Annotated in this window: 56 protein-coding genes and 1 other RNA gene (2 of these 57 running past the window's edge); 24 read left to right on the forward strand and 33 right to left on the reverse strand. The window is 55.7% G+C overall.

The window, feature by feature from the left end:
- Together C1N64_RS00320 and C1N64_RS00325 are read right to left on the reverse strand one after the other, a co-directional pair.
- On the reverse strand, positions 1 to 344 hold the 5' portion of the coding sequence (locus C1N64_RS00320) for a carbonic anhydrase (protein ID WP_033739968.1). It extends 289 nt beyond the left edge of the window; 344 of the gene's 633 nt are visible here — the first part of the coding sequence; the start codon lies at positions 342 to 344; its stop codon lies beyond the left edge, outside the window.
- 571 nt (positions 345 to 915) lie between these two features.
- Positions 916 to 1,725, reverse strand: coding sequence for a 5'-nucleotidase, lipoprotein e(P4) family (locus C1N64_RS00325; protein WP_205953708.1), 810 nt, complete (start codon positions 1,723 to 1,725; stop codon positions 916 to 918).
- Positions 1,726 to 1,834: 109 nt separating this feature from the next.
- Between C1N64_RS00325 and C1N64_RS00330 the strand changes: the two genes are divergently transcribed.
- Both C1N64_RS00330 and C1N64_RS00335 read left to right on the forward strand, forming a co-directional pair.
- Positions 1,835 to 2,542 (forward strand): polyphenol oxidase family protein, encoded by a 708-nt coding sequence (locus C1N64_RS00330; protein ID WP_039341911.1) that lies wholly within the window; start codon positions 1,835 to 1,837, stop codon positions 2,540 to 2,542.
- 170 nt (positions 2,543 to 2,712) lie between these two features.
- Positions 2,713 to 4,734 (forward strand): FAD-dependent oxidoreductase, encoded by a 2,022-nt coding sequence (locus C1N64_RS00335; RefSeq protein WP_367143617.1) that lies wholly within the window; start codon positions 2,713 to 2,715, stop codon positions 4,732 to 4,734.
- On the opposite strand, the gene rlmG is transcribed toward C1N64_RS00335, so the two are convergent.
- Positions 4,735 to 5,853: a 23S rRNA (guanine(1835)-N(2))-methyltransferase RlmG gene (rlmG, locus tag C1N64_RS00340; RefSeq protein ID WP_394515187.1), complete on the reverse strand. Its 1,119-nt coding sequence runs from the start codon at positions 5,851 to 5,853 to the stop codon at positions 4,735 to 4,737. It lies immediately after the preceding gene.
- Between the two features lie 82 nt (positions 5,854 to 5,935).
- Between rlmG and C1N64_RS00345 the strand changes: the two genes are divergently transcribed.
- Positions 5,936 to 6,439 (forward strand): M48 metallopeptidase family protein, encoded by a 504-nt coding sequence (locus tag C1N64_RS00345; RefSeq protein ID WP_006118297.1) that lies wholly within the window; start codon positions 5,936 to 5,938, stop codon positions 6,437 to 6,439.
- Here the strand turns inward: C1N64_RS00345 and C1N64_RS00350 are convergent.
- Positions 6,436 to 8,124, reverse strand: a complete 1,689-nt coding sequence (locus tag C1N64_RS00350) for a chloride channel protein (RefSeq protein ID WP_394515188.1) — start codon at positions 8,122 to 8,124, stop codon at positions 6,436 to 6,438. The genes C1N64_RS00345 and C1N64_RS00350 overlap by 4 nt on opposite strands.
- A 134-nt stretch (positions 8,125 to 8,258) precedes the next feature.
- On the opposite strand from C1N64_RS00350, the gene C1N64_RS00355 reads away from it, so the two are divergent.
- Complete coding sequence (locus C1N64_RS00355; protein ID WP_375124561.1) at positions 8,259 to 9,239, forward strand: Gfo/Idh/MocA family protein; 981 nt, start codon at positions 8,259 to 8,261, stop codon at positions 9,237 to 9,239.
- Between the two features lie 259 nt (positions 9,240 to 9,498).
- On the forward strand, positions 9,499 to 10,470 hold the full coding sequence (locus tag C1N64_RS00360) for a TerC family protein (RefSeq protein ID WP_033739986.1): 972 nt from the start codon (positions 9,499 to 9,501) through the stop codon (positions 10,468 to 10,470).
- 55 nt (positions 10,471 to 10,525) lie between these two features.
- Here C1N64_RS00360 and C1N64_RS00365 read toward each other — a convergent pair whose 3' ends face one another.
- Genes C1N64_RS00365 through uxaC form a run of 3 tightly spaced genes read right to left on the reverse strand, consistent with a single transcriptional unit; the run spans position 10,526 to position 14,885 of the window.
- Positions 10,526 to 12,016, reverse strand: coding sequence for a UxaA family hydrolase (locus C1N64_RS00365; RefSeq protein WP_006118300.1), 1,491 nt, complete (start codon positions 12,014 to 12,016; stop codon positions 10,526 to 10,528).
- On the reverse strand, positions 12,016 to 13,467 hold the full coding sequence (locus tag C1N64_RS00370) for a tagaturonate reductase (RefSeq protein ID WP_375124571.1): 1,452 nt from the start codon (positions 13,465 to 13,467) through the stop codon (positions 12,016 to 12,018). The genes C1N64_RS00365 and C1N64_RS00370 overlap by 1 nt, the downstream gene beginning before the upstream one ends.
- Before the next feature lie 2 nt (positions 13,468 to 13,469).
- Complete coding sequence (gene uxaC / locus C1N64_RS00375) at positions 13,470 to 14,885, reverse strand: glucuronate isomerase (RefSeq protein ID WP_039341898.1); 1,416 nt, start codon at positions 14,883 to 14,885, stop codon at positions 13,470 to 13,472.
- A gap of 399 nt (positions 14,886 to 15,284) precedes the next feature.
- Between uxaC and C1N64_RS00380 the strand changes: the two genes are divergently transcribed.
- From C1N64_RS00380 to C1N64_RS00430, 11 genes are all read left to right on the forward strand, one after another.
- A complete protein-coding gene (locus C1N64_RS00380; protein WP_039341892.1) occupies positions 15,285 to 16,589 on the forward strand; it encodes an MFS transporter in 1,305 nt (434 codons plus the stop codon).
- 87 nt (positions 16,590 to 16,676) lie between these two features.
- Positions 16,677 to 17,453, forward strand: coding sequence for a transcriptional regulator ExuR (gene exuR, locus C1N64_RS00385; RefSeq protein WP_006118304.1), 777 nt, complete (start codon positions 16,677 to 16,679; stop codon positions 17,451 to 17,453).
- 313 nt (positions 17,454 to 17,766) lie between these two features.
- The gene (locus tag C1N64_RS00390) at positions 17,767 to 18,441 is read left to right on the forward strand and encodes a DedA family protein (RefSeq protein ID WP_006118305.1); all 675 of its coding nucleotides are present in this window, start codon (positions 17,767 to 17,769) and stop codon (positions 18,439 to 18,441) included.
- Positions 18,438 to 18,785 (forward strand): EnvZ/OmpR regulon moderator MzrA, encoded by a 348-nt coding sequence (gene mzrA, locus C1N64_RS00395; protein ID WP_282498233.1) that lies wholly within the window; start codon positions 18,438 to 18,440, stop codon positions 18,783 to 18,785. The genes C1N64_RS00390 and mzrA overlap by 4 nt, the downstream gene beginning before the upstream one ends.
- 184 nt (positions 18,786 to 18,969) lie before the next feature.
- Positions 18,970 to 19,344, forward strand: coding sequence for a DUF1090 domain-containing protein (locus tag C1N64_RS00400; RefSeq protein ID WP_033739991.1), 375 nt, complete (start codon positions 18,970 to 18,972; stop codon positions 19,342 to 19,344).
- Positions 19,345 to 19,379: 35 nt separating this feature from the next.
- Positions 19,380 to 19,685 (forward strand): DUF883 family protein, encoded by a 306-nt coding sequence (locus C1N64_RS00405; RefSeq protein ID WP_006118308.1) that lies wholly within the window; start codon positions 19,380 to 19,382, stop codon positions 19,683 to 19,685.
- A gap of 2 nt (positions 19,686 to 19,687) precedes the next feature.
- Entirely contained in the window at positions 19,688 to 20,083 is a 396-nt protein-coding gene (locus C1N64_RS00410) for a phage holin family protein (RefSeq protein ID WP_006118309.1), read from the forward strand.
- The gene (locus tag C1N64_RS00415; RefSeq protein WP_006118310.1) at positions 20,083 to 20,367 is read left to right on the forward strand and encodes a YqjK-like family protein; all 285 of its coding nucleotides are present in this window, start codon (positions 20,083 to 20,085) and stop codon (positions 20,365 to 20,367) included. The genes C1N64_RS00410 and C1N64_RS00415 overlap by 1 nt, the downstream gene beginning before the upstream one ends.
- A gap of 200 nt (positions 20,368 to 20,567) precedes the next feature.
- Positions 20,568 to 20,978, forward strand: coding sequence for a DoxX family protein (locus tag C1N64_RS00420; RefSeq protein ID WP_033739992.1), 411 nt, complete (start codon positions 20,568 to 20,570; stop codon positions 20,976 to 20,978).
- 174 nt (positions 20,979 to 21,152) lie between these two features.
- Positions 21,153 to 21,776 carry a cytochrome b/b6 domain-containing protein gene (locus C1N64_RS00425; RefSeq protein ID WP_375124562.1) on the forward strand — a complete coding sequence of 208 codons (624 nt, stop codon included), beginning with the start codon at positions 21,153 to 21,155 and terminating at the stop codon, positions 21,774 to 21,776.
- Positions 21,749 to 22,441 (forward strand): VIT1/CCC1 transporter family protein, encoded by a 693-nt coding sequence (locus C1N64_RS00430; protein WP_006118313.1) that lies wholly within the window; start codon positions 21,749 to 21,751, stop codon positions 22,439 to 22,441. Before C1N64_RS00425 ends, C1N64_RS00430 begins: the two co-directional genes overlap by 28 nt.
- Positions 22,442 to 22,467: 26 nt before the next feature.
- On the opposite strand, the gene C1N64_RS00435 is transcribed toward C1N64_RS00430, so the two are convergent.
- Positions 22,468 to 23,388, reverse strand: coding sequence for a formyltransferase family protein (locus tag C1N64_RS00435; protein WP_054633049.1), 921 nt, complete (start codon positions 23,386 to 23,388; stop codon positions 22,468 to 22,470).
- Between the two features lie 255 nt (positions 23,389 to 23,643).
- On the opposite strand from C1N64_RS00435, the gene C1N64_RS00440 reads away from it, so the two are divergent.
- Positions 23,644 to 24,618, forward strand: a complete 975-nt coding sequence (locus C1N64_RS00440; protein WP_006118315.1) for a glutathione S-transferase family protein — start codon at positions 23,644 to 23,646, stop codon at positions 24,616 to 24,618.
- Between the two features lie 58 nt (positions 24,619 to 24,676).
- Here C1N64_RS00440 and tdcC read toward each other — a convergent pair whose 3' ends face one another.
- The 5 genes from tdcC to rsmI form a co-directional block, all read right to left on the reverse strand.
- A complete protein-coding gene (tdcC, locus tag C1N64_RS00445) occupies positions 24,677 to 26,005 on the reverse strand; it encodes a threonine/serine transporter TdcC (RefSeq protein WP_039341878.1) in 1,329 nt (442 codons plus the stop codon).
- A gap of 10 nt (positions 26,006 to 26,015) precedes the next feature.
- On the reverse strand, positions 26,016 to 26,162 hold the full coding sequence (locus tag C1N64_RS00450) for a hypothetical protein (RefSeq protein WP_155550063.1): 147 nt from the start codon (positions 26,160 to 26,162) through the stop codon (positions 26,016 to 26,018).
- A gap of 431 nt (positions 26,163 to 26,593) precedes the next feature.
- Entirely contained in the window at positions 26,594 to 28,204 is a 1,611-nt protein-coding gene (locus C1N64_RS00455) for a glucan biosynthesis protein (protein ID WP_394515189.1), read from the reverse strand.
- Between the two features lie 460 nt (positions 28,205 to 28,664).
- An RNA gene (gene rnpB / locus C1N64_RS00460) (RNase P RNA component class A) lies at positions 28,665 to 29,040 on the reverse strand.
- A 54-nt stretch (positions 29,041 to 29,094) separates the two neighbouring features.
- The gene (gene rsmI / locus C1N64_RS00465; RefSeq protein WP_006118319.1) at positions 29,095 to 29,955 is read right to left on the reverse strand and encodes a 16S rRNA (cytidine(1402)-2'-O)-methyltransferase; all 861 of its coding nucleotides are present in this window, start codon (positions 29,953 to 29,955) and stop codon (positions 29,095 to 29,097) included.
- Between the two features lie 62 nt (positions 29,956 to 30,017).
- On the opposite strand from rsmI, the gene C1N64_RS00470 reads away from it, so the two are divergent.
- Genes C1N64_RS00470 through dolP form a run of 4 tightly spaced genes read left to right on the forward strand, consistent with a single transcriptional unit; the run spans position 30,018 to position 33,599 of the window.
- Positions 30,018 to 32,057 carry a penicillin-binding protein activator gene (locus tag C1N64_RS00470; RefSeq protein WP_375124563.1) on the forward strand — a complete coding sequence of 680 codons (2,040 nt, stop codon included), beginning with the start codon at positions 30,018 to 30,020 and terminating at the stop codon, positions 32,055 to 32,057.
- Complete coding sequence (locus C1N64_RS00475; protein WP_006118321.1) at positions 32,015 to 32,410, forward strand: YraN family protein; 396 nt, start codon at positions 32,015 to 32,017, stop codon at positions 32,408 to 32,410. The genes C1N64_RS00470 and C1N64_RS00475 overlap by 43 nt, the downstream gene beginning before the upstream one ends.
- 14 nt (positions 32,411 to 32,424) lie before the next feature.
- On the forward strand, positions 32,425 to 33,012 hold the full coding sequence (diaA, locus tag C1N64_RS00480; protein WP_006118322.1) for a DnaA initiator-associating protein DiaA: 588 nt from the start codon (positions 32,425 to 32,427) through the stop codon (positions 33,010 to 33,012).
- 14 nt (positions 33,013 to 33,026) lie between these two features.
- Entirely contained in the window at positions 33,027 to 33,599 is a 573-nt protein-coding gene (gene dolP, locus C1N64_RS00485; RefSeq protein WP_006118323.1) for a division/outer membrane stress-associated lipid-binding lipoprotein, read from the forward strand.
- A gap of 203 nt (positions 33,600 to 33,802) precedes the next feature.
- On the opposite strand, the gene C1N64_RS00490 is transcribed toward dolP, so the two are convergent.
- Entirely contained in the window at positions 33,803 to 34,507 is a 705-nt protein-coding gene (locus C1N64_RS00490; RefSeq protein ID WP_039341859.1) for a pirin family protein, read from the reverse strand.
- Between the two features lie 129 nt (positions 34,508 to 34,636).
- Here C1N64_RS00490 and C1N64_RS00495 point away from each other — a divergent pair, with 129 nt between their 5' ends.
- Positions 34,637 to 35,536, forward strand: a complete 900-nt coding sequence (locus C1N64_RS00495) for a LysR family transcriptional regulator (RefSeq protein ID WP_033739998.1) — start codon at positions 34,637 to 34,639, stop codon at positions 35,534 to 35,536.
- A 38-nt stretch (positions 35,537 to 35,574) separates the two neighbouring features.
- On the opposite strand, the gene C1N64_RS00500 is transcribed toward C1N64_RS00495, so the two are convergent.
- The 17 genes from C1N64_RS00500 to yihU form a co-directional block, all read right to left on the reverse strand.
- Entirely contained in the window at positions 35,575 to 37,488 is a 1,914-nt protein-coding gene (locus C1N64_RS00500) for a BglG family transcription antiterminator (protein WP_110268771.1), read from the reverse strand.
- Positions 37,489 to 37,606: 118 nt separating this feature from the next.
- Entirely contained in the window at positions 37,607 to 38,347 is a 741-nt protein-coding gene (locus C1N64_RS00505; RefSeq protein WP_033740000.1) for a 2-dehydro-3-deoxy-phosphogluconate aldolase, read from the reverse strand.
- Positions 38,347 to 39,462, reverse strand: coding sequence for a DgaE family pyridoxal phosphate-dependent ammonia lyase (locus tag C1N64_RS00510; RefSeq protein ID WP_033740001.1), 1,116 nt, complete (start codon positions 39,460 to 39,462; stop codon positions 38,347 to 38,349). Before C1N64_RS00510 ends, C1N64_RS00505 begins: the two co-directional genes overlap by 1 nt.
- On the reverse strand, positions 39,446 to 40,579 hold the full coding sequence (locus C1N64_RS00515) for an amidohydrolase/deacetylase family metallohydrolase (RefSeq protein ID WP_058702674.1): 1,134 nt from the start codon (positions 40,577 to 40,579) through the stop codon (positions 39,446 to 39,448). Before C1N64_RS00515 ends, C1N64_RS00510 begins: the two co-directional genes overlap by 17 nt.
- A gap of 53 nt (positions 40,580 to 40,632) precedes the next feature.
- Entirely contained in the window at positions 40,633 to 41,277 is a 645-nt protein-coding gene (locus C1N64_RS00520; protein ID WP_054633034.1) for a DUF4310 family protein, read from the reverse strand.
- 13 nt (positions 41,278 to 41,290) lie between these two features.
- Positions 41,291 to 42,067 (reverse strand): DUF4311 domain-containing protein, encoded by a 777-nt coding sequence (locus tag C1N64_RS00525; RefSeq protein WP_006118328.1) that lies wholly within the window; start codon positions 42,065 to 42,067, stop codon positions 41,291 to 41,293.
- Between the two features lie 33 nt (positions 42,068 to 42,100).
- Positions 42,101 to 42,397 carry a DUF4312 family protein gene (locus C1N64_RS00530; RefSeq protein ID WP_033740005.1) on the reverse strand — a complete coding sequence of 99 codons (297 nt, stop codon included), beginning with the start codon at positions 42,395 to 42,397 and terminating at the stop codon, positions 42,101 to 42,103.
- A gap of 3 nt (positions 42,398 to 42,400) precedes the next feature.
- Positions 42,401 to 42,757 (reverse strand): SFCGS family glycine-rich protein, encoded by a 357-nt coding sequence (locus C1N64_RS00535; protein WP_006118330.1) that lies wholly within the window; start codon positions 42,755 to 42,757, stop codon positions 42,401 to 42,403.
- Between the two features lie 28 nt (positions 42,758 to 42,785).
- A complete protein-coding gene (locus tag C1N64_RS00540; protein ID WP_044241509.1) occupies positions 42,786 to 43,130 on the reverse strand; it encodes a glycine dehydrogenase in 345 nt (114 codons plus the stop codon).
- A 297-nt stretch (positions 43,131 to 43,427) separates the two neighbouring features.
- Positions 43,428 to 44,867 carry an MFS transporter gene (locus tag C1N64_RS00545; protein ID WP_058702675.1) on the reverse strand — a complete coding sequence of 480 codons (1,440 nt, stop codon included), beginning with the start codon at positions 44,865 to 44,867 and terminating at the stop codon, positions 43,428 to 43,430.
- A 25-nt stretch (positions 44,868 to 44,892) separates the two neighbouring features.
- The gene (locus tag C1N64_RS00550) at positions 44,893 to 46,287 is read right to left on the reverse strand and encodes an MFS transporter (RefSeq protein ID WP_033740007.1); all 1,395 of its coding nucleotides are present in this window, start codon (positions 46,285 to 46,287) and stop codon (positions 44,893 to 44,895) included.
- Between the two features lie 43 nt (positions 46,288 to 46,330).
- Positions 46,331 to 47,242: a sulfite exporter TauE/SafE family protein gene (locus C1N64_RS00555; RefSeq protein WP_006118334.1), complete on the reverse strand. Its 912-nt coding sequence runs from the start codon at positions 47,240 to 47,242 to the stop codon at positions 46,331 to 46,333.
- Positions 47,243 to 47,254: 12 nt separating this feature from the next.
- Positions 47,255 to 49,312, reverse strand: a complete 2,058-nt coding sequence (locus tag C1N64_RS00560; RefSeq protein ID WP_058702676.1) for an alpha-glucosidase — start codon at positions 49,310 to 49,312, stop codon at positions 47,255 to 47,257.
- A gap of 40 nt (positions 49,313 to 49,352) precedes the next feature.
- Positions 49,353 to 50,195: an aldose-1-epimerase gene (locus tag C1N64_RS00565; protein ID WP_058708633.1), complete on the reverse strand. Its 843-nt coding sequence runs from the start codon at positions 50,193 to 50,195 to the stop codon at positions 49,353 to 49,355.
- A 26-nt stretch (positions 50,196 to 50,221) separates the two neighbouring features.
- A complete protein-coding gene (gene yihS / locus C1N64_RS00570) occupies positions 50,222 to 51,463 on the reverse strand; it encodes a sulfoquinovose isomerase (protein WP_058702678.1) in 1,242 nt (413 codons plus the stop codon).
- A 13-nt stretch (positions 51,464 to 51,476) separates the two neighbouring features.
- The gene (gene yihT, locus C1N64_RS00575) at positions 51,477 to 52,352 is read right to left on the reverse strand and encodes a sulfofructosephosphate aldolase (RefSeq protein WP_058702679.1); all 876 of its coding nucleotides are present in this window, start codon (positions 52,350 to 52,352) and stop codon (positions 51,477 to 51,479) included.
- Positions 52,349 to 53,272 carry a sulfolactaldehyde 3-reductase gene (gene yihU / locus C1N64_RS00580; protein ID WP_394515190.1) on the reverse strand — a complete coding sequence of 308 codons (924 nt, stop codon included), beginning with the start codon at positions 53,270 to 53,272 and terminating at the stop codon, positions 52,349 to 52,351. Before yihU ends, yihT begins: the two co-directional genes overlap by 4 nt.
- A 166-nt stretch (positions 53,273 to 53,438) precedes the next feature.
- Here yihU and C1N64_RS00585 point away from each other — a divergent pair, with 166 nt between their 5' ends.
- Positions 53,439 to 54,335 carry a sugar kinase gene (locus C1N64_RS00585; protein WP_054686988.1) on the forward strand — a complete coding sequence of 299 codons (897 nt, stop codon included), beginning with the start codon at positions 53,439 to 53,441 and terminating at the stop codon, positions 54,333 to 54,335.
- Between the two features lie 34 nt (positions 54,336 to 54,369).
- The gene (locus tag C1N64_RS00590; protein ID WP_133745666.1) at positions 54,370 to 55,170 is read left to right on the forward strand and encodes a DeoR/GlpR family DNA-binding transcription regulator; all 801 of its coding nucleotides are present in this window, start codon (positions 54,370 to 54,372) and stop codon (positions 55,168 to 55,170) included.
- A 32-nt stretch (positions 55,171 to 55,202) separates the two neighbouring features.
- Here C1N64_RS00590 and cybC read toward each other — a convergent pair whose 3' ends face one another.
- Positions 55,203 to 55,589, reverse strand: coding sequence for a cytochrome b562 (cybC, locus tag C1N64_RS00595; RefSeq protein ID WP_006118342.1), 387 nt, complete (start codon positions 55,587 to 55,589; stop codon positions 55,203 to 55,205).
- A 95-nt stretch (positions 55,590 to 55,684) separates the two neighbouring features.
- On the reverse strand, positions 55,685 to 56,819 hold the 3' portion of the coding sequence (gene pmbA / locus C1N64_RS00600) for a metalloprotease PmbA (protein ID WP_006118343.1). The gene runs 206 nt beyond the window's last position; 1,135 of the gene's 1,341 nt are visible here — the last part of the coding sequence; its start codon lies off the right edge, out of view; it ends in the stop codon at positions 55,685 to 55,687.

The raw sequence follows: 56,819 nt of genomic DNA on the forward strand, positions 1-56,819 counted from the left end.
CTGCCGGGCAGATTCAGAGCCGCCTGAACGCCGCCGCAACCATAGTGACCGCTTAATACAATGCGCTTCACGCCAAGAAAGAAGACGGCATATTGCAGAACACTCAGCAGGTTGTCGTCTTCCGCCACGACCATATTGGCGATATTACGATGAACAAACAGCTCGCCAGGATGGGAACCCGTTAACACCTCCGCCGGTACCCGACTGTCTGAGCAGCCAATCCATAATGAATGCGGTTTTTGCTGATAGAGCGATTTTTCAAAATAGGCGGGGTTACGTTGGCGGCGCTGTAAGGCCCAACTGCGATTTTTCGCTAATAAGGGTTTAAGTGTCGTCACAATCATCTTCTCTTAACTACCGGGAATATCATTTCCAGGCGAACCACGGAGTGAACCCGCTCACCTTATTTGGCCGAGGGGCTAATGAAACCTGAACTCCATCACATTAAAAGGTTATAGCCGCTTATCATTTTCAATGCACATGGAATATTACACGCGCAAAAATACTGCCTGCCTGTGTAAGGCTTTATTCAACTAACGTCATCAAAACGTAAATAATATTAAGAGGTCATACCACCAAACTTTGCAGTTATTTTAATTTTATTCATTTAAAATCAAACACATAAAATTAACGCCATGATTTATAAATTGACAAATAAATACAAAACTTTCATAGCGAACTAAGTAATTAAAATAACAGCGACGCCACAGACCAGGATTAGTCTTAAATGCAGAATTTATGAATAGCACGATTAACCGCCTTTATTTAATGCAGGCAGTGAATCCGTCTTAATGAAGGGGTAAATTAAAGCGAGAGATAGTTAATTTAATTTGCGTGAAAATAGTGACGGATGTAAGTAAATATTTGAGCCAACGTGAAGGCGCCCGCCCAGTGCAGGCGCTTCATATTGACATTTTATTTACCGTTCCAGGCGTTGAGGCGCGCCTCACGAACGGAAAGCTGTTGTTGTGGTGTCAGCTTATTGTAATTTTCCGCCATGCCGCTTTCCCAGTCGCCATACAATGGATTGGGTAAAACAATAAATTGCGTACCGAAAAGCGCGTGATTACTGTCGACAAATGCCCGACGCTGCGCGTTACCCTGATGCCAGGTTGCGCCGCCAAAATCATTCAGGTTGTCACCGATATATAAAACGACATTGTAGCCCGCATTTTTAATGGCATCGAAACGCGCCTGCTTGTTTGAGGAGTCGGTTTTCAGGCTGACCGTTTTCTCACTGACTCCGCTGAAGCCAAGCTGCTGCAGGTTGGCCACCGTGGCGGCATAGTCTTTTTGATCGCGATTGGAAACGTAAAAAACGGTGCCGCCATGGCTGTTGACGTAGCGGGCGAATTCCACCGCGCCGGGCACCGCTTTTGCCTGCCGCGCCTGTGTCCAGGCTGACCAGGTTTTGTCGCTGAAAGGCTGGCCATTCTTCACCTGCCACGCGCTATAGGCACTGTTGTCCAGCATAGTTTCATCTAAATCGACAATGACCGCTTTAGGCTTGCCCGCCAGCGAAGCCGATTGATCAAAGGCCAGACGGGCGCTGTTGAATGCCTGCCAGCAGAGCGCCTGATATTCGCCGGACTGCTGGAACCAGTTCAGGGCCAGGACCGATTGTTGCCCCAGTTGCTGCTGTGCCTGCTGTCGGGCAGGTTGCGCGCAACCTGCCAGTGCCAGCGCAACCACCGCCGACAGCGCGAAATTCACTGAATGTTTCATCGTTTTATCCTAAGGTGTGAAAGATTTAAGTGGGTAACGCTTCAAAAATGTAGCAGTTAACGTAAGCTGAGGGCAGCAACATTACACGCTGTTTCAACAGGAGATGAGGATGTCCGCTACACCGCGTTCGCCGTTGCTTGATGCACTTGACTGGGTCGATTATGCGTTTCAGCCCGCAGGCGAACCGCCTCCTGATGATGCCGCCTATGCCCATCAGCGTCACAGCGCCGTCGTGTTAACCGACACTCACACTATTCCACCCAAAAGCGGTGATGCAGATGGCGTGATCGCCACCGGCCACCGCCCCGTCGCGGTTTACACTGCCGACTGTTTACCGGTGCTGTTTGCCGACAGCCAGCAGAAACAGGTTGCCGCTGTTCATGCGGGTCTGCAGGGGACCCTGGCTGGCGTGCTGTATCGGGCGGTAGCGCATCTTTGCGAACGCGGTGCCACGCCAGCGAGCCTGACGGTGGCGATTGGCCCGGCGCTGGCTCCCTGCTGTTTTGAGCTGGATCGTCAGCGTCTGGCAGAGATTGAACAGATGCCCGACATGCCATTGCCCCTGCGCTATTATGCGGTTCAGCCCCACAATCCCGGCGCTCAGCGCCCCCAGGCCGTTGCTACCCGTGGCGGTGTCTGGTTTGATCTACCGTATCTGGCGACGCAAATGCTGATAAAAGCAGGCATTCCGGCAGAAAACATTGACCCTGTCCACCAGTGCACCTATTGCACTACCGAGGCGGGCTCCAGCTACCGTTTCAACACGCATCACGGCAGTGGCTATCGTTCCCGCTATTCCTGGATTCGCCGCCGCTGAGGTTGCGCGCACATCCGCTGGCCTTCCCCTGCATTTCCCCGGCCTGGCCGTTTTATGTGGCGGCTAAGGCCGCTTTTATGATGTTTCTCACAGCCTGATGCCATTTCACTTTTTTTTAACAGAAAAATGGTTAAAGCTAACTCATCCGACCACTTTATCTGTGAGTGATTATGACTGTGCTGCCCTCATCCTACCCGGCGTTGTTTACGCCCCTTGATCTGGGGTTTACTCAGCTCAGAAACCGCTTTTTGATGGGATCTATGCACACCGGTCTGGAAGAGCGTGAAGATGGCGCGGCCAGGCTGGCGGCATTCTATGGCGAACGGGCACGGGAAGGCGTGGCGCTGATCGTGACGGGCGGCGTGTCGCCCAATCCTCAGGGCGTGACCGCCGCACACGGTGCGGTGCTGAACCAGGATTCACAGTGTGACTGGCACCGGCAAATCACCGCCGCCGTGCATCAGCACGGGGGAAAAATCGCGCTGCAGATTTTGCATACTGGCCGTTACAGTTTTCAGCGCGATCTGGTTGCGCCCTCTGCAATACAGGCCCCCATTAACCGTTTTACGCCGCGGGAACTGAGCGACGCCGAGGTTGAGCAGACCATTGCCGACTTCGCGCACTGTGCCCGTCTGGCGCAAAAAGCGGGCTACGACGGCGTAGAAATCATGGGCTCCGAAGGGTACCTGATTAATCAGTTTCTGGTACCGCACACCAACCAGCGTCAGGACCGCTGGGGCGGCGATTTTACCGGGCGCATGCAGTTTGCTTTAGCGGTCACCCGCGCGGTCCGTCAGGCCACCGGCGACCGTTTTATCATTATCTTCCGCTTGTCGATGCTGGACCTAATTGAGCAAGGCAGTACGCTGGACGAAACGCTACGACTGGCAACAGCGCTGGAACGCTGTGGCGTGACGCTGTTTAACACCGGCATTGGCTGGCACGAAGCTCGCATTCCGACCATTGCGACCTGCGTGCCCCGCGCCGCCTTCGCGTGGGTCACGCGCCGCTTGCGCCAACACGTTGCCGTGCCCGTGGTGGCAACGAATCGAATCAACCATCCACAGGTGGCAGAACAGCTTTTGCAGGATGGCTGTGCGGACATGGTTTCCATGGCGCGACCGTTCCTGGCCGATGCCGCGTTTGTCAGCAAGGCGCAACGGGGGGATGACGACAGTATCAACACCTGTATCGCCTGTAATCAGGCCTGTCTGGATCAGATCTTTGCCGGTCACGTCACCGCCTGTCTGGTCAACCCGCGTGCCTGCCACGAATCCCTCATGCCGGTGACACCGGCGCACATGCCCAAACGGCTGGCGGTTGTAGGGGCCGGTCCGGCAGGTATGGCGTTTGCCTTACAGGCGGCTGAACGCGGCCACCAGGTCACCCTTTATGAGGCGGCCGATGAGATCGGCGGACAGTTCAATATCGCCCGACAGATCCCAGGGAAAGAGGAATTCAGCGAAACCCTGCGCTATTTTCGCCATCGTCTGCCGGCGGCGGGCGTGGTAATCAAAACAGGCTGTCGGGTCACCGCTCCCCTGTTGGCAGACGCCGATGAAGTCATCCTGGCGACCGGCATTAAACCGCGTACGCCAGATATCCCCGGTATTGATCATCCCAAAGTCCTGAGCTATCTGGCCGTGCTGGCGGATAAGCGTCCGGTTGGTGCACGCGTGGCGATTATTGGCGCGGGCGGGATCGGGTTTGATACGGCTGAATATCTGTCTGAACCGCCCGCAAACGAAACCACCGGGGATTTTTATCGCGAATGGGGCATCGATCAGAGCCTGACGCAGCGCGGCGGCGTGATTGCGCCCGCGCCACAGCCTTCACCGCGTCAAATCTGGCTGCTTCAGCGCAAGCCCGGCAAGCCCGGTGCCACGCTGGCGAAAACGACCGGCTGGATCCATCGCAGCAGTCTCCAGTCACGGGGAGTTGAAATGTGGGGCGGGATTGAGTATCTGGCGATTGATGATGAAGGGCTGCATATCCGGCGCGACGGCGAGCGCCTGCTCCTGCCGGTCGACAACGTGATTATTTGTGCCGGTCAGGAGCCGCAACGCGAGCTGGAAGCGGCGCTGCGGGCAAACGGTAAACCCGTGCAGGTGATTGGCGGGGCCGACGTCGCGCAGGAGCTGGATGCCCGTCGGGCGATAGCCCAGGCCACCGCGCTGGCGTTAACGCTGTAGTTAACGCATTTTCACTGCACGCAGCACCACAAATTTTTTGTTGGAGGCAACCAGGGTGCAGTTGCCAAAGAGCTTCTTCAGCTTGTGGTGATAATCCAGGTGACGGTTGCCGACAATGCGCAGCTCCCCGCCGTATTGCAGGCAGCGCTTTGCGTCACGGAACATCTGCCAGGCCAGGTGATCGGTCACCGCGTGCTGCTGGTGGAACGGCGGATTACACAAGACCGCATGCAGCGTATCGGAAGGATAACCGCTCAGGACATTATTGACCCGGAACTGACAGCGTGACAGATCGTCCGGGCGGTTGATCTCTACGTTTAACCGGCTGGACGCCACCGCCATGTATGACTCATCAAGAAAATGCACCTCCGCCTCGGGATTTTGTGCCAGCGCCATCAAGCCAATCACGCCGTTGCCACAGCCCAGATCGACAATCTCGCCTTCAATATTTTCCGGCAGGTGCTGCATGAACAAGCGCGCGCCAATATCCAGTGAATAGCGGGAAAAGACGTTGGCGTGGTTATGGATCTGATAAGGCGTACCGTCCAGCGACCAGACCTGGGTAGGCGATTTTTCGCGCAGCGCAGGCTGGGTGAACTGGCTGTAAATCACGCGCGCTTTTTTGACGGCCAGTGAGGTTTTGGTCTCACCAATGATTTGCTCAAACAATTGCAGAGTGGAGGTATGAATCTCTTTCGCACGCCCCGCCGCCATTATCACGGTCTCTGGCGTGATAACCTGACGCACTGCGCGCAGTTGCTGCTCCAGCAACGCCAGGGTTTTAGGAATTTTGATCAAGACCAGTGCCGGTGCGGCCGGCAACGGTGCCAGGCTGTCAAGGAACTGGACATCGCTGTCGTCCAGCGCATTCAGGCGCAGGTTCTGACGCGTGGCCTGCTGACTCAGCCAGGAGTCACTGATATGCCACAGCGGACGGGTGTTCAGTGCGCAGGTTAACGCCCCAAAGCTGTCGTTAAAGATTAACGCTGGACCAGGCGGCAGGCTTTGCTGCAGGAGATATTCATCAGCGGCATCCCAGGCTTGTAACGGACTTTCGTCACGCATCTGCGGGAAACGGTGCAGGATCAGTGTGCGATCGTTCAGTTCAAGTTGGCTCATGAATTCTCCGGCGTGGTACACTTTGGTTGATTTTCGCCCCAAAAAGGGGGCGCAGTATACTGTCTTTCGCCGGGAATCTCTAATGTCCTCACTGATCTATCTTCAGGGTTATCCTGAGTCCATCCTTGAACAGGTGCAAACGCTCATCGATCGCCAGCGTCTGGGCCCGGTGCTGCAACAGCGCTATCCCGACAGACACGATGTGATGAGTGATAAGGCGCTGTATGACTTTACGCTGGCACTGAAAAACCGCTTCATGCGCAACGCGCCGCCCATCAATAAGGTGATTTGGGATAACAAAATCAAGGTGATGAAGCACGCGCTGGGCCTGCACACGGCCATTTCCCGTGTGCAGGGCGGCAACCTGAAGGCCAAAGCGGAGATTCGTATTTCCACGTTTTTCCGCCAGGCGCCTGAGCCTTTTTTACGCATGATCGTGGTACATGAGCTGGCGCACCTGAAAGAGAAAAATCACGACAAGGCGTTTTATCAGCTGTGCTGCCATATGGAACCGGACTATCACCAGCTCGAATTCGACGCCCGCCTGTGGATGACAGAACAGGCTTTGCAGGGCAATGCGGCTTAGAGAAACTCCTGCGCTTTCTGAATCAGGCTGGTTTTGGTCAGCGCGCCTAAAAAACGGCGCTCCTGGGGATTATTCAGGACAGGCAGACGTTCCAGCGTGACGGCTGCAAAAGCTTCCCATCCTTCCCGCAGGCTTTGGTTTTGATAGGCCACCGGGAAATCCTCATCCATCACGCACTGCACCGGCGAGTCCAGATTAATCTCCTGCGCCAGCACCCGGCGGGATATTTCGTGAATGGAAACCACGCCCAGAAACGCGCCCTGCGCATTGATGACGTACACATAGCGCTCACGCTTAAGCGAACTCACCGCCAGTGCTTCCCCAACCGAGGCCTCAGGTTGCAGGGCCGCCCCCGGAATGATCAGTTCGCTGATGCGCATATTATCGAAGTCATATTTGGCTTCAGAACGGTTGAAATGGTGCGTCACGACGGGATAAGTACTGGCCATTTGCAGGCGGTAGACCACCATTGTCGCCAGAACGGCCGCTATCATCACCGGAAACAGCAGGCTGCTGTTGAGCGTCATTTCCAGCACCATTAACATGGCCATTAACGGCGCCTGACTGACGGCCGCCAGGACGGCCGCCATGCCAACAGCGGCGAACAGCAGGACATTATTCAGGGGAAGATGCAGGGCAACCCCACACAACGCGATGACCATACCCAGCAGCGCCCCGATCAGCAAGGACGGTGTAAACAACCCGCCCACCGCATTGGAGCCTACCGAGAGGCTGGTCGCGAGCGTTTTTAAGACCAGCAGCAGCAGTAAACCTGATAACACATAATGCCCTGCCATCACCTTTACAATGACTTCATAGCCGTTCCCCAGGATATCGGTCGAGACCAGCGCCAGCAGGCCCACGGCAAAGCCACCCGCCCCAAGACGTAGCGGTAAGGACCGGACCCGACTGAACAGCGTTTTAGCACGGGCGATCAGGCGAATCAGGAGCAAACCGGCCAGCCCGGACAGTAAGCCAATCAGGACGGTAATCAGCAGGCTGCTGACATCCATCGTGAAACTCACCTCGGCCAGCGGATAAAGCGCATTACGAAAGCCCAGCGCCCACGTGGTCATGACCGCAACAGCGGAGGAGACCACCAGCGGAATCAGGCGTTGCAGGGCGGAGATACCAAACGCGATCTCTGCCACGAAAATGGCCGATGCCAGCGGCGCATGGTAGACCGAGGAAAGACCAGCTGCGGCGGCCATGGCGACGACGTCGCTGTTTTTTAACTGCACGCCAGGCGGCAACAGGCGGCCGATCATGCTGCCACAGAGCGCGGCCAGTTGAACCATCGGGCCTTCTTTACCGATTGACGCGCCGCTGCCAATACTGGCAACCGAAGACAGCGCCCGGAAAAGGGAGGTTTTCGTCGGCACGGCGTCAAGGCGGGCATTAATGACTTCGAGATAGTCGGTCTTGACGGTTTGCTGCCGCTCTATCGCGACCGCGTAGCGCAGGAAGAAACCGGCCAGCAGACCGCCCACGCCGACCAGAACGGGCCAGAACAGCATGGGCCAGAGATGGATGGATTCGGTGATGTCGTTGCTGCGGCCAAACAGCAGATAATTGATGAACTCAATCGTTTCGCGGAACAGCAAAGTAACTAACGAGGCGGCACAGCCCACCGGCACGGCAATCAGTAATGTGGTCCAGTTTAATGCGTGTTTGCTTCCTTTCACCTGCGCTCCCCGTCTTGTGCTTAACGTGCGGTATTCAGACATAGTATTGGAATGGCGATCTCAGGATCAACGTCTGATGTTGCCTGCCGGATGCCAGATGCTACTCTGCACTTTTACCTGCGCAGGAGATCACTGTGATTCGCTTTGCCATTGTGGGAACGAACTGGATAACGCGTCAGTTCATCGAGGCGGCACACGAAACCGGCAAGATGAGGCTGTGTGCCGTCTATTCACGTACCCGGGAGCAGGCCGCGGCATTCTGCTATGACTATCCTTGCGACCAGCGCTTTACGTCGCTGGCGGCCATGGCCGCCTGTCCTGATATCGACGCCGTCTATATCGCCAGTCCCAATGCCCTGCATTGTCAGCAGGCCATGCTGTTTATGTCGCAGGGCAAGCACGTCATTTGTGAGAAACCGCTGGCCTCGAATCTGCACGAGGTCGAAGCCATGATCGCCTGCGCCCGCCAGTATCAGGTGGTGCTGTTCGAAGCCTTCAAGACCGCCAGCTTACCCAACTTTATTCAACTCCAACAAGGGCTGCCTGCGCTTGGCACAGTGCGCAAAGCGCTGCTGAACTATTGTCAGTATTCGTCCCGTTATCCGCGTTACCTGAACGGCGAACATCCCAACACCTTCGATCCTCGCTGGTCCAACGGATCCATCATGGATATCGGCTACTATTGCCTGGCGGTCGCCGTCACGCTGTGGGGCGAGCCCCGGCAGGTGCTTGCCTCGGCCACCCTGCTGGAAAGTGGCGTGGACGGCCACGGCACCGTGAATCTGAATTATGGTGAGTTTGATGTCACGATAGTGCACTCAAAAGTCAGCGACTCGGTACTGGCCAGTGAAATCCAGGGGGAAGCGGGATCGCTGGTGGTGACACGTATTTCTGAGTGTCCATCTGTGACCTTTATTCCGCGTGTCGGGGAGAAACAGGATTGGAGCCAGCCTCAACACATCAATACCCTGCTGTATGAAGCAGAAACCTTTGTACGACTGGTAGAACAGCGCCATGTCAGCCATCCGGCGCTGGACATTTCCCGTAGCGTTGCAAAATTACTGACCGAGATCCGACGTCAGACCGGCGTGGTCTTTCCGGCCGACAGTGCCTGAGTGTAAATATTTCAAAATATGACGGGCAGACGATTGATTCCTGACGGCCAGCCACGTAATTTATCGGCTTGCAAAGGGGAGTAACTTGTAAGCTGATTGGTCGTCACTACGTTGCGTACGCATCCGGTCATCAGGCAACCCAGAATCCATTCCTGAGTTGTAAGTGAGACCTTGCCGGAAGGCGAGGTTTGCTTACACAGAATAAGCGGCTGACGTCTTCTGACCTCAGCCGTTTTTTTATTTCAGACAGGATACGATTATGCAAACTGTAGGTACGCCACTCCTCTGGGGCAGTTTTGCGGTTGTAGTACTTATCATGCTGGCGATTGACCTGTTCCTGCAGGGCCGTCGCGGTTCGCAAACCATGTCCTTCAAACAGGCTGCCGTCTGGTCGCTGATTTGGGTCTCCGTCTCGCTCCTGTTCAGTGCGGCGTTCTGGTGGTATCTGGACGGTACCGCCGGGCGTGACGTGGCGACCAGCCAGACGCTGGCTTTCCTGACCGGTTACGTGCTGGAAAAATCGCTGGCGGTAGACAACGTCTTTGTCTGGCTGATGCTGTTCAGCTACTTCTCTGTTCCGGCCAACCTGCAGCGCCGCGTCCTGATCTACGGTGTACTGGGCGCTATCGTTTTGCGCACCATCATGATTTTTGCAGGTAGCTGGCTGGTAACGCAGTTTAGCTGGATCCTCTATGTCTTCGGTGCCTTCCTGCTGTTTACCGGTATCAAAATGGCGATGGCGAAAGAGGACGATGCAGCCGTGGGCGACAAACCGGTTGTGCGCTGGCTGCGTAAACATTTGCGCATGACCGATACGCTGGACGGGGAAAAATTCTTTACGCGGAAAAACGGCGTGCTGTTTGCGACGCCGCTGCTTTTGGTACTGATCATGGTCGAACTGAGCGATGTCATTTTTGCCGTCGACAGCATTCCGGCCATCTTTGCCGTCACCACCGATCCCTTTATCGTTCTGACCTCAAACCTGTTTGCGATTCTGGGTCTGCGCGCCATGTACTTCCTGCTGTCTAACGTGGCGGAACGTTTCTCGATGCTGAAATATGGTCTGGCTGTCGTGCTGGTCTTTATCGGTATAAAAATGTTGATTGTCGATATCTACCACATTCCGGTAGCGATATCGCTGGGCATCGTCGGAACGATTCTGGCATCGACGCTGCTGATCAACGCCTGGGTTAACCGTCAGAATGACAAAAAGAAGCTGAATAAGCCGTAACGGCACGGCAAGGAAAAGCACGGAACAAGGGCGGCATGGGTGCCGCCCTTGTGATTTACAGCGTCACACCGCTCTTGAAAATCGCGAGCTCACGAAAATCATTTTGTTCGTTACGGGTGCGTTGCCCGTTGGCAATGGCCACAATCGTGTCCACGAAATCGGCCAGCAGCGCCTCCATGCTCATGCCCTCAACCAGCCTTCCGGCATTAAAATCAATCCAGTGCGGTTTCTTTTCAGCCAGCGGCGTATTGGTGGCCAGCTTAACGGTCGGTACGAATCCGCCGTAAGGGGTTCCGCGTCCGGTGCTGAACAGCACCATATGACAGCCTGCGCCCGCCAGGGCACTGGTCGCCACTGCATCATTGCCCGGTGCGCTTAACAGATTAAGGCCGGGTACCGTCAGGCGTTCACCGTACTTCAGTACGTCCACCACCTGACTTTGCCCCGCTTTTTGTGTGCAACCGAGCGACTTCTCTTCCAGCGTAGTGATGCCGCCGGCTTTATTGCCCGGAGACGGATTTTCATAAATAGGTTGATGGTGATCGATAAAGTACTGTTTGAAATCGTTGATCATTGCCACGGTTTTATCGAAGGTCGCGCGGTCGCGACAGCGCCCCATCAGAATGCGCTCGGCACCAAACATTTCGGGGACTTCGGTCAGCACCGTTGTGCCGCCGTTGGCGATCATCTGATCAGAAAAACGCCCCAGCAGCGGATTGGCGGTAATGCCTGAGAAGCCATCAGAGCCGCCACATTCCAGACCAAATTTCAGCTCGCTGAGTTTGCCCGGTGTACGGCGATCGTGACGCATTTTTTCGTACAGTGCGTGCAGGCGTTCCAGCCCGGCTTCTATTTCATCGTCATGCTGCTGGCAGACCATGAACGCAACGCGGTCGCTTTCAAACGCCCCTAATGTTTCACGAAAGGCATCGACCTGATTATTCTCACAGCCCAGGCCAATCACCAGCACCGCGCCCGCGTTTGGATGACGCACCATGTTTTGCAACATGGTGCGGGTGTTCTCATGGTCCTGACCCAACTGTGAACAGCCAAATGTGTGGCTGAAAAGAAACGCCCCGTCGGTTCCGGCCGCGTCCTGGGTTTCTTTCAGGAAACGCTGCAGAATTTGCCGGGCAATTCCGTTAACACAGCCGACGGTCGGTAAGATCCACAGCTCGTTGCGAATGCCTGCCTCACCGTTGGCGCGGCGGTAGAGCTGCACGTCGCGATCGCCAGGTTGAGGCGTTAAGGCTGGCGGCTCTGGCTGGTAGTCGTACTGGTCGAGATCGCTAAGATTGGTACGTGCATTGTGCGAATGCACCCGTTCTCCGGCCCCGATAGCCTGCGTGGCGTGCGCGATGGGCAACCCGTATTTCACGACCGTTTCGCCTTTCTCCAGCGAGCGTAAGGCAAACTTATGCCCCCGCTCCACGGCCTGTCGTAACGTCACGGGGTGATCCGCCAGCGCAATTGACGTCCCGATGTCGATATCCTGCAACGCCACGGCGACATTGTCCTGCGGATGAATTTTTATGGCGTCTTGCATCATGATCTCCGGTGGCTCAGCGCGTCGCGTATTCCATGCGCGAGAATGCGTTGCAGATGGTGGCTGACCGTTTCGGTCAGGCCGGGTAGCTGAGTTAAATCCTGTCCCCAGTGCGATGCCTCACCTAAAACCTGCTGAACCAACGCCGCGGGAGAAAGACGTTGTGCGCTGACGGCAGCCCAGCTCTCTGAATAACGCTGAAACCAGTACGGCTCGTCCTGCAAGGTCCAGCGCTTGTCTGCCTGTTCGCCCCGGTAAAACGCGATCAGGGCGGCAAGCGCAAACGTCAGGTTTGTTGGCCACTGGCCGGTTTGCTGATGGGCAGTCAGTAATGGCTGCAGCAAACGTGTGCGAAATTTGGTCATGCCATTAAGAGCGATAGACAGCAGCGCATGGTGGATAAAGGGGTTACGAAAGCGGCGCAGTACCGCGTCGGCGAAGGCGTTAAGCTCATCAGCGGGCAGATCGAGCGTAGGGATGATCTCTTTGCGCAGGAGATCGTCAATATACCCAGCGACCTGTGTATCCTCCATCGCCTCGCCCACGCTCTCCAGGCCCGCCAGAAACGCCACCGGCACCATTGCGGTGTGCGCGCCATTCAGAATGGCCACTTTTTGGGCTTTATACGGGGCGATATCCTCAACCCGGCGCACGTTGGGTGCCAGCGCCGTCAGCCTGAGTTCGTCAAACAGCGCGGCGGGGCCTTGCAGAACGAACTGATAATAGACCTCGCCCGCTACCAGGAAGTGATCCTGATAACCCAGTTGTGCCTCAAGCGCGGCGCTGTCGGCCGGAAACCCGGTGACGATGCGATCCACCAGCGTGTTATAGAACGCACAGCTTGTCGTTACCCAGCGTGTAAAGGCGTCCGGTAACTGCCAGTGTTCGGCATAGCGGAGCACCAGCGCGCGCAGCATATCGCCATTATGATCGACCAACTCGCACGGCACGATAAGCCAGCCTTTGCTTTCGTCACCGGCAACGTGCTGATAACGCGCCCAAAGCAGCTGCGTCAGTTTGCCGGGAAAGCTGGCGGCGGGCGAATCGGTCAGCCGATCCGTTTCGCTAAACGCGATGCCCGCTTCGGTGGTATTCGAGAAAACAAAGCGTATGTCGGGCTGGCGCGCCAGCGCCATAAACGCATCGAACTGCGTGTAAGGCTGGATTTCACGGTTCACACTGCGGATCAGGCGGCTTTCGCTCACCGACTCACCCTGCGCGTTCAGGCCACGAATCAAGGTCGTATAAAGGCCGTCCTGCTGATTTAACGTGTCGCTGACTGCGCGATTGCGCGGCCTGACCACCACCACACCGGCATCCGTTCCCTGATGCTCATTGAGCCAGTCCAGTTGCCAGTCGATAAAAGCACGCAGAAAATTGCCTTCACCAAACTGAATCACGCGATCGTGGTAGACCGCGCCGGGAAAGTCGTGGCGGTTCAGCCGCGTCATCATCAGGCTCCCAGCTCAATGCCAAAATAGTCGCGCGCATTGTTAAAGCAGATGTTTTGCACCATCTGTCCTAACAAGGCTTCATCGGCCGGGGCTTCGCCGTGATCCACCCAACGACCAATCATCTGGCACAGCAGACGACGGAAATACTCGTGGCGGGTATACGAGAGGAAGCTTCGGCTGTCGGTTAACATGCCCACGAAACGGCTCAGCAGACCGATTTGGGCCAGCTGCGTCATCTGACGTTGCATGCCATCCAGTTGATCGTTAAACCACCAGGCGGAGCCAAACTGCATTTTCCCGGCCTGGCCTTCTCCCTGGAAGTTGCCGGCCATAGTTGCCAGCACTTCGTTGTCACGCGGATTCAGGCAATAAAGGACCGTTTTAGGCAGCGCATTATTGAGGTTTTGCGCACCCAGCAAACGAGCCAGCGGTTCTGCCACAGGCTGATCGTTAATGGAGTCAAAACCGACGTCCGCGCCTAACAGCTGGAACTGGCGCTGATTGGTATTGCGTAACGCACCAATGTGGTATTGCTGCACCCATCCGCGACGGGCGTACTCGCCGCCCAGCCAGACCAGCACCGCCGTTTTGAACTGGGCGATCGCCTGTGCATCGGGTTTGGCACCACTGCGACGGTGCGCCAGAATCCTGTCCAGCGTCGTTTCATCGGCCTCGGCATAACACACGACATCCAGCGCATGATCGGAAATCTTACAGCCGTGTGCGGCAAAGTGGTCCAGCCGTTTGCTGAGCGCCTGACGTAAATCATCGAAGCGTTGCACGCTGACATCAGTAAGGCTTTCCAGCTTTTCAATCCACGGCAAAAAGGTGTCCGCTTCGATGTTGAACGCTTTATCCGGACGCCAGCTTGGCAGCACCTTAACGTTGAAACTGCCGTCTTCGGCGATCGCACGATGGTGCACCAGATCGTCCAGCGGATCGTCGGTGGTGCCGACCATTTTCACATTCATCTGCTGCATGATACCGCGCGCGGTGAAAGTGTCCTGAGCCAGCAGATCGTTACAGCGCTGCCAGATCTCATCCGCCGTTTTTTCTGACAACAGGACGCCGGTAATCCCGAACGGGCGGCGCAGCTCCAGGTGCGTCCAGTGGTAAAGCGGGTTGCCGATGGTGTGCGGTACGGTCCGTGCCCAGGCATTAAATTTCTCGCGATCGCTGGCATCACCGGTGCACAGCGCCTCAGCCACGCCGTTTGCCCGCATCGCGCGCCATTTATAGTGATCCCCTTTCAGCCAGATATCGTAGAGATTGGCAAAACGGTAGTTTTCAGCGATCTGTTGCGGCGGTAAATGGCAGTGATAGTCGTAGACAGGCTGGTCTTTGGCGTAGTCGTGGTAAAGACGACGGGCGAACTCTGTGTCCAGCAAAAAATCCTCGGTCATGAAACGCGACATAAAAAGCTTCCTTATGGGATACACCCTGAATGGCTCAAAGTTATCATACCAATTTTCACTGACTGCCGTTTTTTTTACGACTCAGGTCACATTTAAGCGAGATTTTTCCCCCGAAAAGCGACCTTTTTGCCGCCGGCAGCGCGCTAACTGGCTGTGTTCTCATCTGTTTACAGTATCCCACATGCGATTACGGGTTTTTGTGATGGCTTTCAACTTTTAAAGTTGTATAACAAGTTAGGCTCTCGCTTTACCGCAAGGTAACAAAATTCTGACATAAGGCAAGGCAGATAACGGTCGCTCAGGCAGGGCCGGCGGGCGTGAGCAGAGCTGTATCACGAGATGTCCCGCTCCAGATAACAACAGCGGTTTGACCGCATACACAACTGGAAGAGGTACAGAATGCGTAAGATCAAAGGATTACGCTGGTATATGATTGGCCTGGTGACGCTGGGGACGGTACTGGGTTATCTGACGCGTAACACTATTGCCGTAGCAGCGCCAACCTTACAGACCGAGCTGCACATCACCACCCAGCAATACTCGTACATTGTGGCGGCGTACTCCGCCTGCTATACCGTGATGCAGCCCGTTGCGGGTTATGTGCTCGACCTGCTAGGCACCAAAGTCGGTTATGCGGTCTTTGCCGTACTGTGGGCCACATTCTGCGCCGCGACCGCGCTGGCAGGCAGCTGGGGCGGACTGGCCCTGGCGCGTGGCGCTGTCGGTGCCGCCGAGGCAGCCATGATCCCCGCCGGGCTCAAAGCCAGTAGCGAATGGTTCCCGGCAAAAGAGCGCTCCGTCGCAGTGGGCTACTTCAATGTGGGCTCATCCATTGGTGCCATGGTCGCGCCGCCGCTGGTCGTGTGGGCTATTGTGGCGCACAGCTGGCAAATGGCGTTTATCATCGCAGGCGTACTGAGCATGATTTGGGCGCTGTGCTGGCTGGTGTTCTACAAGCATCCTAAGCAGCAAAACAAGCTGAGCGACGAAGAACGTAACTACATCATTTCAGGTCAGGAATTGCAGCATCAGACAGGTAACACGACCAAAATGTCGGCACTGCAGATCCTGCGTAACCGCCAGTTCTGGGGCATTGCGCTGCCGCGTTTCCTGGCCGAACCTGCGTGGGGCACCTTTAACGCCTGGATCCCGCTGTTTATGTTTAAGGTTTACGGTTTCAACCTGAAAGAGATCGCGCTATTTGCCTGGATGCCCATGCTGTTTGCTGACTTTGGCTGTATTCTGGGTGGCTACCTGCCCCCGCTGTTTCAACGCTGGTTTGGCGTAAACCTGATCGTGTCGCGCAAAATGGTGGTCACAATGGGCGCGATATTGATGATAGGCCCGGGCACCATTGGTTTGTTCACCAGCCCGTACGTTGCCATCGCGTTGTTATGTGTTGGCGGCTTTGCCCATCAGGCACTCTCTGGCGCGTTGATTACGCTATCTTCTGACGTTTTTGGCCGTAATGAAGTGGCCACCGCCAATGGTTTAACCGGTATGGCGGCCTGGACAGCCAGCACGCTGTTTGCGCTGGTGGTTGGCGCGCTGGCAGATACGTTAGGTTTCAGTCCCCTGTTCGCTGCGCTGGCCGTGTTTGATTTGCTGGGCGCCATCGTCATCTGGACCGTCCTGAAAAATCAACCGGTGTCGGAACTGCAGACGCCACATTCGCCTTCTCAGGCTGCGCCCGTTCGCAGCTAATCTCCCGGGCTGGCCTGCGCCAGCCCTTTTCTTCAGTTACAGCAAAGTGGTATAACAACTTATCTGCTTGTTACTTTGGATCGTGCTATGGACCTCACCGAATCGCGTCGACTTTATCAACAACTGGCCAGCGAATTAAAACGGCGCATTGAAAATGGCGTTTATCAGGTGGGAGACAAGCTGCCCGCAGAGCGTCTGATTGCCGAAGAAATGCAGGTCAGTCGCACAGTGGTCCGCGAAGCCATCATCATGCTGGAAGTAGAAGGCTATGTTGAGGTACGCAAAGGCTCGGGTATTCATGTGATAGCCAGCCAGCAGCAAACCCGTGTGGCTGAGTCCAGCAGTCAGTTGGAGTTCGCCACCTTTGGTCCCTTTGAACTCCTTCAGGCGCGTCAGCTGATTGAAAGTAATGTCGCCGAATTCGCCGCCACACAGGTAACGCGTCAGGATATTGTCGACCTGATGGCGATTCAGGAGAAAGCCCGTCAGGAGGACCATTTCAGGGACTCAGAATGGGATATGCACTTCCATGTTCGTATTGCGCAGTCCACGCAGAACAGTGCCCTCGCGGCCATTGTCGAAAAAATGTGGCTGCACCGGTTACACAATCCCTACTGGCTCAAACTGCACGAGCATATCGATCAGCGCAGTATTCTCAGCTGGTGTGACGATCACGATCAGATTCTTAAAGCACTCATCCGCAAAGATCCTGCCGCCAGTAAGCTGGCAATGTGGCAACATCTCGAAAATACTAAGCAGATGTTATTTAACGCCACCGCCGACGATTTTGAATTTAATGTCGACCGCTACATGTTCAGCGAAAATCCGGTTGTCTTACCTGATGCCGATACGATTCAGCGCTAATCTGGCCTAAAAACAGTCAGTTAATCTGCAATAGTGTCAGAACATGTAAAACTCCTTTTTACATCGTAATGGAGAGGGTAAAACTCCTGTTCGTTTAGGAGTAGTTCTGTCTCCGAAGCTGGATTTTTGTTACAGTTATCACCCTTTTCTTACCTTTTGCGTTAAGGGCTTATCAAATCGCTGATTTAACAATCAGTTCTGGAAGGATCCAGACATGCATGCTCAGACGGTCACCCCAGAATTTATAACTAACTGTCAGTCTGCGCTTTAGTCCCAGTGGGACATGTTCAACGATGATGTTCGGGAATGATTGATGGAAATTTTGCAAGCGCTGCTGCATGCCTTATGGCAACAGGATTATGAAACGCTTTCTGATCCAACACTGGTGTGGGCGATTTACGGCGTTTTATTCATGATTCTTTTTCTGGAAAACGGTTTACTGCCTGCCGCTTTCCTTCCCGGGGACAGTCTGCTGATTCTGGTTGGCGTGCTGATTGCCAAGGGCACAATGAGCTTCCCGCTGACGATCCTGGTCTTAACAACAGGTGCCAGCCTTGGCTGCTGGGTCAGCTATATTCAGGGCCGATGGCTCGGCAATACGCCCACCGTACAAAACTGGTTATCGCACCTTCCCGCCCGCTATCATCAGCGGGCCCATAATCTGTTTCATCGCCACGGATTATCCGCCTTACTGGTTGGCCGTTTTATCGCCTTTGTCCGCACCTTACTGCCCACGATTGCCGGGCTGTCCGGTTTAAGTAATGCCCGTTTCCAGTTTTTTAACTGGATGAGTGGCTTCCTGTGGGTGGTGATTCTGACCGTTCTGGGCTTCGCGCTGGGTAAAACCCCTATTTTTCGGCGTTATGAAGATGAGCTGATGTTCTTTCTGATGATGCTGCCGCTGGTGTTACTGGTGGTGGGATTAATCGGTTCGCTGGTTGTTCTCTGGCGCAAGCGCCGTGCAAATCAGCGGGGGACCGGTTTATGAAAACATTACAGGTCATACCTAAACACTGGCGGCCCTGGTTGATTGGCGGTGCATTCGCGCTGATTGCGATAAGCCTGGTGCCCGGTCTGATGCGCCATGAAAATGTGGTACAGATTCGCGTTTCGCATGCGGGTGCCCCGATGCCGGACGGCTTTTATTTATACCAACAGTTGAGCGCGCAAGGTATTCGCATCAAAAGCATCACACCCGCAGGTGATGCGCTGGTTATTCATTTCGACAATGAAGAGCAGAGCCTGGCCGCGCAAAAAGTGTTGCGTCGCTTGCTGCCTGAGGGCTTTATCGTCGCGCAACACGATCAATCGCCTCACCTCTCTCTCGCCTGATGCGCGTTTCTTTATACGTTCAGCGTTTATCGACTGCGCGCTGAACGTTTCCCCGTATATCGGTGATCTTTGGACTTTTTCCACCTGATGTCTATGCTTAAACTAAGGCGGGTTTCAACGCACACCGTGAAGCGGTTGCGCCGCGTTGATGTAAATCAGGCAACAATGGAAGGTACTACGCCTAATGAAAAATAAATTACTGCTGGGCATCGTGTTGTTTTCGCTTTCAGGTTCATTGATGGCGGCGGAATCGCTGTGCCAGCAAAAAGAACAGGACATACAGCACGAAATTGAGATGGCGAAGAAGCATAACAATCAGCGCCGGGTAAACGGCCTTGAGCGCGCCCTTACTGAGGTGCGCGCGGGCTGCACGGACAAAAAGCTGAAAGCTTCACATCTGGAAAAAATCAACGCGCAGAAACAGAAAGTGGCTGAGCGTGAACGCGAACTCAAGGAAGAGCGCGATGAAGGTCATGATAAGGACAAGATAGCAAAACGCGAACATAAGCTGGAAGAAGCACGCCAGGAGCTTAAGAAGTTACAGGCGGAGCCCTATTAATCGGATTCACTCTACTGATGTTAAAGGAGTATTTTATGTCTAAAGACACATCATCGGAACATTTGCGTGCTGAGCTGAAAAACCTGGCGGATACGCTGGAAGAAGTGCTGAGCAGCGGCACAGAAAAATCGAAAAGTGAACTGGATAAGCTGCGTCATAAAGCGCGCGTGGCGCTGGACAGCTCCCGCGAGCGTTTAGGTGAATCCGGCGAGCGCCTGGCAGCCACTACGCGCGAAGCGGCACAAAAAGCAGACGGTTATGTACGTGATAACCCGTGGCATGGTGTCGGTATTGGCGCGGCGATCGGTGTCGCTATCGGTATGCTGATCTCGCGTCGTTAACCATGACCGATTCACAGCAGAACCACGGACCAGCTAAAGGGGTGATCACGATTGGTCAGCGTATCGTTACGACGCTGGTCAGTATGGTCGAAACACGCGTTCGTCTGGCAGTGGCAGAGCTGGAAGAAGAAAAGGCCAATCTGATACAGATGTTGTTGATGCTTGGCCTGACGATGCTTTTTACTGCTTTTGGCCTGATGAGCCTGATGGTGCTGATTATCTGGGCAGTCGATGCGCAATACCGTCTTATGGCGATAGCCATCACCACCGGCGTGCTGTTCCTGCTGGCGTTGATTTTTGGGCTCTGGACACTGCGTAAATCACGCCAGTCGACGCTGCTGCGTCATACGCGTAAAGAGCTGGCCAACGATCGTGATTTGCTTGAGGATAACCGCTAATGAGCCGCCGCGAACGTGAAGCGCGTATAGAAGAGTTGCTTAAACAGGTTCAGCAACAGCGCCTTGATCTCAGCGCGGCACGGCGTGGCTGGCTCGAAATCACGGCACCTTACGACCGTGGCTGGTTTACCTTTTTGAGCCTTAAACGCTATCTGGCCATTGGCAGCAGCGCGTTAGCGATTTACTCCATCCGCAGTCCCAACCGCCTGTTGCGCTGGGCCAAGCGCGGCTTTGGCCTGTGGAGCACCTGGCGCATGGTTAAGTCAACCTTCCCCCCGCGCTGACATCACCAGGCCAGTCCATTGTGACTGGCTTTTTTTTGTCAGATTTACTGAATAACATCGACAGTTTATATCGCTTACAACTGTCACGCCTCGCGACTATCATCTCCAGCTATCAGCCCAGCGGTTTGCTATCAGGCGGCCAACGGGAATATTCACTGCGGGCATTCCTGCCTTGCAAACTTATAGCGTTGGAGTAGATGATGAAAAAATTCGAAGACAGTGGTTTGTTGGCCGCCCGTATCCTGATGACCATTCTGTTTATCACCGCAGGCTGGGGCAAAATTACCGGTTATGCAGGTACACAGCACTACATGGAAGCGATGGGCGTCCCCGGCTTCATGTTGCCACTGGTTATCCTGCTGGAGTTTGGCGGCGGTCTGGCGATCATGTTTGGCTTCCTGACCCGTTTCACCGCGCTGTTCACCGCGGGCTTCACGATTCTGACCGCCTTCCTGTTTCACAGTAACTTTGCCGAAGGCGTGAACCAGCTGATGTTTATGAAAAACCTGTCTATCGCTGGCGGTTTCCTGGTGTTAGGTCTGGTTGGACCGGGCGCGTACAGCATCGATCGCCTGATCAGTAAAAAGCCACAGGGTGTTCTGGCGCGCTAATTCACCGCCAGCAATCCCGCTTTAGCTGAACGCACCGGCTGCTTTTTCCGGTGCGTTTTGCTTTTTTGCTGCCTGCCGTCTCGCCGCTTCTCCGGTACCGCGGAGAAACGCTTAAGGTAAGCCTAATCTACGCATGAAAATATAGTGTCCTGTTCTTTTCATTTCAGGATTACTATGAACATGCCTTACAGGCAGTGGCTCCCTCATCACGATGCGCCTTTTTTTCGACGGCTCCATCTCTTCGTTGCCGTCCTCATCCTTTCCCAGATCATCAATTCCGGTTTCACCGAACGTGAAGCGCTGGGCGGGCACAGTCTGGAAACGGTGATCACCTGGTTTCATATCCTGTCTGGCCTGTTACTGATTGTCGCCGGATTCGCTATGCTGATCTGGATGCGCATGCAGCGCGGCTTACACTGGTACTTTTCGTGGCTGACGCTGGATTTCCGCGGTATTCGGGACGATCTCGCCTGTCTGGCGCGCATGAAATTACCCGACGCGCACAGTGGCGGCATCGCTGCCACCGTACAGGGGCTGGGCGTTAGCGCGTTGCTTGTGGTGGCCTGCTCGGGCGCGCTATGGTTTTTACTTAACAGCACATCGTTCGCGTCGCCGGGTCTGACGCATGCAGTGCTGCACTGGCACAGGTTCCTGACCACGTTTGTCGAAATCTATTTCTACAGCCACGGTGCAATGGGCGTGCTGCATATTCTGCTTTCGCACTATGAAAATAAGCGTACCCGTCGGGTCGCTGATCACAGGGATAACGAATGCAACACAGTGAAACGCATAAAATAGAACACGCAGGCTGGCTGCGCGCGGCCGTTCTGGGGGCTAATGACGGGATTGTCTCAACCGCGAGCCTGCTGGCAGGCGTGGTATCAGCCAGTAGTGCCCCCCACACGGTGTTGCTCGCCGGGCTGGCGGGAATCGTCGGCGGCGCGATGTCGATGGCCACGGGAGAATATGTCTCCGTGTCTTCACAGTCAGATAGCGAACAGGCCTCTCTACAGCAAGAAAAAGCCGAGCTGGAGGCTGACTTTGCGGCGGAAACCGTTGAACTGACGGCGATTTACCAGGCGCGCGGGCTGTCTGCTGACCTGGCTCATCAGGTAGCAGAGCAACTGATGGCCCATGATGCCCTGGCCGCACATGCCCGGGACGAGCTGGGCATTACCGACTTCAGCAGCGCGAAACCTCTTCAGGCCGCGCTGTTTTCCGCTATCAGCTTTGCCTCCGGCAGCGTGCTGCCGTTTGCTGTCGCCCTGCTCATTACCGGGCCCTTCGCCCTGCCCGCGATTGCATTGTCGGCCCTGCTGGCGCTGGCACTACTGGGTGCCCTGGCAGCTAAAGCGGGCGATGCGCCCGTACGCAAAAGTATCATGCGCATCTGCTTCTGGAGCCTGCTGGCAATGAGCTTTTCGGCGACCGTCGGCTACCTTACGGGTCAGGTACTGGGCTAGCCGCATAAGGCCGTCCACGAGCCCCATCAGGCATTCACGGGCTGGCCTACCACCAGCCCAAGCTGACTGGCCAGAACCCGGCCTGAAACAGATTCACCGTCCGGGCCCTGCCCTTGCAGGATTTCGAGTTGCCCTTGTCCACAGCGAATGATCAGGGGCGATAGTGATACAACCTCACCCGCACGCCCGCTGTTATCGCCGTTCATCACCCGGGTTTGCCAGACGGTAAACCTTTGCGTGCGGGTAAAGCTGAACGCCCCCGGCCAGGGAAAGTCCAGCGCCCGAACCAGATTGTGGATATTGACGGCACTGTCCTGCCAGTGTATCTCGCCGTCCTCGGGTTTGCGGCTGCCCCAGCAGCTGGCGGCCCGTTCATCCTGCGGTGTTTCTGTCAGCTCGCCCGCCACCAGCGCCTTAAGCCAGCCCGGCAACATCTTGCCCGTCGTTGCCACTAAGCGCGTATGCAAGGCCAGAGCATTATCTTCCGGCAGAATATCCACCGCCTGCTGCGCCAGTATGGGACCGGCATCTGGCCGTTTAATCATGCGGTGCAGCGTAACGCCTGTACGGGTTTCGCCCTTGATAATGACCCAGTTGAGATGGGCGCGGCCACGGTAGGCTGGCAGCAGCGCGGCATGAACGTTATAGGCGCCTTTTGTTACCGAAGACAGAATGGCCTCGCTCAGTACCTGACGGTAGGAGAAGCAGAACAGGTAGTCCGCGTCGAAACTGGCGATACGGGCCTGCCACTCGGCGGTATTCACCTCCTCGGTGATAAATACCGGAATAGCGTGACGACGCGCCAGCTCAGCAACGGAACCATAAAATGGTGTGGCGTTGCCGGGATCGGCATGGGTAAACAACGCACTGATACTGAATCCGGCATCCAGCAGCGCCTGTAATCCGGTACAGGCCATTTCATGGTATCCAAAGACGACGGCTTTCATTGCACTTTCCTTTTTCTCCGCCTCTCCGCACGGACAGGCTGGTGGAATGAGATGCCTGGGGCAGGCAGAATGTCCGACATCATAAAGGAATCGTTACCGGTTTACGTCATCAACCCTTCTCTCAGTGAGAGGCCGTTGAGACGATGGCACAAAATGTCTGACGCCATGCGCGCACAACGCTGTCGCAGTCGCGCATCACCACCTATGGTTAATCAGACGAGAACATTTCATTGCACGACAGAGAGTGGAGACAAGATGGGCCAGTTAATTGATGGTGTCTGGCATGACACCTGGTATGACACAAAATCAACCGGCGGGCGTTTTAAGCGCTCGGAATCCGCATGGCGCAGTTGGGTCACGCCGGATGGCAGCGCCGGACCGAGTGGCAACGCCGGGTTTGCGGCAGAGCGCGATCGCTATCATCTTTATGTATCGCTTGCCTGTCCCTGGGCACACCGTACCTTGCTGATGCGTCAGTTAAAAGGGCTGGAGAACATGATCGATGTGTCAGTCGTGCATCCGCTGATGCTGGAAAATGGCTGGACCTTCGATGACAGCTTCCCGGCGGCAACCGGTGACAAGCTGCATCAAAATGAATTTCTTTATCAGCTCTATCTGCACGCGGATAAGGACTACACCGGTCGGGTGACCGTGCCCGTGTTATGGGATAAGCAGCAGAATACCATCGTCAGTAATGAATCTGCCGATATCATTCGCATGTTTAACAGCGCCTTCGACGGCGTGGGCGCACGTGCGGGCGACTATTATCCGCCGGCACTGCGCGACAAGATTGATGACCTCAACGGCTGGATTTACGACACGGTCAATAATGGCGTGTATAAGGCGGGGTTTGCCACGTCACAGGCGGCTTATGATGAAGCGGTTACGGCACTCTTTCAGTCGCTGTCCCGTCTGGAACAGATCCTGGGCCAGCACCGTTATCTGACCGGCGACACGTTGACCGAGGCGGATTTACGTTTATGGACTACGCTGGTGCGCTTCGATCCGGTCTACGTCACCCACTTTAAATGTGACCGTCACCGTATCAGTGACTACCTGAATCTGAGCGGTTTCCTGCGGGATATTTACCAGATGCCTGGCATTGCTGAGACCGTGAATCTGGCCCATATTCGCCATCACTACTACTGCAGCCATAAAACCATCAACCCGCACGGCGTAATCTCTGTCGGCCCGGCGTTCAACTGGGATGAACCTCACGGTCGCGGTTAACCGGATGACGCAGACCTGACATGGGGGACATGTCAGGTCAAAACGGCTGCGCGGCCCGTCAGAAAAACTTATACGCAATATTCAAAATCGTCAGCACGCCAATCGCGCTCACGAAAACGTTGTCAGCACGGCCTTTATATTTCGCCAGCGCCGGAACCCTGCGGATAGCAAACATCGGTAACAGGCACAGCAGCGAGGCGATAATGGGCGCACCCATCGCCTCGATCAGGTCAAGAATATTGGGATTGAGATACGCCACCAGCCAGGTGGACCCCATAATAAAGACCATACTTACGGTGTTCAGCTTACGATGGGACACGGCGTCTTTATCACCGTGGTAGCGGAACTTGATGATTAACCCATTCAGCCCTTCCAGCGTGCCCAGATAGTGGCCAAAGAAGGATTTAAAAATCGCGACCAGGGCGATGACCGACGCGCTGTATTCCAGCACCGTGGAAAAGGTAGACTTTTCACCCGCCATACTGGAGAAGTGATTCGCCAGATAAGACAGCACAGGAATATTTTGTGCCCTGGCATCCGCCATGTCCTGCGGCGACAAGGTAAACAGACAGCTAAAGGCAAAGAACATGACCACTGCCACCATCAGGATGCTGGCGCGGGAGATAATCTGACTGCACTTGTTTTCAGTGTAGGTCCGGCCCATTTCCGGCTCGTACTCCTCCCGTTTCGACACCACGAAAGAAGACACAATGGGCGAGAAGTTAAACGAGAACACCATGATAGAAATGCCAAGCCATACCGTGACGAGAATGCCATCATGCCCGGTAAAGGCCAGATCATTCAGGTGAACCTGATCGATAACGGCGCGATTCCAGTACGGGATGAGCGACAGTGAAATCAGCACCAGACTGGCAATAAACGGAAACACCAGCCAGCTCATCACTTTGACCATCAGATCTTTACCAAACCCAATCACAAACGCCATCAGCAGCAGCAGACACAGCGCGACGACGCCACGATTAAGGGCGGGCAGCAGTAGCTGATATTGCCAGAACGCCATAAACGTGTTGGTGATGGTGACGCCATAAATCCATAACAGCGGGCAAATGGCAAAAAAGTAGAGAAAGGTGATGACCACGCCGCCGGTTTTACCGAAATGTTCTTCTACGGTATCGGTAATATTACCCGATACGTTACTGCCGGACAGGCACAGGCGCGCCAGTGCCCTGTGGCAGAAAAAGGCAATCGGATACGCCAGCACTAACATAATCAGAATGGGGATCAGGCCGCCATAGCCCGCTCTGATAGGAAAGAAAAGGACCCCGGCTCCAATGGCGGTACCAAAAAGTCCCAGTGTCCATGTGGTATCGGACTGACGCCAGATCGACGCTTTTTCCCGGTTGAGAATATTTTCAGAATTACTCATAACTTATCCTTTATGCGTCAGCGAGACCCGAAACCCGGGACAAATCAATATTGCCGCCAGAGAGCGTGTAAACGGTTTTCCGCCCCTGAATGTCATGGTCCACGTTGCCGCTGAGCGACGCAGCGCAGGCTAACGCACTGACGCTTTCCGTAACCATCTGGTTTCGCTGAGTCTTTTCAATCAAACACTTACGAATGTCGCCTTCACTTAGTCACCCCTTCTGATCGACCTGTTCGTTCATAACCGCGAAGGTGAGTTCACTCGAACAGGCGACATCGCGGCCATCCGCAAGGGTACCCGAGTACAACAATGGGGCGTCATGGTACCAGCAAAAATGGAGGCTGCCATACCGTCAGGATCAACAGATTGCGCACCGTTGACGGTAAACGCTGGATTCCTTGATCTCAGGGCAGCCACCCTACCGGCCCTCCGCCCATGGCGAAACCGACACCGAAAAGTTCGTCAGGCATCGCCAGACCGATGGCGCCCTGCCCGGCAATACTGGGCATTTTCTTGCCAGCAGGGATAAAAACAGGGGATGAGTGCGCGAAAAAAACGCCCACTGGGTGAGTGGGCGTGATGAGGACATTACTTCTTGTCGCAGGCGACCGGCCAGGGCTTCGCGGGGGAGTTAAACGGATGGTACTGATAACACCAGGTTTCAGATACCACGTTTTCCTGCGCTTTCAGATAAAGCTTCAGCTCCACCGGGTCACCGTCCCCCGCCACCAAATCAAACTGCGCCAGCCAGTTGCCGGAGTCATCAGGCAGCTTAGAGACCAGCACGTTCTCAAACGTCCCGCGCGAGGCCGACAGCACGGCTTCCGGCGCAACGCCTGACGGCAGGTGATTCAGGTTGCCACCGTAGAATTCAACGGTGAATTTACGACTGTCATGCGGACGGTCAGATCCCGGCACGCCGCCGCGTCCCAGTCGGGTCGCACCACAGCGCGCCAACGTTGAGGGATAAGGTTCATCGGACAGCCAGTGCAGCCGGTAATGGAAATAATGTTCATCACCCGCTTTGGCTGGCGCATCCGGCACCCACATGGCGACGATATTGTCGTAGATTTCGTCATCGGTCGGTATTTCCACCAGTTGTACCGATCCTTTGCCCCATTTCCCTAGCGGTTCGACCCACAGGTCCGGGCGACGCTCGTAGTGCGCAGCATCCAGGTAGCTGTCGAAATTCCTGTCTTTCTGCAGTAATCCAAAGCCTCGCGGATTCTCGTCGTGGAAGCTTGAGGTGACCACACGCAACGGATTGTTCAGCGGTCGCCAGAGATGTTCACCGCTGCCGGTCCACATTGCCAGACCATCGGAGTCATGCACTTCGGGACGCCAGTCTGTCGCAGCCCCCTTGACCGTTTTTGAGAACCAGTACATGGACGTCAGAGGCGCGATGCCGAAACGCTGAATATCCTTACGCAGGAAAAGCGTGCATTCCACGTCCTGCACCACGCCTTTGCCACGATGCAGGATAAACTTGTAGGCACCCGTTATGCTCGGCCCGTTGAGCAGGGCATAGACCGTGAGGTTTTTGCTGTCATCTTTCGGCGCTTCGAACCAGAAATCCGTGAAATCAGGAAACTCTTCATCCACACCGGGCTGGACGGTATTCAGGGCAATACCGCGAGCGGACAAACCAAACTGCCCTAATTCACCAATAGCGCGGAAATAGGACGCCCCCATAAAGGAAATCCAGTCATTTTGGGGATTGGTTTTTAACGCGTCCTGGCTTGCCAGCACTCTGAAACCCGAAAATACGTTTCCTTCCAGCGCCGGCAACCTGACGCTTTTATCCGTCGTGGTGAAGTAATCAATATTTTGAATGATTTCGCGCGCGGCGTTATTTTCCACTACGTGCATTTTCACCGGCATGCGGTGCAGGCCGTTAACCATGAAAAAGGTGACAGGAAAACGCCCGGCATTTTTGAACAGGGCATATTCCGGTTTGTACACGGTCTTCATGTAGGCGTCATAGGTGATGTTGGACAACAATGACGGATCGAATTCGGTGGGTTTTTCGTAAGGTTTGGCTGCCAGCGCTTTAGCCCGGGCAATCAATGTCTGAAAATTAAATGTTTCGCTGTTACCCAGTTTGAGCACACCTGCTGCCATCGCGCCGGGAGAAATGCCTAAAGCAGATAAGGCAGCAAACGCCCCAGAATACGTTAATAAATCCCTTCTTGTAACCATGATCCACCTGTTTTTTTAATCTTCATTCAATGAATGCGTGCCCAATGGGGCAAAACGTAAAATCAGTGACGTCTGGCGAGCTGCCTTCAACTATAGACGAGAGAAACCGTTGTCTCCCAAACAGATGGCAAGCCATCATGTAACACATCGGATGAGCGTATAGGGCATTGGCGAGAAATTGCATGGGATTTGCCTGAGAAACACGCCCTCTGGCAACCGGCCGCTTATCTTCCCCGATCAAAGGGTATAATGGCCTTCTTTCGCCCGGACGCCCGCACAGAACCGCCCTGCCGCATTTTTTTACCACGGCATCGTGAAACCATCCTGTATGACTCGCGCCGAACAGTGGCTCCCGTGGCAACGTCGTGCGCGTCTTTCCCCTGTGCCTGATGGAGACAGCAAAGCCTGCATAGCTGCGCCATAAAGCAAAAACCCCGCTTGCGCGGGGTTTGCATGAATAAGTCGAAACTGACCGATAAGCCGGGTTCTGTCGTGGACAGTCATTCATCTAGGCCAGTAATCGCTTACTGGCTCAAGCAGCCTACCCGGGTTCAGTACGGGCCGTACCATGTGAACCCCTATTTGGCCTTGCTCCGGGTGGAGTTTACCGTGCCACGGACTGTTACCAGCCGCGCGGTGCGCTCTTACCGCACCCTTTCACCCTTACCTGATCCCATTACTGGGCCATCGGCGGTTTGCTCTCTGTTGCACTGGTCGTGGGTTTCCCCCCCAGGCGTTACCTGGCACCCTGCCCTATGGAGCCCGGACTTTCCTCCCCTTTGCCCGTCTCCCTCAGAGAGGGACGACGACAAAGCGGCGACTGTCTGGTCAGCTTCGGCGCGCATTATAGAGCGTTTAGCCGGCGCTGTCACGCAGGCAAAACAGGCGGCTTACGCCTGCTGATCCAGCGCATATTTATAGAGGGCGTTCTTTTTCACCCCATGAATCTCCGCTGTCAGGGCGGCCGCTTTCTTTAGAGGCAATTCCTGCTGTAACAGGGCCAGTGTGCGCAAGGCCTCCGCTGGCAAAGCCTCTTCATCAGGCTGGTGGCCTTCCACAATCAGCACCATCTCACCTTTGCGGCGATTTTCATCCTCTTTGACCCAGGCCAGCAGTTCCGCCACGGGCGCACCATTGAGATTTTCCCAGGTTTTAGTCAGCTCACGCGCCAGCACGACATAACGATCGGCACCCAGCTCGGTCACCATGTCCTGCAGGCTGTCTAACAGACGGTGAGTCGACTCATAAAAAATTAAGGTGCGTGGCTCGTCGGCAAGGGCCCGCAGCGCATCACAGCGTGCCTTGGTTTTGGCTGGCAGAAACCCTTCGTAACAGAAACGATCAGACGGCAATCCCGCTGCGCTTAATGCTGTAATCGCTGCACAGGCACCCGGTAAAGGAACGATGCGAATACCGGCCTCCCGGCAGCGGCGAACCAGGTGGTAACCGGGATCGTTGATCAACGGCGTGCCAGCATCAGAAACCAGAGCTATGCTTTCTCCCTGTTGCAGCCTGGCGAGCAGGATGTCTGCTTTCTGCTGTTCGTTGTGGTCATGAAGTGCGAAGAGTCGCGCATTGATGGCGAAATGTTGTAGCAACAGTCCGGTATGACGTGTATCTTCCGCTGCGACCAGATCGACGCTGGAAAGTACCGCTAGCGCCCGCTGGGTAATGTCAGCCAAATTACCTATTGGGGTTGGCACGATGTAAAGCGTGCTGGCGGAAATGTCTGCCCGATCGAGTTGTTTCATTGTTTCATCCGAATTGCCGATTTAATATTGAGCATCTTGAAAAAAACATCACTGGATACAGTATGCTTCCTTCAAAAATCGTTCGTCATAAAGCAGGACGCTTTGTGCCTGTCCTTCTTGCTGGTCTGATTTTAGCCGCGTGTAGTGGCCAGGGTCCCAAAAGCCAGTCCGTAGACATTCAGGGGCCAGCCACCAATAATTCTGCTTACTATCTGCAACAGGTGCAGCAAAGCAGCGATGATAGCAAGACCGACTGGCAATTACTCGCAATCCGCGCCTTGTTAAAAGAGGGAAAATATCCTCAGGCCGACCAGGCGATTGGCGAACTGCCTAATCAACTGTCCTCAACACAGCAGCAGGAATTACGCTTGCTGAAAGCCCAGTCGCTGATTGGACAGCAAAAAGTGGCTGACGCGCAGCAACTGTTGAGCCAGGTGAAAACCAGTGAACTGTCTCAGGATCAACTGGCGCGCTACTACGATTTGCAGATCGCCAGCGCACAGGGGAAAACCTCTCTGGCCCTGCTCCGTGCCTACATTGCCCAGGAACCGTTGCTGAAGGGTGACGCACGTCAGAAGAACATTGATGCAACCTGGCAGGCACTGACGCAACTGTCACAGCAAGACATGAACGCGCTGGTTATCAATGCCGATGAAAACATTCTGCAGGGCTGGCTGGATCTGCTGACCGCCTGGCACGCCAATGCGCAGGATGCCAACATGCTTAAGTCGGCCATTAAAGACTGGCAGACGCGCTATCCTGACAATCCCGCGTCCAAAACCTTGCCGACGCAGCTGAGCCAGGTGCAGAACTTCACCAAAGCGTCCACCAGCACCATCGCGCTGCTGCTGCCACTCAACGGTCAGGCTCAGATGTTTGCCAGCGCCATCCAGAAAGGCTTCAACGACGCGAAGAACGGTGTTATCCCGGCGGCACCCCAGGCAACGCCGGGCAGCGCACAGGATCCCATCGCGATGAATCAGCAGCAGCCTGCTGATGCCAACGCGGTTGTCAGCCCCTCAGCCGCCCCTGCGGCAACAACGCAGACGGGCATGGCGCAGCAACCTGCCACGACCGCCCAGCAGCCTCAACAGCAGCAACAGCCGTCGGCGCAACCGGCCAGTAATGCGCAGGTTAAAGTCTATGACACCAGCAGCCAGCCCATCGCCCAGGTGATGCAGCAGGCGCAACAGGATGGCGCGACACTGGTCGTCGGCCCGCTGTTGAAAAACAACGTCGAAACCGTCGCCAACAGCCAGACACCGTTGAACGTTCTGGCCCTGAATGAGCCGGAACACATCCAGAACCATCCCAATATGTGCTACTTTGCGCTGTCGCCAGAAGATGAAGCGCGTGATGCGGCTCACCATATCTGGGATCAGGGTAAGCGCCAGCCGCTGCTGTTGCTCCCGCGTAATGGCCTGGGCGATCGCGTCGCAACGGCCTTTGCGAAAGAGTGGCAGTCACTGGGCGGTGGCACCGTGCTCCAGCAGCGTTTCGGTTCGGTTTCAGAGCTTAAGCAGGGCATCAACAGCGGTGCAGGAATCAGCATGAGCGGGACGCCGGTGGTTATCCCTTCTGCGTCCCAACCGCAGAACGTGTCCGTTGCAGGGCTGACTATACCGGCCCCTCAAACCAGCGCACCGGCAGCCAGCGAATCGGGTGCGGTAGATGCGGCCTATATCGTGTCGACGCAGGATGAACTGCAGCTGATTAAACCGATGATCAGCATGCGCACCGGCAGCCGCAGTAATGTCGCGCTCTACGCCAGTTCCCGTAGTGCTCAGGCTGGCGCAGGCCCGGATTTCCGTCTGGAAATGGAAGGCCTGCAGTACAGCGATATCCCTCTGCTGTCCGGCGCCAATCCAGGCCTGATGCAGCAGGCCGCCCGGTCGTTTAACAACGATTATTCACTGGTGCGCCTGTATGCCATGGGGATGGATGCCTGGACGCTGGCTAACCACTTCAATCAGATGCGTCAGGTGCCTGGCTTCTCTCTTGATGGCAATACCGGCAAGCTCAGCGCGACGCCTGATTGCGTGATCAACAGGAAGTTGACATGGAACCAGTATCGTCAGGGCAATATCGTACCGGCCAGCTAAACCGCCGCCGTACAGGTGCCGAATATGAACAACGCGCCCGCCGCTATCTTGAGCGGGCGGGGTTAACATGGGTCGCCAGCAATGTGTACTATCGCGCAGGTGAACTTGACCTGATAATGCGAGACAACCAATGCTGGGTGTTTGTCGAAGTGCGTTACCGCCGTAACGCACGATTCGGCGGCAGTCTGGCCAGCATTACCCGACAGAAACAACACAAGCTGCTGCGTGCTGCCTCTCTCTGGCTGGCGCAACGCGGCGGCAGTTTTGAAACAGTGAATTGCCGTTTCGACATCATCGCCATTACAGGCCCGGCGCTCGAATGGTTGCCCAATGCCTTTAATGCAGACGTTTAGAACCAGGTGGTCGTGTGCAGGAAAGAATTAAAGCGTGTTTTACTGAAAGTATCCAAACTCAAATCGCTGCGGCTGAGGCATTACCTGATGCCATCTCACGTGCAGCAATGACCATGGTGCAGTCCCTTCTCAACGGTAACAAGATACTGAGTTGCGGTAACGGCGCATCATCCGCCAACGCACAGCATTTTGCCGCCAGCATGATCAATCGTTTTGAAACCGAACGCCCCAGCCTGCCTGCGCTGGCTTTAAGTGCGGATAACGTCATGCTGACTGCGATCAGTAATGACCGCCTGCATGATGAGATTTATGCCAAGCAGGTGCGCGCGCTCGGGCAAAACGGTGATGTGCTGCTCGCCATCTCGACCCGCGGCAATACGCGTGACATCGTCAAGGCTGTCGAGGCCGCCGTTACGCGCGATATGACGATCGTTGCGCTTACCGGTTATGATGGGGGAGAATTAGCCGGATTGCTGGGACCGCAGGATGTGGAAATTCGTATTCCTTCACATCGCAGTGCTCGCATTCAGGAGATGCATATGTTAACACTCAACTGTTTGTGCGATCTGATTGATAACACCTTGTTTCCCCACCAGGAATGACGGAAGGAGCACCCATGAAAGCATTGAACGCTGTAGCCATTGTTTTAACCGCCATGCTGCTGCAAGGCTGCGTCGCGGTGGTGGCCGGTAGTGCCGCTGTCGCGACCAAAACCGCCACCGATCCCCGCTCTGTGGGCACGCAGGTTGATGATGGCACGCTGGAGTTACGCGTCAGCAATGCGCTGGCTAAAGATCAGCAAATCAAAACCGATGCCCGCGTCATTGCCACCGCCTACCAGGGCAAGGTTCTGTTGACCGGCCAGGCACCGAATCAGGAAGTCGCTAACCGCGCGAAACAGATCGCCATGGGCGTTGACGGTGCCACCGAAGTTTATAACGAGATTCGGATTGGGCCGAAAGTCAGCCTGGGTACGTCCTCCGCTGACACCTGGATCACCACGAAGATCCGCTCGCAGCTGCTGGGCAGCGATCAGGTGAAATCATCAAGCGTGAAGGTGACCACTGAAAACGGTGAGGTGTTCCTGTTGGGTCTGGTCACGCCGGAAGAAGCGAAAGCCGCTGCGGATATTGCCAGCCGGGTAAGCGGGGTGAAACACGTCACCACGGCCTTTACCATGGTGAAATAACGCGGAGGTCGGGGTGGTCTTGCCTGCCTGAATCGCGCGAATAAAAAAGCCGTCCCCTTTCAGGGACGGCTTTTCTCGTTTCTGGCGTCTGATCCCATGACCAGGCTGACGCAAACCACTTCGCCCTTCGCTGTCGGCTATCCGTCTCTGCGCGGATATCCACTGTTGTGATACCGCCACAACGCCACGCCAGCAGAAGCGCGTCAGACAGGGATATCGATTACCAGCGCCCGCGTCGGTGTGATGGCAGCCAGCCACAGTTGCTGCTCTTCCTGCAAAAACGCGCCATCACCACAGCCGAGCGTTTCCTGATGCGATGCACCTGCAGAGGCTTCAAGCGAACCATGGATCGACTGCAGATAGGCGCGCGCGCCATGCAGCGGCACCAGATGCTGCTCGCCAGCCGCCAGCTCAAGCTGGTGGATCCAGACCTGCTGACGCAGTTGCAAGCTGTTGTCGCGGCCATCCGGCGAAGCCACCAGTTGCGAGCACGTTCCTGCGGTCAGGCTGATTTTCTGCATACGCGGGTTTTCCCGTTCCGGGCAGGCCGCCAGCCAGAGCTGCATGCGGGTCAGTGAGCGCTCTTTACTGGGATTCAGTTCACTGTAGCTCACGCCCGGCTGGGCAGAGAGCAGCAGTGCCTCACCTTCACCGACGGTAATGTGATTGCCTTCGCTGTCGCGGTACTCCGCTTCACCCTGCAGGACAATATTCAGCACATCCACCTGAGGATAGGTGCGCGGCTGAAACGCCGCGCCGGGGGCCAGCACTTCCTGGTTCAAAACACGTAAAGCGGCATAACCCATTAATTTGGGATCGAAATAGTGGCCAAAAGAGAAGCTATAGCGTGCCTGTAGCCAGCCATAATCAGCCTGACCACAATCGGATGCACTGCGTGTGGTTATCATTGTTTACCTCCTGCATCCGTCGGCAAGAATCGACGACGGGTATGATTCCCTTATGGTAAAAGTCTGGACGCCGGATTGTTAGCCAGTTAATCTGCCGGGCATATTCAAATTTCCTGACAGAGAACCAGGATGGCAAAAGACCGTGCGTTAACCCTTGAAGCTTTACGTGTGATGGATGCTATCGATCGCCGGGGCAGTTTTGCCGCCGCCGCCGATGAGTTAGGGCGCGTGCCTTCGGCACTCAGTTACACCATGCAGAAACTGGAAGAGGAGCTGGATGTGGTGCTGTTTGACCGCTCTGGCCATCGCACAAAGTTTACGAATGTCGGACGCATGCTGCTTGAGCGCGGTCGGGTGTTGCTGGAAGCCGCTGACAAACTCACGACCGATGCCGAAGCGCTGGCGCGCGGTTGGGAAACGCAGTTAACCATCGTGACCGAAGCCCTTGTCCCTACCGATGCGCTGTTCCCGCTGGTTACAAAGCTGGCTGACAAGGCTAACACCCAGATATCCATTATGACAGAAGTGCTGGCAGGTGCCTGGGAAAGGCTGGAACAGGGGCGGGCAGATATCGTTATCGCACCGGATATGCACTTTCGCGCCTCAACTGAGATCAATACCCGCAAACTCTACAGCATCGTCAGCGTTTATGTCGCCAGCCCTGACCATCCTATTCATAACGAACCCGAGCCGCTTTCAGAGGTCACCCGGGTAAAATATCGGGGGATTGCCGTGGCCGATACCGCACGCGAAAGGCCGGTGTTGACCGTACAGCTGCTGGATAAACAGCAACGCCTGACCGTCAGTACAATGGACGATAAGCGGCGTGCGCTTCTGGCCGGTTTAGGCGTGGCGACCATGCCCTATAACATGGTAGAGCAGGATATCGCGGAGGGGCGGTTACGGGTCGTCAGCCCGGAATATTCTCGCGAGGTGGACATCATCATGGCCTGGCGTCGTGACAGTATGGGCGAAGCGAAAGCCTGGTGCCTGCGCGAAATCCCCCGCCTGTTAGCAAAGAAACACTGATAACGGGCTGGACGCTATCCAGCCCACCTTGCCCCTACTTACAGCCGACTCAGACAGTCCAGCGCCACGGTTTTAAAACTGCTGAAGTCAGTGCTGTCGCGCAGGCGCGTCATCGCCCGCTCACGCATAAACGTGACGAAAAGGTCATAAATTGCCATGGCTTCTTCATACTCGCTTTTACTGATTGCCAGCAGAAAAATCACGTAAGCCGTATCGTCGCCCCACGGAATACCCTGTGGAGCCAGCACGGTGTAGACGACCGTTTCCCGGGCCATGAGCCCCAGCGAGTGCGGTAGCGCAATGCCCTCGCCCAGCATGGTACTGACAATGGCTTCGCGTTCCTCCACGGATGCAAAGAAAGCCTCATCCACCACCCCTTCATTCTCAAGCTGATCGCATAATAACCGGAACAGATCCGACTGGCTCATGGGCGCATCAACAATCCGAAAATGCCGGGCATCAAAAAATTTCTCCAACATATAGGGGCGGGTACGATCCACCAGCACCAGCTTACCAATCTGTTCCAGCTGGAATTCGGTCGGGAACGGCGCCACCACCACCACCGGTTTTTCTTTTTCGCTGACCCGCGCGGTAGAGATGACAAAGTCTTCTTCAATACGTTGACGCGCTTCGTATTCGCGCTGAGACAGGCACTGGGTTACCTGCAACTGGGGATAGTTTCGCAGCAGCATCGCTTCAATCATGCGCAGCGTGGAATTCCCGCTGTCGCACACCAGCAGCACCTGAGGGCGACGTTGATAGCCCACGTTGTAATGGCGCTCCAGCCCGACGCCAATATGCAGCACCAGGAAGCCAATTTCATTCTCACTGATGACGTAAGGCGAATATTTGCCCCAACTGGAAACCGCCGCCAGCGTTACGTCATAGGCCATCGGATAGTGCTGCTTGATATTACTTAACAGGGGATTGGGAATATGGATCTGATAACGCACCCGCGTGATCATGGTTTTAATATGGGTGAGCAGATCGGCACGCAACTGAGGATCGTTCTGCAGATCGTAATAGTAGTGTGTGTTAATAAAGCTGAGCAGATAGTCGACCAGCGCATCCGCGTCATCCGCATTGATCGTGCTGGGTGCGCTGTCCTGAATGCGCCGGGCAGCGATATTAACCTGTAGCCAGCTCTCCTCCGCCGGCGAAACGGGCTTGCCGATAAGCGGCAGCAGCGAGTGAATCAGGGTTTGTGCCGCGTCGCGTATCGCATCGTCCATCTGTTCCGTGTCCGCGGGATCGTTAACCGGATAACCTTCGCTGATGCGCCGGACCGCTACCGCACAGTAAAACTGTAAATAGCGTTCACCTTCGTCACTGAGACGGATATGGTGCTGGGCAAAACAGCGTTGCAGGCACGGTTCCAGACTTTCCAGCAGGCCCCCTTCCAGGGATTCCGGCGTGATCAGCGGGCTGTCTGGCTGCGACTGATCGATCTCGATCAACAGATCGGTTAAGCAGGTGCGGATCGCCACCTCGCTGCCAAACAGTTTCATGCCGTGGTGCGGTTTGCTTTCAATGCTGAGTTGGTAGCGTCCGAGCCATTCACGTACGTCGGCCATGTCATTCTGCAAGGTCGCGCGGCTGACAAACCATTCTTCTGCCAGCGCTTCCAGCTTCAGCGAATAGGCGGCGGTCAGGAAGCGCACCAGCAGATAGCGGATCCGCTCCTGAGAGGTACGCGGCACCCGGAGAGGCGCACGCGTTTGCTGCTGGAGAATAGTAAAACGCTGCGCGTCGGCAATTTTAAGCTGATAACCGGCCCCGCGATTCAACACAAACTGCGCGCCGTGCTTTTCCAGTAAGGCATTCAGGGCGGTGATATCCGTGCGTACGGTACGCGTTGACACGGCAAAGCGCCGGGCCAGCTCGTCCTGAGGCAAGGTTTCGTTTTTCAAAGCGTCAAACAGTTGCGCAAGGCGCTGATTAGGAAATCTCACGTCGGTTTACCTGACTGAATGGAGAAAAGAGCAACACTCACAGAGTGCAGGAAACGCGGCTGTACGTCCAGGAAAGGGCGCGCCGGCCACAGTTTTCTGCGCCAGCGCACAACCTACGTCAGGCCAGCAAGGACTTGCTCATTGCCAGAAGCTGTTTGACGTCATCCACGCGGGTTTCACCGCTGGCCTGATCAATGATCGAACTGTAAATATGCGGGATCACCTTGCTGACGCCCGCATCCAGCGCAATTTTTACGATCTCGCTAAAATTTGCCAGATCGATCCCGCCTGTCGGCTCCAGCCAAAAATCCTGCTGTGCACAGGCCTCCGCCACGGCGCGGTATTCTTCCACCCTGTCCAGACCGCCCATGGGGAAATATTTTACCGAGCTGCCGCCCATATCGATCAGCATGGCGATGGCGGTGTCGATGGGCACGATGCCGTCGTTGCGCTGTGAGCTGAGCGGACCGGTCGAAATTTTTACTTTTCCTGGCGTCCCTGTCGGCGAGATCAAGCCGTTCACCACCGTTTGCGACTGGCCAAGCAGCGCCCGGCTGGTGCCAACGCCGGTAAAGACCTGGTTAACATGCTGAGGCTGTAGCTCAGCGGCCAGCTCGCTGACCATGCGTGACTGCCGGGGATCGCCCGCGCCCAGGCCAATCGAGAGCGCATTATTGATCAGCGCAGCATAGTCGCGCATATCCGCGATTGCGGCGTCATGACTGGCGTAATTCTTCGATAGCACACCGACCAGAACGTGCCCTTCTGCCGCCTGCCAGATAGCGCGCGCATTTTCTTTTGAGCCGGCCAGCACGTTGAGGCACAGCCGGTCTTGATAAAAATCAGGGGTAAGCGTCATTAGTGTTCTCCGGTTATCAGCGCCTGAATACGGGTAAAAATGATATGCAGCTGCTCAGCGCTGACGCTACGCACGTCGGCTTCGATAATGCCTTCATTCGCTTTGTAGCCACGGAAGTAAATGGCGATATCACCGTTTTTCAATGCCTGAACCAGATCGCCGGTTTGACGCGCAATTTTGGCTTCATCAAAGTGTATTTCGGCGCGTGCAATATCGCGTCCGGCCGCATCCCAGACGACGCGCGCAGTTACGCCGTCCAGCCCATTGAGGTTGTTAATAAAGGGCGTCATTTTTTCTACCATCTGTGCGCCGGTCACTTTCGGCTGAGTCAGATAGGACTCAATGGCCTGCGTCAGCCCCAGAATCCCCTCTTTGCCCACTTTCATGGTGCGGCCAATGCCGTTGCTCTGGCGCTTTACCCACTCAACAAGCTGGTGCTTACCGATAACCAGGCCGCTGGTTGGGCCTTCAATCGCTTTGGCGCCGCTGTAGATCACCAGATCGGCACCGGCCTGGTAGTAACACTGCAAGTCCTCTTCGGCGGCGGCATCCACAATCAGTGGCACACCATGCTTACGTGCGACTTCTGCGGCCTGTGCAACGCTCAGGTGGCTCTTTTGTACGCAGTGATGTGACTTCACGTAGAGAATGGCGGCCGTCTGATCGGTCACCGCGGCGGAAAGCTGCTGAGCCGAGCATTCATTACTGTAACCCGCTTCAACCGTCCGGCCCCCACCCAGCGCGATCATGCTGCCCACCGGCGCACCGTAGTTCACGTTATGCCCTTTTGGCACCACGATGTCGCGCGGCACGGTCAGCGGTGCACTGTGTAAATTATCCAGCAGCCAGTCATCATCTTTCACAATGACGGCGGCCACGCTCTGGGCTATCCCTGCCGAGGCGCAGGAGACCACCAGCGCATTTTCCACTTTCAGCAGGTTAGCAATATACGCGCCGGTTTTATCGACCAGATCCTTTACTTCAAAGTAGTGCGCCAGACCGTACTTAACCGTATCGATCACCTCATCCGATGGCGTTGAAACGCCCAGTATGGTCATACGACCGGAGGCGTTGATGACCTGCTTCAGGCCATATTTTTCATACAGAGAAGACATGGTATTTTTTTCCTTGTTCAGTAATCCAGCACTCGCCGGCGACAATGGCGGCAAGGGGAATCAGGTGACGATCGCCCTGTTCCGCCAGCCCTTCCGCATCCACAAAGGACACCGGCTCTTGCGCGACGGTGAACAGCGTAAAGTCGGCATCGTAGCCGGGCTCAATACGGCCTTTGTGGCGTAAACGCAGGCCGCTGGCTGCCTGGTGAGTCACACAGGCGATAATCTGTGGCAGGGTCATGCCGACATTGAAAAACTTCGACATCACATGGGCCAGGGTATAAACCGGTCCATTCAGGCGGTTACGGCAGTAAATATCCGAACTGATGGTGTCAGGCAAAATGCCCCGTGCGATGGCCGCACGCGCGACCTCGAAACTAAAGCTGGCGCTGCCGTGGCCGACATCAAGCCGTACGTCGCGTGCCAGCGCATGTTTGACGGCGGCACGCAGTTCGCCGTCGGGTGTCAGGATGCGATTGGGTTTGCCGTTATAGCAGTGAGTGATGATGTCACCCGAGGTCAGCAGTTCCGCGATCTCATCAAGGTTGGGTGGGTTGTTACCGATATGCACCATCAGCGGCAGATGGCCGTTTTCCTGCTGAATAGCTTTCGCGAGGACCAGCGGCTTAATGCCGTTTTCGCCCACTACGCTGCTGCTCATACGGGCTTTAAGCCCCACAATAAAATCGGGGTGACGTTTTACCGCGTCGGCAATGGCCTGGCGATCAATCTGCGTCATGTCCGCCAGTTCATTTTGGGTAATGATGCCAGTGCGTGCGATATTCAGCAGCGCGTAAACCTGCGTGCTCACCGCTCGGGTGCGCTGCCAGAAATCGTCAATGTCATTCGCGCCAGTACTGCCTGCATCCACCACGCAGGTGACGCCGCTTTCCACGCCAACCCGATCGGGATGATCGTGGTAGACGGGGGATTTTTCATAGCAGTGCACATGCGAATCAATCCAGCCCGCACTGAGATAACAGCCTTCTGCCAGCGTTTTCTCGACGGTTGCGTGGCCGCTGATTTCACCTGTGGCGGCAATCTTGCCGTCACGTATCGCAATATCGATCAGGGTTTCATCCGGCAAACGCGCACGCCGCAGAATCAGATCGTACACAGGAACCTCCTTAACTGCCCCGATCGGCCTGAACCGATCGGGAGATAACAGGGTCAGATCGCCACAGGAAAGATCGCGCCCAGGATCATGGCACCCAGGATCGCACCGCCCGTGATCGGTTTATTCCACAGATAGAACACCAGCGCGCCCAGCAAGGATCCGAGGCCGATAGGAATTGAGGCACCCATCGCGGCCAGAATGATCAAGGGTCCCAGGAAACGGCCTGATGCATTGCCCGCCCCCATCATGACGTCCGCACCGTACGTGCTGTTGCTCTGATTGATGGTGAACTTACGTGCCAGGATAATGACGTAACCGATTGCCACACCGAGAATCAGGCCGGTGACCAGCGAAGCCGCAAAGTTGGCGACGGGGAAAACAAAACCCGCCCCGAGCAGCAGCGCCGGCACGCCCAGACCGACACCGGTCTGGATCGCACCACCGATGTCCAGAATCCCGACCAGCGATCCTTCAATGATGCGGGCGAACAGGAAGCTGGCTCCGAACGCAGCCACCGCCCCATAGACGCCGGTATCGATTCCGGCCCGGAGCATGGACACGAAAGCGACTTCGTTAAACGCTCCAATGCCGTACAGGTAGTACATATGTGTCCCGGCAAACACGCCGGAGGAGAGCAAACCGACAAAAATGGGGAATGACCAGTCGGCATACCAGAAACCTTTGTTTGATTCTTCCATTGCAGACGCTCCGTTATTTGCCGCTCAGGCTGTTATGAATACTGTCGAGCCAGCCGGGAATGCCGAGCTGGAAGGATTGCAGCATCTTCATATCGAAACCGCGGAAGAAGGCGCTGAGGACAAACAGGGCAACGATGGCGGTCATCATGACTTTGGTCACTTTGTGCCAGCCGCTCTCTTCAACCCCTTTGCCAATCAAAATTCCCAGCACCAGACCCGGTACCGCATTGCCCATAATCAGCTGCGCCAGACCGCCAAAAATGGTGGCCCAGAAGCCCGATTTCTTACCGGCATCGATTGCGGCCAGCCAGAAGATCACGGGCATGACCGTGTTCACCAGCAGATTCGCCGCAGGGACCAGCACTTTGACCGCCGTAACCTGCAGGGCCGCCGGAACGGCAGAGGCCGTCGAATTCAAAAACGCGACCACCACCATGCCGATGATGCCGCAGGCGATAGCCATCTTTTTTGGATCGTGCAGCGTTTGCGCGACGTTGCGGTTTTTGACCATGATGGCCGCCGCGCCCCAGTTGGGAATGATGCGGTGATCCACATCCTGGGTGAATGCACCCGCCGCAACGGAGGAAGCCCAGGCATTGAAAAAGAAACCCAACCCAAAAGAGAAGTGAGAAGCGGGATCGCCTTCACAGGAGTTGAGTTCACCCAGTGTGCGAAACGCGCCCATACCTTGTGTCGTTGGCGCGTGGAACATGCGGGCAGCGCCAGCACCCACACCGACGCCCACAAGGCCGCCGATGATTAACGACTTGAGCAAAATGATGAGAAACATCCTCTTTCCTTATTTATGTTGTTTGAGGCTGACTTACACGCGGGTGAACGCAACTTTATCGCCGTCCAGACAGGTCACGTTGATGGTGACCTCCAGATCGACACTGAAGTGCCTGCGCTCGCGTGCCAGGAAAAAGAAAAGAAATTTTTCGGTTCTGACGCGCTCCTGCGCGCGCACCACCTTTACGTCCTGGGGTTCGATGCGCAGCAAAATCTTGTTGGCGTTGCGCAGGACTTCGTGCTGCACCCGGCTGAGCGCATCAGAGAACGCTTTCGCTTTGGTATCGCCTTTGCCGCTTACGGCTACCGAGGTTGTAAAGGTCTCTTTCATTCCTTATCCACCGTGTTTTTTGTGCCAGGCCTGAACCAGACGTTCACCCAGCTCTTCTTTATCCATAAACCCGAAGCCCAGCACGGTGGCGCCTTCGTTGATGGCTGTCACACCTTCATCCACTGAGCGCATGCCGTGTTTGGCTTTGTAGCCATACTTGTTTTGTGCCGTAATCGCCCCCGCACCGCCGCTGCCACAAAAAGAAATGCCAAAATCGGCATTCTCAGCCTTCATCACATCGCCCAACTTCATGTCAGCTGCCACGCCGGGCACGACAACGGCACGCCCGCCCGCTTTCTCAACGCCGGCCGCCACTTTCTGTCCTTTACCTAATCGATCGCCTATTACTACGGTTACCATATGTCTGTACCTCTCATGGTGGTGAAAATCAGTCGTTCTTAGCCACTTCAAAGTGGACGGAGAGCAGCCAGGCTTCTTCCGGCGGTAAATTGCCAAACAGATCCACGACCTGCTGCGCCAGTGCCATTGACGCTGGCGAGATCTCATCGAACAGATCCGCCTCCACCTCCGGCAGCCCTTCACCGGTTACCGATCGCAATGCCATTGCGCGGACATGCGAAGCCAGCATTTGCAGCTGTACCGCATTCGGCTTAATGGACCGCTCGGCAAACAGCGCGCCGATCTGGGTCATTACGCGATCCGCCAGGGCCTGAATCGTTTGCTGCTCGTCTTGTGACGCGTTCATCGCTACCGCTCCATTACACGTGCTCATCGTCTGCATCCCGTTACGCATTCAGCGTGATCACAAACTAAACAGAGTCCGCGCGGCTGTGGAGAACGACTTTTTCCGTTTCGAAGTGGAAATCCTGCACCTGAGCGTGATCGGTGCCGCAAAGTGGGGAGTGAACAGGGGGAGAATGGCGAGTCAGGTTATGTAAAACAACCGGTTAGGCTGTCTTACCTGTGCGCAGTGATGCGCCTGTGAACACATAATGCGCGATGGCCGGTACTGTACCGCTGTCACAAAACCGACAAACAGTTACCTGCCATCACGTCTTAACAGAGAAACTTATGGCTTTTCCGCCCCCGTCACCTGAACGCAGGCCTCGTTGCGCGTTGGGATAGCAGCAGGGGCAAGAGCGTGCCGTTTACGCTGGTTAATGGCCGCGACAATGCGCGCGAAACGCGCTTCATTGAGCCTGTAACCCCATCCCATAATCAGTGCCGCCGCGATGGCCAGCGTACAGGGCCAGATAAAGATCAACTGCCGCAGCCCCGCCAGCGTGGCATCCGATTGAAGGGCATTCGGCACATAGCCGATTTGTGTCAGCATCAGGCCCGGCAAAAACCCCGCCATGGCGGCAGAGATTTTACGGAAGAAGGTGTAGCCGGTATAGCAGGCGCCCTCTGCGCGGATACCGGTTTTCCATTCACCGTACTCGACGGTATCCGGCACCAGCGCCCAGTTAAGGCTGTTCACAAACGCTGTGCCGAAGAACGCCATACAGGAGAACAGGACGAACATTAGCGATGTGCTGCCCCAGAGAAAATTGCATAGATCGCCGACAGCCCAGAATACTAAACCACCGAGATACACCTGCTTTTTACCCCAACGTTTCACCGCAGCGGGCACCAGCAGCACACCGGCCAGAATACAGCCCATGCTGAAGAAACCCATCCAGGAGAGCAGACTGACATCGTTCAGCACGTACTGGGTGTAATAAACCTGAATCGCCAGCTTGATGTTGAATGCCGCCAGGGTACACAGGTTCGCCAGGCACAGCGTCCGCAAGGGCGGATTGTGAAAGATGGCGCGAAAGGCGGTTGCAACGCCAGGTTTGTGATGGGCGGGCGTGACCTCGACATAGCGTTCTTTCACGCCGCTGTAGCAAAGCCCCATGCACAGCAATCCGCCAGTGACAAAGACGGCAGCCGCCACCTGATAACCCAGCGCACTTTTGCCCACAAACAGCGACTGGATGGGCATAAAGCCTACGGTACAAACCAGCAATCCTAACGTGGCCCCGCCCTGCCGCCAGGCGGCAAGATGAGCGCGCTCGGTGGGATTCCTGGTGATGGCAGGCACCATTGCCCCGTAGGAACAGTTCATCAGACTGTAAAACAGGCCAAACAGCATAAACAGCGCGGTGGCGACAGCCGTTTTACATGTCAGGCTGAGGTCATGCGCCACAAACTGCGCCGCCGCCACCAGCGCGACCGGCAGCGAAAAATACAGGATAAACGGCCTGAATTTTCCTCTTGCGCCAATTGTCCGCCGTGAATCCAGCACGATGCCCGTAAACATATCGGTAAGGGCCGTAAAGAATTTGGCGACGAGGAAAATCATGCCGCCATACCAGGCCGGCATCCCCAGTTCATCGGTGTAAAACTTAAGTAAGTAAAGCGTCCCGATAGCCAGCATCAGGTTGGAGCCGAAATCACCGATGCCGTAAGCAAACTTCTCACGCAGAGGCAGTTTCAGCGTTAAGGGATCAGAACCTGTGTTCATAACGGATCCTTATCACAGAGCCAAATCAGTGCTGACGCTTACGGGCGTCAATCTCGTCAATGATGCGGACATACATCTTTTCATTGAGGTTGTAGAAACACCCCATGGCCACAATCGTGACCACGGCTAACGCACCGGGATAAATAAACATCAGTTGCTTCAGGCCCTCGACCGTACCGGCGCGCTGGACAACGTTAGGCACGTAGCCAATCTGGGTCAGCATCCAGCCGGGGAAAAAGCCCGCCAGTGCCTGTGAGACCTTACGGAAAAAGGTGAAACCGGTATAAACCGTGCCTTCAGAACGCACGCCCGTCCGCCATTCCCCGTATTCGACCGTATCAGAGACCAAAGCCCAGTTAAGACTGTTCACAAAGGCAGATCCAAAAAAAGCCAGACAGGAAAACACGATGAAACTGACGGAACCGCCCCCATAGCAATAGTTGAGCAGATCGCCCACGACCCAAATCAGCAAACCGCCGATATACACTTTTTTCTTACCAAAGCGCCTGACGGCGCCGGGCATCATAAAGACACCGATAAAAATGCAGCCCATGCTAAAGAAGCCCATCCATGACAGCAGGATGGGATCGTTCAGAACGTACTGGGTGTAATAGACCTGAATCGCCAGCTTGACGTTGAACGCCCCCAGTGTGCACAGGTTGGCAATACAGAGAATAAACAGCGGACGGTTACCCGCGATAGCGCGGAAGGAGGCTAACAGGCCCGGGTTTTGCGTGGGGTGGGCAGACGGCTGTTCGACATAGCGCTCCTTTACACCGGCATAGCACCACCACATAAAGAACAAACCAAATGCCGAGAAAAGTGTGGCTGCAGCGATATAGCGGAACTGCGCGCTGCCTTCTGCCAGGTTCATCACCGGCACAAAACCCACAGTACAAATCAGTAACCCCAGCGTTGCACCGCCCTGCCGCCAGGCGGCCAGGGAGGCGCGCTCATCAGGATTTTTGGTGATGGCGGGCACCATCGCCCCGTACGAACAGTTCATCATGCTGAAGAACAGGCCATACAACATAAACAACACCGTGGCGACGACCGCTTTACCGGTGATTTCAAACGGCGTGCCGATAAAGTTGGCGACAGCCAAAAGCGTGACCGGAAACGCGGCGTACAAGACAAACGGCCGGAACTTCCCTTTCGGGCCAATCCTGCGCCGCGAATCCAGCATGATGCCCGTGCCCATATCGGTAAACGCCGTGAAGAATTTGGCGACCAGAAAGATAATTCCGCCGTACGTTCCCGGCAGCTCCAGCACATCGGTATAGAACTTCAGTAAGTAAAGCGTCCCGATATCTAACAGGATGTTAGAACCCAGATCGCCCATGCCATAGGCCACTTTTTCCCGGAACGGCAACCGCAGCGTCGCAGGCTCGCCGGCAGAAGATACAGTTTGCTGATTCATGATGGTTCTCCGGTTTACCCGCCCGCCTGGCGGGTAACCTTGCTCAGGATGAAGGGGAAGCGTTTTGCTGCTGTGTTTCCGCTTGCTGCTGTGTTTCCGCGCGTATCGCCGCAACTTTTTTGCCCAATACCCACTGCATAATCGCCAGCAGGCCAAACACCGGCACCAGTACCGACCATGCCGGAATCGCCAACGCCCCCTTGATCAGCATGGCGCCGGATGCGATCAGCAGCAGGAGCACCATCAGCCGGAAAGTGCTGACAGAGATGCGTTGGTGAACATACTGGCCCACCAGCGAGCCCAGGATCATGGTGGGCACGCAGAACAGCACCAGCTTGACGGTTGACAGCGTTAAGATGCCGCTGGTCGTCAGGCCGCCAATAATGGCGATGTTACTGGCGGTAAAAAACGCATTGAGCGTGCCACGAAACGCCGCCGGAGCCAGATTTCTCAACATGCCATAAATCACTACCGGCGGGCCGTTGGTCGCAAAAGCCGACCCCAGAGCGCCGGCGATGATGCCCGTCGGCACCACTAGCCAGTTTTTGTCACAGACGGGCAGACGAGGAACAAACAGGCTGTAAAACGCGTACAGGATCAGGAAAGTGCCCAGCCCGGTTTTCATGATGTTGTCCGGGAAACTGGCGAGCGCATAAATCCCCAGGGGAATGCCGGCAAAGGAGAACAGGATAAGCACCAGCGCAGATCGCCAGTGGGTTTCGTTACGTGACAACCAGGTCGCATATAACGCGGTGGCTGTCCCGACAATGACCGACATAGGTGCCGCCATTTTGACCGGCAGCAACAAGGTGATCAGCGGCATCGTCACCAGCGCGCCACCAAAGCCTGCGCAGATACCGATGAAGGTATACAGGAACATGATGGCGATGATGATGCAGACAACCTCAATACTCAGCTCAAGCCCGTCGGGAGTAAAAAGCGTGAAGAAATCCATACCCTTTCTCCTTTATCGCGTCGAACCGGCACTGTCGATCAGCCGTAACGAGGCAAATAACGCCTGCCATTCACTTTCAGCCCGGTAAAAGACGGGCGGCTGGCCAAGCGGTGCGGCCACCGTGATCTCGCCACCGCTGGCCGCTTCACCGGTCCAGAGGTTTATCCAGCGATCCTCCGGCAGATAGAGCGTCCAGTCGTGGCGGCCCTCTTCATACACTGGCGCGACCAGCAAATCACGACCAAACAGGTACTGGTATTTCAGCGAATAAGTGCGGGCATCCGCTTCATAGTGCAGGAAAAGCGGCCGCATAACAGGCAGACCACTGCGGGCATTCTGCGCCACCGCCTGCCTGATGTAAGGCTTTAAGGAAGTAAAGATCGTCGACATACGGGCAAAATGCGCCATGGTTTCGTCATCGCTGTCAAACTGCCAGTTATCGCCGGGACGGTTACCTTCATGGGTGCGCATCATGGGCGTAAAGGTGTTGAAATCACACCAACGCAGCAGCAGTTCTTTGCTCCGTTTCATGCCGTAGAGCGTGGTATAGCCACCAATGTCACTGTGATGCAAACCGTGCCCACTCATTGCCAGCGACAAGGCGGCAGGCACTACCGACGCGAGGCCATCGTCCAGACTCCAGTCAACGTTTTGATCCCCGGCCCACATCATCACAGCGTATTTCTGACTGCCGGTATAACCCGCGCGCATAAAATAGAGCGTTTCGCCGAGCTTGCCGGTTTCTGCCAGCGCGTCGTAGTTACATTTTGCCCACAGCGCGGGCCAGGCATTATGCATAATCTCGGCATGGACACCGTTATGCAGAACCGTATCGGTTGGGAGATATTCGCCAAAATCCGCCATCCAGCCGCCACAGCCCAGGCCGATCAGATTTTGTTTGATAACCTCTTTGAACCAGTTATAAGCATCAGGATGAGTCAGATCGACAACGCCCGCATAGAACTCACCAAATTCAACATGGTAGTCCTGACCGGAAGCCGTTTTGGTGAGATAGCCGTGCCGGGCGGCCTCGTCGCACAGAGGGCGATCGCTGGCGACATAAGGATTGATATAAGAGAGAAACTGGACGCCTTCGGCTTTCCATTGCTGAATGCGTGTATCCAGTTGCGGATAGAGTTCGCTGTCCCACTGCCAGTTCCACATGACACGTTTGCCAAACGACGTCATGCGAATACCGGACCAGTCCTGAGCCCAGATACCGTTAACCTTCACACCCGCCTGACGCATCTTGTCTAACTTCTGCTGACACACGTCGGTGCCGCCCTGAATGCCCAGAATCACGCCATCGTAAACCCAGTCAGGCAATTCAGGCTGGCGGCCCAGCAAGGCGCTCAGTTTTTCCAGCAGCGCAATATAGCTGTCGGCGCATTCAAAGCGTAACGTCGCGCGGTTTTCCCAGAACGCCAGTTCGTGATAATCGGGTGCGCTGAAGTCAAAATTCATGTAGCCGCTGTTGTCCACATGGCAGTAATACTTCTGGCTGCTGACGAAGGTGGGCTGAGGGAAAAACGTCCAGTAATAATCGCCGCCGGCATTCTCCGCGCAGTCCGCCTGCCAGGTAACATAACTGTTTTTATTCCGTCCGACGCCCTGCTCACTGGTCCAGAGCGGGAACGGTTTCCCGCGCAGGTCAAAACAGGAAAACTGTTCGCCGCAGCCGTAGATGTGATCAGCCTGCTGCGCTGCCAGCCGTAGCCAGATGCGGTTATGACTGTCGGCGTCATTATTTAGCGTGAGCAGTAAACGCCCGCCGGCATCCAGCCCAACCGTCAGCGTGGCGCTGATGACGTTGCCGCGCGAGAAACGGATGTGCCAACAGTCGGCCTGCGACGTCATGGTGGCCTCAGTCAGGGCCAGCTTTTCATTCAGCCGATCTTTGATACTGAAGTTGCCACGAAACATTTTAATGTCGGCCCGACCGTGCCCCATCCACAGACAGGGCGCTTCCGGGCTGTGGCTCAGAATAACGCGGCCGTGATAAACCAGTGAAAAGCCGTTATCAGTGGCAGTGAGTTTTACCCCTGCCGTTTCAAGATGTTGTAAGTGCATACTGGCCTCTTAGTTGTAGGGTAAGGCGGTAAGATGATCTTTATCCGGGGCGATCGCAGCCAAGGGTGAAGGCCAGCCGATGCGTCGCCTGCGGTGCGAGCCAGACCAGATCAACGCCGGAGTTAAACGCATCAGGCGGGCAACTCATGGGCTCGGTTGCCAGCCCGGTGCGGCCCAGTTTTTCGCCGGTGTAAATTTGCAGCCAGGGCTGATCGCTACGTAAGTAAACAGAAAGGGACGGCTTCCGGCTGGTCAGGCGCACTTCCCACTGCTGGCCGTCCGTGCCTGTGCGAAGGCTGTCATCAATTTGCGTTGCGCCGAGCAGACGTGGGGAAAGGAAATCGCCTTGCGCTATCGCGGCAGGCAACGTGAGCAGGCACTCGTCCAGCGGCATTCTGTTGCAGGTCAGATACGGGTGCGCACCTGCGCCATAAGGAGCAGGTTCACGTCCTGTATTTTGACTGTCGAGCGTCACCTGCAGGCCCTGCATGGCATCCAGCCGGTACGTCACCGTTGAAACCAGGGCAAACGGATACCCGTAGCTGGGCGGTAAAAAGATTGTCAGCCTCGCTGTGCTGTCGGTATATTCCGCAATCTGCCAGTCACGCCACGCCAGCAAACCGTGAATGGCGGTTCCCCCTTCGTGATCGTTGATCGGTAAATGAAGCCATTTACCGTTATGGTACCAGGTGCCCTTCGCGACGCGATTGGGCCAGGGAATCAGTACCTTCCCCATGTGCGCCAGCGGCAGGGTTTCAGGGGAATGGGGGAGCACCAGATGCTGACCTGCGTATGTCAGTTCAGCCAGACCCGCGCCCACGGTGACAAGGGTGGCCTGATAGTCTCCGGCCCGCAGTACAAGGGTTTTTCCGCTGCTGTGCATAGCTGGTACTCCCGTCTGTTTTGGAATTATTTTGCGTTACAGTCCAGTAATCCGGCGGCGACAGCGGGAGCCAGGCCCGGTGCCAGCGGAAGGCGTGGGATGACCAGGCAATGCAGCAGGTGATAGATATCCTGTTTGCCGTCCCAGACTTTGGTCGTCACCTTGTTTTCGCAATCCAGTTCCTGCCACCAGGAACCGTTTTCGAAGTCCATCAGGTAGGTCATACAGTAGTCCCACCACTTCTGATACCAGACTTCGTATTGCGCCTCACCGGTGACGGTATACAGCGCATAGGCGGTTCCCATCGCTTCGACGATAGGCCAGCGTACCCGCTCGCGCACCACGGGCTTGCCGTCCCAGTCCACGGTATAAACGAAACCGTCTGCGCCATCGGGCGCCCAGGCATCACGCAGGGTGGCGTGAAATAACCCTTTGGCATCTTCCACTAACCAGGCCGGTGGGGTTTCAAAGCGCGCTTCAAGCGCGGCGTGCAGATGCAGCATCAGTCGCCCCCACTCAATCCAGTGGCCGGGCGTGCCACCATAAGCACGGAAGCGGTGGGCAGGGTTGTCTTTGTTGTAATCGCGCAGTGGCGTCCAGTGCGTGTCAAAGTGTTCATTCACGCGGTAATTATTTTGACGCGCGACATCATGGATGATTACGGACGTGACGCGCAGCGCGCGATCCAGCCATTTCTTATCGTGCGTGACGTCATACACGATCAGGAACGCTTCAACGGCGTGCATATTGGCGTTCCCTCCCCGGTAGTCTTCGGTCTTGCTGAATGCCTCGTCCCAGGATTCCAGGCACATCTGCTCGTCTTCACTCCAGAAGTAACGTTCAATGACCTTGATCGCCTCATCCAGCAATGGACGTGCCGCCGGATGGCCGGTGGTAACGGCGCTGGCGGCGCCCAGCAATACAAAAAAATGCTGGTAGCCCTGCTTGGAGGCATCGAGAACGCCTTCATCGTTGACGCAGGCGTACCAGCCGCCATATTTTTTATCGCGAAGCGCACCGTTTAACGCATTGATACCATGTTCAACCAGTTGATAAGCCCCGGGCCGCCCCATTGAGGCCGCCACCGCATAGACGTGCAACATGCGGGCGGTAATCCACAGGTGCGTTCCCTTATCGGGTTTGACCTGACCGTTATTACCCAGCCAGCCAAATCCGGTTGGCACCGCCGCATGCTTGCCAAAACTGAAAATCCGATCGGTTTCCTGTTCGAGCCAGCGATTGTGGCTTAAGGTGTTAAACCATTTCATCTGCTTCTCCCTATTAACGTTTCGCCATCATTTCATCTACGATCTCGCCCAGCCGTTGCAGTCTGGGAACAGAGATATCCCGCAGCATCAGGTCGGTATCGGGCAAACCAATAACCGAAGACCAGACTGCGCGGCCCGCCAGGAATCCGGAGGCACCCGCCTGCATGGCGACTCTGACGGCTCGTGGGAATAATTTTTCGTCAATGCCAGAGGAGAGGATGACCCACGGCATCATGATCAAATCGTTAAGTTTCTGCGCGGCCGTCAGCAGGTCGGCTTGTGAACCTTTGCCGTACAGCGGCATTTCCACCTTATAAAGATCCGCTCCGCTGTTACCCAGTTCCTTCGCTGCAGCGAGGATCGCCTGCTCGCGTTCGAAGCGATCGCCCCGGCGCGGCGGTCTGACAACGGGTTCGATAATGCTGAGCAGACCATGGCGGTGACAGCGCGCAGTGAAGGTATTCACCATATCGAGCCGCTGCTGTGCGTCTTCATCGCTGCGCCACAGCACCAGCAGCTTGAGCGCCTTTGCCCCGTCACGCTTGACGGCCTGAGGATCGACGCGGTGATCAATCTCCACACTGTCAACCGGAATGCCGTTGCCCGGGATAAACGCATCCGCCGCGACAATGATGCCGCAACCGGGCGACACAGCCCGCTGCTCCACAATCTGCTGAAAGCAAAATTGCTGATCCACCAGGATGGCGGAGGCATAAGGCGATAACACGCTGGCGGCATTCACTTTGAATTCGGTCAGAACCCGATCGCTGACCGGCTGTGGCGCACCCGCGGCGGCAAACATCAGCCGCATCGCTTCACGCTGATCCACAGCCAGCATGGCGAAACCACCTGATGGCCGGGCGATGTCTTTAAGGGTGTAATGAGTCATGTGCTTTCCTCTGATTGAGCGTCACAAGGGGTTGTCGAAGGTGAGAGGCCTGCGCTGGCGCGCACGTGTTCGAGAAGGGCGGTCCAGTCCTGACGTCCGCGTCCGGCGGCGCGCGCCTGGCTGTAAACCTCACGTGAGGCGGCCCCGAGCGGCATGGGCACATGCAGCTGGTTAGCCACATCCAGCGCGATGCCCAGATCTTTATGAGCCAGATCGATCATAAAGGCCGGTGACAGGTCGCCTTTCAGCACCTTATTTGGCCAGGTCGTGGTGAAGTGCCCCTTCCCTGCTGGCGTGCCGTTCATGACCTGTAGCGCAACGTCCAGCGGCAGCCCCAGCCCTTCACACAGCACCGCCGCCTCTGCAGAGAGCGCATTCAGGGCGATACTCATGTAGTTATTAATCAGCTTGACGCGAATCCCCATGCCCGGTCCGCCAGCCACCACCACCTCATTTCCCATGGCCAACAGCAGCGGTTTTGCCCGCTCAATCTGTTGCAGTGTTCCGCCTGCCAGCAGCAACAGCGTGCCGGCGATAGCATGATCGGATGTACGCCCAACCGGCACGTCCATCATGCTGAAGCCGCTCGCCCGCATCTCGTTAATCATCTGGTCGGTCTGTAGCGGATGGATCGTCGACATATCGATCACCAGTGCCGAAGGCGACAGCGTGGTACAGACGCCCTGATCACCTGACAGGACAGCGCGCACCAAATCGCCATTGGGCAGCATGGTGATAACGAATTCAGCCCCTTCGGCGGCCTCGGCTGGAGAACGGGCAGCCTGTGCGCCTTTTTCCACTAACCTGGCAACCGCCTCGTGATTGACGTCAAACACCCTGAGCTGATAGCCCTGCTTAAGCAGATTGCTCGCCATCGGCGCCCCCATTTGCCCCAGTCCAATAAACGCTACTTCCGCCATACCGCTCTCCCAAACCCGATGAATGTCACATTTTGTCCGATATATGATTTTTACTGTCTTTTTTGGATCATATTTGTAATTTAAGGTCAAAAAATTGACAGGTGTCACTTTTAAAACATTTGATGAAATTAAAATGACAGCACGAGAAAATGTCTGAGGAAGAGTGATGACGCGCATAGCTTGTGTAGGGATCACCGTACTGGATCGCATCTGGTACCTGGAAACGTTACCGCATCAGGGCGGAAAATATGTCGCCAGCAACTATCGGGAAGTCGGCGGTGGCCCGGCGGCCACGGCAGCCGTCGCGGCTGCAAAGTTGGGTGCGCAGGTAGATTTTATTGGCCGGGTCGGGGACGATGACACCGGGAAAAGGCTGCTGTCCGAGTTAAACAGTTACGGCGTAAATACACGTTATACAAAGATTTTTAACGCTGCCCGCTCCTCGCAATCTGCCATTCTTGTGGATGCTGAAGGCGAACGTATCATCGCCAACTATCCCAGCCCGGATTTACCCGACGAGGCCGACTGGCTAACGGAAATCGATTTTTCTCAGTGGGATGCCGTGCTGGCGGATGTCCGCTGGCATCAGGGCGCAAAATGCGCCTTTACGCTGGCACGCAGGTCCGGCGTTCCCACCATTCTGGATGGCGATGTGACGCCACAAAACATTGCTGAACTGGTAACGCTGAGCGACCACGCGGCGTTTTCCGCACCCGGTTTGCAGCGTCTGACCGGTATGGAAAGTGACGCCAGTGCGCTGAAAAAAGCACAAATGCTCACAAAAGGCCATGTCTATGTGACACAAGGCGTTCAGGGTTGCCTCTGGCTTGATGCGGGCACATTACAGCATCAGCCAGCTTTTCATGTCAGGGTGGTCGACACGACCGGTGCCGGCGATGTTTTTCATGGCGCACTGGCATTCAGGCTGGCCCAAAAGCCCGCCGTGGCGGAAGCGGTGCGCTTTGCCAGCGCTGTCGCGGCCTTAAAATGTACGCGCCCGGGTGGCCGGGCCGGTATTCCCGATTATGAGCAAACCTGTTCTTTTATGTCAGTTAATGGTTAAACTGACAGCCAAAGTGGTCTTCAGAGAGCAGCTCATGATCCTTACGGACGTAACCGGTAATCCTCGCCACGATCGTTTACTCAGCCTGATCGCCGAACGTGGCTACATGAATATTGATGAACTTGCGGTGCTACTGGATGTGTCGACGCAAACGGTACGCCGCGACATTCGCAAACTCAGCGAACAGGGATTGATTACCCGTCATCATGGCGGCGCAGGCCGCGCATCCAGCGTGGTCAATACCGCCTTTGAACAGCGCGAAGTCTCACAAACCGATGAAAAACGATCTATCGCTGACGCCATCGCTGACTACATTCCTGATGGTTCCACGGTGTTTATTACGATTGGCACCACCGTGGAGCATGTGGCCCGCGCCCTGATGAACCATAAGCATCTGCGGGTTATCACCAACAGCCTGCGGGTGGCACATATTCTGTATAAATGCCCCCAGTTTGAAGTCATGGTGCCCGGCGGCACGTTGCGCCCACACAATGGTGGCATTATTGGTCCGGTGACCACGGCCTTTGTGGCCAGTTTCCGGGCGGATTATCTCGTCACCAGCATGGGCGCCATTGAGAGTGACGGTGCGCTGCTGGAATTTGACGTCAATGAGGCCAACGTTGCACAAACGATGATGGCGCATTCGCGTCATATATTGCTCGCCGCCGATCATACTAAATTCCAGGCCTCGGCCGCGGTGGAGATGGGCAGCGTGGCGCAGGCGACAGCCCTGTTCACTGATAAACTGCCGGGTACGGCGCTGCAAAACCTGCTGAAAACCCATCAGGTTGAAGTGATCCTGGCTAAGCCGGGTGGCGATGAGGGGGCGGAATAATTAACCCCGGCAGTGCCGGGGTTAGCGTGTGTTTAGCGGAACTTCTTGTGGTTTTCGTTACGGATAGCAGCCAGTTTTTGCGCTTCTGCTTTGGCTTCATCCAGCTTGCCCTGTTTAGCCAGTGCATCGGCTTTATCAATCTGGGCAATCAAATCATCCATGCCTTTGTGAAAGTCTTTCATTTCCGGGCTGTCCGGTGCTTTGCCTTCCAGTTTGTCCGGGGTGCCTTTTTTGGCATCTTCGGCTTTGGCGCGCAAATCACCTAACATTTTGTGCAGCTGATCGGCGCTTTTCGCCCCATCCAGCGACTTGTAAATACCCGCCATCTCTTTCATATCGTGCTCAAGAGAAGCCGCACCGGCGGTGACATTAACAGATAACAAGGCAACAGCTAACAACGACATAAACGCTTTACGCATGCTCAGCTTCCTTTTTATTGTGAAAACGCTGCTTATAAAAAAGCGGAGGGTCGATGCCCTCCGCTTGCTATCGCCTACACAACTTAAAAGAGATTTTACTGTCCGGCAATATACATTTCGGGTAACAGAACAGAACCACACTGAATATTGCTGCGGGTTTCAATGTCATCGCCTACGGTAACAATGTTCCGCCACATATCGCCTAAGTTACCTGCAATCGTAATTTCACTTACCGGATACTGAATCTCGCCATTCTCCACCCAGAAACCGGCTGCGCCACGCGAATAATCGCCCGTGATGGCGCTGACGCCCTGTCCCATCAGTTCGGTCACGACCAGCCCGGTGCCCATCTGCTTCAGCATGTCGTTGAAGCTGTGCCCCTGACCGGCGATGCGCCAGTTATGAATGCCGCCCGCGTGACCGGTGCTGGTCAGGCCCAGCTTGCGCGCAGAATAGCTGGTCATCAGCCAGGTTTGCAGCACGCCATCTTTAATGATGTCGCGGGCCTGTGTACGTACGCCTTCGCTGTCAAACGGCGTGGAGGCCAGGCCTTTTAACAGATGCGGCTGCTCCTGAATGGTCAGCCATTCAGGCAGAATCTGTTTGCCCATCGCATCCAGTAAGAATGTGGATTTACGATAGACGCTGCTGCCGCTGATGGCGCCGACCAGATGGCCGAACAGGCCGGTCGCGACTTCCGGCGCAAAAATGACCGGCGCTTTCATGGTATCGAGCTTACGCGGTGCCAGGCGCGACAGCGTCCGGCGAGCGCACTCAGCCCCAACCCAGTCCGCGCTCTTTAAGTCCTCAATGGCGCGGCCAATGGTGTACGCATAATCACGCTCCATATTGCCGTCCTGCTCAGCAATGACGCAGCTGGACAGCGAATGACGGCTGGAACAGTAGCTTTGCAGCATGCCGTGGCTGTTACCAAAGACTTTGATACCGACATGGCTGTTAAAACTACCGCCTTCAGTATTGGTGATGCGTTTGTCTGCCTGCAGTGCCGCCTGCTCTGCCTGTGCCGCCAGCTGGATAGCATAATCGGCATCGATCTCCCACGGATGGTAGAGATCCAGATCCGGTGCGTCATAAGCCAGCAGTTCGGCATCCGCCGGGCCGGCAAAGGGATCCGGCGAGGTATAGCGTGCGATATCAATCGCCGCCTGCACGGTTCGTTTAATGGCATCCGGGCTGAGATCGGTCGATGAGGCACTGCCTTTACGGTTT

The sequence above is a fragment of the Pantoea sp. SGAir0215 genome (assembly GCF_043543215.1).

Excerpts from the sequence above, each read along its gene's own strand:
- C1N64_RS00325 (WP_205953708.1), bottom strand. The coding sequence starts at position 1,725 with ATGAAACATTCAGTGAATTTCGCGCTGTCGGCGGTGGTTGCGCTGGCA.
- C1N64_RS00330 (WP_039341911.1), top strand. The coding sequence starts at position 1,835 with ATGTCCGCTACACCGCGTTCGCCGTTGCTTGATGCACTTGACTGGGTC.
- C1N64_RS00335 (WP_367143617.1), top strand. The coding sequence starts at position 2,713 with ATGACTGTGCTGCCCTCATCCTACCCGGCGTTGTTTACGCCCCTTGAT.
- rlmG (WP_394515187.1), bottom strand. The coding sequence starts at position 5,853 with ATGAGCCAACTTGAACTGAACGATCGCACACTGATCCTGCACCGTTTC.
- C1N64_RS00345 (WP_006118297.1), top strand. The coding sequence starts at position 5,936 with ATGTCCTCACTGATCTATCTTCAGGGTTATCCTGAGTCCATCCTTGAA.
- C1N64_RS00360 (WP_033739986.1), top strand. The coding sequence starts at position 9,499 with ATGCAAACTGTAGGTACGCCACTCCTCTGGGGCAGTTTTGCGGTTGTA.
- C1N64_RS00365 (WP_006118300.1), bottom strand. The coding sequence starts at position 12,016 with ATGCAAGACGCCATAAAAATTCATCCGCAGGACAATGTCGCCGTGGCG.
- C1N64_RS00370 (WP_375124571.1), bottom strand. The coding sequence starts at position 13,467 with ATGACGCGGCTGAACCGCCACGACTTTCCCGGCGCGGTCTACCACGAT.
- uxaC (WP_039341898.1), bottom strand. The coding sequence starts at position 14,885 with ATGTCGCGTTTCATGACCGAGGATTTTTTGCTGGACACAGAGTTCGCC.
- C1N64_RS00380 (WP_039341892.1), top strand. The coding sequence starts at position 15,285 with ATGCGTAAGATCAAAGGATTACGCTGGTATATGATTGGCCTGGTGACG.
- exuR (WP_006118304.1), top strand. The coding sequence starts at position 16,677 with ATGGACCTCACCGAATCGCGTCGACTTTATCAACAACTGGCCAGCGAA.
- C1N64_RS00390 (WP_006118305.1), top strand. The coding sequence starts at position 17,767 with ATGGAAATTTTGCAAGCGCTGCTGCATGCCTTATGGCAACAGGATTAT.
- mzrA (WP_282498233.1), top strand. The coding sequence starts at position 18,438 with ATGAAAACATTACAGGTCATACCTAAACACTGGCGGCCCTGGTTGATT.
- C1N64_RS00400 (WP_033739991.1), top strand. The coding sequence starts at position 18,970 with ATGAAAAATAAATTACTGCTGGGCATCGTGTTGTTTTCGCTTTCAGGT.
- C1N64_RS00405 (WP_006118308.1), top strand. The coding sequence starts at position 19,380 with ATGTCTAAAGACACATCATCGGAACATTTGCGTGCTGAGCTGAAAAAC.
- C1N64_RS00410 (WP_006118309.1), top strand. The coding sequence starts at position 19,688 with ATGACCGATTCACAGCAGAACCACGGACCAGCTAAAGGGGTGATCACG.
- C1N64_RS00415 (WP_006118310.1), top strand. The coding sequence starts at position 20,083 with ATGAGCCGCCGCGAACGTGAAGCGCGTATAGAAGAGTTGCTTAAACAG.
- C1N64_RS00420 (WP_033739992.1), top strand. The coding sequence starts at position 20,568 with ATGAAAAAATTCGAAGACAGTGGTTTGTTGGCCGCCCGTATCCTGATG.
- C1N64_RS00425 (WP_375124562.1), top strand. The coding sequence starts at position 21,153 with ATGAACATGCCTTACAGGCAGTGGCTCCCTCATCACGATGCGCCTTTT.
- C1N64_RS00430 (WP_006118313.1), top strand. The coding sequence starts at position 21,749 with ATGCAACACAGTGAAACGCATAAAATAGAACACGCAGGCTGGCTGCGC.
- C1N64_RS00435 (WP_054633049.1), bottom strand. The coding sequence starts at position 23,388 with ATGAAAGCCGTCGTCTTTGGATACCATGAAATGGCCTGTACCGGATTA.
- C1N64_RS00440 (WP_006118315.1), top strand. The coding sequence starts at position 23,644 with ATGGGCCAGTTAATTGATGGTGTCTGGCATGACACCTGGTATGACACA.
- tdcC (WP_039341878.1), bottom strand. The coding sequence starts at position 26,005 with ATGAGTAATTCTGAAAATATTCTCAACCGGGAAAAAGCGTCGATCTGG.
- C1N64_RS00450 (WP_155550063.1), bottom strand. The coding sequence starts at position 26,162 with ATGGTTACGGAAAGCGTCAGTGCGTTAGCCTGCGCTGCGTCGCTCAGC.
- C1N64_RS00455 (WP_394515189.1), bottom strand. The coding sequence starts at position 28,204 with ATGGTTACAAGAAGGGATTTATTAACGTATTCTGGGGCGTTTGCTGCC.
- rsmI (WP_006118319.1), bottom strand. The coding sequence starts at position 29,955 with ATGAAACAACTCGATCGGGCAGACATTTCCGCCAGCACGCTTTACATC.
- C1N64_RS00470 (WP_375124563.1), top strand. The coding sequence starts at position 30,018 with ATGCTTCCTTCAAAAATCGTTCGTCATAAAGCAGGACGCTTTGTGCCT.
- C1N64_RS00475 (WP_006118321.1), top strand. The coding sequence starts at position 32,015 with ATGGAACCAGTATCGTCAGGGCAATATCGTACCGGCCAGCTAAACCGC.
- dolP (WP_006118323.1), top strand. The coding sequence starts at position 33,027 with ATGAAAGCATTGAACGCTGTAGCCATTGTTTTAACCGCCATGCTGCTG.
- C1N64_RS00490 (WP_039341859.1), bottom strand. The coding sequence starts at position 34,507 with ATGATAACCACACGCAGTGCATCCGATTGTGGTCAGGCTGATTATGGC.
- C1N64_RS00495 (WP_033739998.1), top strand. The coding sequence starts at position 34,637 with ATGGCAAAAGACCGTGCGTTAACCCTTGAAGCTTTACGTGTGATGGAT.
- C1N64_RS00505 (WP_033740000.1), bottom strand. The coding sequence starts at position 38,347 with ATGACGCTTACCCCTGATTTTTATCAAGACCGGCTGTGCCTCAACGTG.
- C1N64_RS00510 (WP_033740001.1), bottom strand. The coding sequence starts at position 39,462 with ATGTCTTCTCTGTATGAAAAATATGGCCTGAAGCAGGTCATCAACGCC.
- C1N64_RS00520 (WP_054633034.1), bottom strand. The coding sequence starts at position 41,277 with ATGGAAGAATCAAACAAAGGTTTCTGGTATGCCGACTGGTCATTCCCC.
- C1N64_RS00525 (WP_006118328.1), bottom strand. The coding sequence starts at position 42,067 with ATGTTTCTCATCATTTTGCTCAAGTCGTTAATCATCGGCGGCCTTGTG.
- C1N64_RS00530 (WP_033740005.1), bottom strand. The coding sequence starts at position 42,397 with ATGAAAGAGACCTTTACAACCTCGGTAGCCGTAAGCGGCAAAGGCGAT.
- C1N64_RS00535 (WP_006118330.1), bottom strand. The coding sequence starts at position 42,757 with ATGGTAACCGTAGTAATAGGCGATCGATTAGGTAAAGGACAGAAAGTG.
- C1N64_RS00540 (WP_044241509.1), bottom strand. The coding sequence starts at position 43,130 with ATGAGCACGTGTAATGGAGCGGTAGCGATGAACGCGTCACAAGACGAG.
- C1N64_RS00545 (WP_058702675.1), bottom strand. The coding sequence starts at position 44,867 with ATGAACACAGGTTCTGATCCCTTAACGCTGAAACTGCCTCTGCGTGAG.
- C1N64_RS00550 (WP_033740007.1), bottom strand. The coding sequence starts at position 46,287 with ATGAATCAGCAAACTGTATCTTCTGCCGGCGAGCCTGCGACGCTGCGG.
- C1N64_RS00555 (WP_006118334.1), bottom strand. The coding sequence starts at position 47,242 with ATGGATTTCTTCACGCTTTTTACTCCCGACGGGCTTGAGCTGAGTATT.
- C1N64_RS00560 (WP_058702676.1), bottom strand. The coding sequence starts at position 49,312 with ATGCACTTACAACATCTTGAAACGGCAGGGGTAAAACTCACTGCCACT.
- C1N64_RS00565 (WP_058708633.1), bottom strand. The coding sequence starts at position 50,195 with ATGCACAGCAGCGGAAAAACCCTTGTACTGCGGGCCGGAGACTATCAG.
- yihS (WP_058702678.1), bottom strand. The coding sequence starts at position 51,463 with ATGAAATGGTTTAACACCTTAAGCCACAATCGCTGGCTCGAACAGGAA.
- yihT (WP_058702679.1), bottom strand. The coding sequence starts at position 52,352 with ATGACTCATTACACCCTTAAAGACATCGCCCGGCCATCAGGTGGTTTC.
- yihU (WP_394515190.1), bottom strand. The coding sequence starts at position 53,272 with ATGGCGGAAGTAGCGTTTATTGGACTGGGGCAAATGGGGGCGCCGATG.
- C1N64_RS00585 (WP_054686988.1), top strand. The coding sequence starts at position 53,439 with ATGACGCGCATAGCTTGTGTAGGGATCACCGTACTGGATCGCATCTGG.
- C1N64_RS00590 (WP_133745666.1), top strand. The coding sequence starts at position 54,370 with ATGATCCTTACGGACGTAACCGGTAATCCTCGCCACGATCGTTTACTC.
- cybC (WP_006118342.1), bottom strand. The coding sequence starts at position 55,589 with ATGCGTAAAGCGTTTATGTCGTTGTTAGCTGTTGCCTTGTTATCTGTT.